The 57,671-nt window shown below is 60.1% G+C and carries 41 protein-coding genes and 4 pseudogenes (1 of these 45 only partly in view); 15 read left to right on the top strand and 30 right to left on the bottom strand.

Annotated elements, in window-relative coordinates:
- The 3 genes and pseudogenes from E5X88_RS23850 to E5X88_RS23840 form a co-directional block, all read right to left on the bottom strand.
- Positions 1-771: pseudogene (locus tag E5X88_RS23850) on the bottom strand (OmpA family protein) (its annotated part extends 489 nt beyond the left edge of the window); the annotation flags it as partial.
- A 7-nt stretch (positions 772-778) separates the two neighbouring features.
- Complete coding sequence (locus tag E5X88_RS23845; protein WP_292165682.1) at positions 779-1,444, bottom strand: hypothetical protein; 666 nt, start codon at positions 1,442-1,444, stop codon at positions 779-781.
- A 608-nt stretch (positions 1,445-2,052) separates the two neighbouring features.
- A pseudogene (locus E5X88_RS23840) lies at positions 2,053-2,204 on the bottom strand (IS110 family transposase); the annotation flags it as partial.
- 160 nt (positions 2,205-2,364) lie between these two features.
- On the opposite strand from E5X88_RS23840, the gene E5X88_RS23835 reads away from it, so the two are divergent.
- The 3 genes from E5X88_RS23835 (at position 2,365) to E5X88_RS23825 (ending at position 7,235) form a co-directional block, all read left to right on the top strand.
- A complete protein-coding gene (locus E5X88_RS23835; protein ID WP_292165681.1) occupies positions 2,365-5,226 on the top strand; it encodes a trifunctional glycosyltransferase/class I SAM-dependent methyltransferase/polysaccharide deacetylase in 2,862 nt (953 codons plus the stop codon).
- Positions 5,223-5,483, top strand: a complete 261-nt coding sequence (locus tag E5X88_RS23830) for a glycosyltransferase family A protein (RefSeq protein ID WP_292165680.1) — start codon at positions 5,223-5,225, stop codon at positions 5,481-5,483. The genes E5X88_RS23835 and E5X88_RS23830 overlap by 4 nt, the downstream gene beginning before the upstream one ends.
- 306 nt (positions 5,484-5,789) lie before the next feature.
- Complete coding sequence (locus E5X88_RS23825; RefSeq protein WP_292165679.1) at positions 5,790-7,235, top strand: adenylate/guanylate cyclase domain-containing protein; 1,446 nt, start codon at positions 5,790-5,792, stop codon at positions 7,233-7,235.
- 337 nt (positions 7,236-7,572) lie between these two features.
- Here the strand turns inward: E5X88_RS23825 and E5X88_RS23820 are convergent, their stop codons facing one another.
- The 5 genes from E5X88_RS23820 to E5X88_RS23800 form a co-directional block, all read right to left on the bottom strand.
- Entirely contained in the window at positions 7,573-8,253 is a 681-nt protein-coding gene (locus tag E5X88_RS23820) for a redoxin domain-containing protein (RefSeq protein ID WP_292165696.1), read from the bottom strand.
- 19 nt (positions 8,254-8,272) lie between these two features.
- Positions 8,273-11,572, bottom strand: a complete 3,300-nt coding sequence (locus E5X88_RS23815; RefSeq protein WP_292165677.1) for an adenylate/guanylate cyclase domain-containing protein — start codon at positions 11,570-11,572, stop codon at positions 8,273-8,275.
- 290 nt (positions 11,573-11,862) lie between these two features.
- Positions 11,863-13,248, bottom strand: coding sequence for a hypothetical protein (locus E5X88_RS23810; RefSeq protein WP_292165675.1), 1,386 nt, complete (start codon positions 13,246-13,248; stop codon positions 11,863-11,865).
- A 211-nt stretch (positions 13,249-13,459) separates the two neighbouring features.
- Positions 13,460-13,984: a GNAT family N-acetyltransferase gene (locus E5X88_RS23805; protein WP_292165674.1), complete on the bottom strand. Its 525-nt coding sequence runs from the start codon at positions 13,982-13,984 to the stop codon at positions 13,460-13,462.
- Positions 13,985-14,057: 73 nt separating this feature from the next.
- Complete coding sequence (locus tag E5X88_RS23800; protein WP_292165673.1) at positions 14,058-14,882, bottom strand: hypothetical protein; 825 nt, start codon at positions 14,880-14,882, stop codon at positions 14,058-14,060.
- Between the two features lie 201 nt (positions 14,883-15,083).
- On the opposite strand from E5X88_RS23800, the gene E5X88_RS23795 reads away from it, so the two are divergent.
- Positions 15,084-16,499 (top strand): adenylate/guanylate cyclase domain-containing protein, encoded by a 1,416-nt coding sequence (locus E5X88_RS23795; RefSeq protein ID WP_292165671.1) that lies wholly within the window; start codon positions 15,084-15,086, stop codon positions 16,497-16,499.
- A gap of 36 nt (positions 16,500-16,535) precedes the next feature.
- Here the strand turns inward: E5X88_RS23795 and E5X88_RS23790 are convergent, their stop codons facing one another.
- The 8 genes from E5X88_RS23790 to E5X88_RS23755 form a co-directional block, all read right to left on the bottom strand.
- The gene (locus E5X88_RS23790) at positions 16,536-17,015 is read right to left on the bottom strand and encodes a class I SAM-dependent methyltransferase (protein WP_292165670.1); all 480 of its coding nucleotides are present in this window, start codon (positions 17,013-17,015) and stop codon (positions 16,536-16,538) included.
- A 135-nt stretch (positions 17,016-17,150) separates the two neighbouring features.
- Positions 17,151-18,332 carry an ABC transporter permease gene (locus E5X88_RS23785; RefSeq protein WP_292165669.1) on the bottom strand — a complete coding sequence of 394 codons (1,182 nt, stop codon included), beginning with the start codon at positions 18,330-18,332 and terminating at the stop codon, positions 17,151-17,153.
- Positions 18,329-19,327: an ABC transporter permease gene (locus E5X88_RS23780; protein WP_292165668.1), complete on the bottom strand. Its 999-nt coding sequence runs from the start codon at positions 19,325-19,327 to the stop codon at positions 18,329-18,331. Before E5X88_RS23780 ends, E5X88_RS23785 begins: the two co-directional genes overlap by 4 nt.
- A 2-nt stretch (positions 19,328-19,329) precedes the next feature.
- Complete coding sequence (locus E5X88_RS23775) at positions 19,330-21,228, bottom strand: ABC transporter substrate-binding protein (RefSeq protein ID WP_292165667.1); 1,899 nt, start codon at positions 21,226-21,228, stop codon at positions 19,330-19,332.
- Positions 21,225-23,120 (bottom strand): ABC transporter ATP-binding protein, encoded by a 1,896-nt coding sequence (locus E5X88_RS23770; RefSeq protein WP_292165666.1) that lies wholly within the window; start codon positions 23,118-23,120, stop codon positions 21,225-21,227. The genes E5X88_RS23775 and E5X88_RS23770 overlap by 4 nt, the downstream gene beginning before the upstream one ends.
- A gap of 162 nt (positions 23,121-23,282) precedes the next feature.
- Positions 23,283-24,623, bottom strand: coding sequence for an adenylate/guanylate cyclase domain-containing protein (locus E5X88_RS23765; RefSeq protein ID WP_292165665.1), 1,341 nt, complete (start codon positions 24,621-24,623; stop codon positions 23,283-23,285).
- A 233-nt stretch (positions 24,624-24,856) separates the two neighbouring features.
- A complete protein-coding gene (locus E5X88_RS23760) occupies positions 24,857-26,200 on the bottom strand; it encodes a nucleotide sugar dehydrogenase (protein ID WP_292165664.1) in 1,344 nt (447 codons plus the stop codon).
- Positions 26,201-26,315: 115 nt separating this feature from the next.
- A complete protein-coding gene (locus E5X88_RS23755) occupies positions 26,316-27,476 on the bottom strand; it encodes a DUF3095 domain-containing protein (protein ID WP_292165695.1) in 1,161 nt (386 codons plus the stop codon).
- 93 nt (positions 27,477-27,569) lie between these two features.
- On the opposite strand from E5X88_RS23755, the gene E5X88_RS23750 reads away from it, so the two are divergent.
- Both E5X88_RS23750 and E5X88_RS23745 read left to right on the top strand, forming a co-directional pair.
- Positions 27,570-28,658 carry a glycosyltransferase family 4 protein gene (locus E5X88_RS23750; protein WP_292165662.1) on the top strand — a complete coding sequence of 363 codons (1,089 nt, stop codon included), beginning with the start codon at positions 27,570-27,572 and terminating at the stop codon, positions 28,656-28,658.
- On the top strand, positions 28,655-29,419 hold the full coding sequence (locus E5X88_RS23745; protein WP_292165660.1) for a polysaccharide deacetylase family protein: 765 nt from the start codon (positions 28,655-28,657) through the stop codon (positions 29,417-29,419). Before E5X88_RS23750 ends, E5X88_RS23745 begins: the two co-directional genes overlap by 4 nt.
- A gap of 1 nt (position 29,420) precedes the next feature.
- Here E5X88_RS23745 and E5X88_RS23740 read toward each other — a convergent pair whose 3' ends face one another.
- The 4 genes from E5X88_RS23740 to E5X88_RS23725 form a co-directional block, all read right to left on the bottom strand.
- The gene (locus E5X88_RS23740) at positions 29,421-30,275 is read right to left on the bottom strand and encodes an MBL fold metallo-hydrolase (protein ID WP_292165659.1); all 855 of its coding nucleotides are present in this window, start codon (positions 30,273-30,275) and stop codon (positions 29,421-29,423) included.
- A gap of 127 nt (positions 30,276-30,402) precedes the next feature.
- Positions 30,403-30,852, bottom strand: a complete 450-nt coding sequence (locus E5X88_RS23735; protein ID WP_292165657.1) for a cyclic nucleotide-binding domain-containing protein — start codon at positions 30,850-30,852, stop codon at positions 30,403-30,405.
- Positions 30,853-31,153: 301 nt separating this feature from the next.
- On the bottom strand, positions 31,154-33,868 hold the full coding sequence (locus tag E5X88_RS23730) for an ABC transporter ATP-binding protein (RefSeq protein WP_292165655.1): 2,715 nt from the start codon (positions 33,866-33,868) through the stop codon (positions 31,154-31,156).
- Positions 33,869-33,885: 17 nt separating this feature from the next.
- Entirely contained in the window at positions 33,886-34,203 is a 318-nt protein-coding gene (locus tag E5X88_RS23725; protein ID WP_292165654.1) for a hypothetical protein, read from the bottom strand.
- Between the two features lie 83 nt (positions 34,204-34,286).
- On the opposite strand from E5X88_RS23725, the gene E5X88_RS23720 reads away from it, so the two are divergent.
- Positions 34,287-34,958 carry a class I SAM-dependent methyltransferase gene (locus E5X88_RS23720; protein WP_292165694.1) on the top strand — a complete coding sequence of 224 codons (672 nt, stop codon included), beginning with the start codon at positions 34,287-34,289 and terminating at the stop codon, positions 34,956-34,958.
- Positions 34,959-35,072: 114 nt separating this feature from the next.
- Here E5X88_RS23720 and E5X88_RS23715 read toward each other — a convergent pair whose 3' ends face one another.
- The 4 genes from E5X88_RS23715 to E5X88_RS23700 all read right to left on the bottom strand — a co-directional run bounded on the left by E5X88_RS23715 (position 35,073) and on the right by E5X88_RS23700 (position 41,320).
- Entirely contained in the window at positions 35,073-36,248 is a 1,176-nt protein-coding gene (locus E5X88_RS23715) for a glycosyltransferase family protein (protein ID WP_292165653.1), read from the bottom strand.
- Positions 36,245-37,489 carry a glycosyltransferase family 4 protein gene (locus E5X88_RS23710; RefSeq protein WP_292165652.1) on the bottom strand — a complete coding sequence of 415 codons (1,245 nt, stop codon included), beginning with the start codon at positions 37,487-37,489 and terminating at the stop codon, positions 36,245-36,247. The genes E5X88_RS23715 and E5X88_RS23710 overlap by 4 nt, the downstream gene beginning before the upstream one ends.
- 1 nt (position 37,490) lies before the next feature.
- A complete protein-coding gene (locus tag E5X88_RS23705; RefSeq protein WP_292165651.1) occupies positions 37,491-38,705 on the bottom strand; it encodes a glycosyltransferase family protein in 1,215 nt (404 codons plus the stop codon).
- A gap of 749 nt (positions 38,706-39,454) precedes the next feature.
- Positions 39,455-41,320 (bottom strand): alpha/beta fold hydrolase, encoded by a 1,866-nt coding sequence (locus E5X88_RS23700; RefSeq protein ID WP_292165650.1) that lies wholly within the window; start codon positions 41,318-41,320, stop codon positions 39,455-39,457.
- A gap of 187 nt (positions 41,321-41,507) precedes the next feature.
- On the opposite strand from E5X88_RS23700, the gene E5X88_RS23695 reads away from it, so the two are divergent.
- Together E5X88_RS23695 and E5X88_RS23690 are read left to right on the top strand one after the other, a co-directional pair.
- Positions 41,508-41,675: a hypothetical protein gene (locus E5X88_RS23695; protein ID WP_292165648.1), complete on the top strand. Its 168-nt coding sequence runs from the start codon at positions 41,508-41,510 to the stop codon at positions 41,673-41,675.
- 313 nt (positions 41,676-41,988) lie between these two features.
- A complete protein-coding gene (locus E5X88_RS23690; protein WP_292165646.1) occupies positions 41,989-42,363 on the top strand; it encodes a hypothetical protein in 375 nt (124 codons plus the stop codon).
- On the opposite strand, the gene E5X88_RS23685 is transcribed toward E5X88_RS23690, so the two are convergent.
- The 3 genes and pseudogenes from E5X88_RS23685 to E5X88_RS23675 all read right to left on the bottom strand — a co-directional run bounded on the left by E5X88_RS23685 (position 42,360) and on the right by E5X88_RS23675 (position 45,950).
- Positions 42,360-43,385 (bottom strand): ABC transporter permease, encoded by a 1,026-nt coding sequence (locus E5X88_RS23685; RefSeq protein ID WP_292165644.1) that lies wholly within the window; start codon positions 43,383-43,385, stop codon positions 42,360-42,362. The two genes, E5X88_RS23690 and E5X88_RS23685, sit on opposite strands and share 4 nt — an antisense overlap.
- Positions 43,386-43,408: 23 nt before the next feature.
- Positions 43,409-45,025, bottom strand: coding sequence for a sugar ABC transporter ATP-binding protein (locus E5X88_RS23680; protein WP_292165642.1), 1,617 nt, complete (start codon positions 45,023-45,025; stop codon positions 43,409-43,411).
- Positions 45,022-45,950: pseudogene (locus E5X88_RS23675) on the bottom strand (sugar ABC transporter substrate-binding protein). The gene E5X88_RS23680 and the pseudogene E5X88_RS23675 overlap by 4 nt, the downstream one beginning before the upstream one ends.
- Before the next feature lie 462 nt (positions 45,951-46,412).
- Between E5X88_RS23675 and E5X88_RS23670 the strand changes: the two are divergent.
- The 6 genes and pseudogenes from E5X88_RS23670 to E5X88_RS23645 all read left to right on the top strand — a co-directional run bounded on the left by E5X88_RS23670 (position 46,413) and on the right by E5X88_RS23645 (position 54,156).
- A complete protein-coding gene (locus tag E5X88_RS23670) occupies positions 46,413-47,528 on the top strand; it encodes a LacI family DNA-binding transcriptional regulator (RefSeq protein ID WP_292165640.1) in 1,116 nt (371 codons plus the stop codon).
- Between the two features lie 83 nt (positions 47,529-47,611).
- Positions 47,612-49,714 carry a hydantoinase/oxoprolinase family protein gene (locus E5X88_RS23665; RefSeq protein WP_292165638.1) on the top strand — a complete coding sequence of 701 codons (2,103 nt, stop codon included), beginning with the start codon at positions 47,612-47,614 and terminating at the stop codon, positions 49,712-49,714.
- Positions 49,715-49,770: 56 nt separating this feature from the next.
- Positions 49,771-51,543: a hydantoinase B/oxoprolinase family protein gene (locus E5X88_RS23660; protein WP_292165637.1), complete on the top strand. Its 1,773-nt coding sequence runs from the start codon at positions 49,771-49,773 to the stop codon at positions 51,541-51,543.
- Between the two features lie 77 nt (positions 51,544-51,620).
- Positions 51,621-52,529, top strand: a complete 909-nt coding sequence (locus E5X88_RS23655) for an aminotransferase class IV (protein ID WP_292165635.1) — start codon at positions 51,621-51,623, stop codon at positions 52,527-52,529.
- Positions 52,530-52,543: 14 nt separating this feature from the next.
- Positions 52,544-53,308 (top strand): SDR family oxidoreductase, encoded by a 765-nt coding sequence (locus E5X88_RS23650; protein ID WP_292165692.1) that lies wholly within the window; start codon positions 52,544-52,546, stop codon positions 53,306-53,308.
- Between the two features lie 69 nt (positions 53,309-53,377).
- A pseudogene (locus E5X88_RS23645) lies at positions 53,378-54,156 on the top strand (SDR family oxidoreductase).
- 130 nt (positions 54,157-54,286) lie between these two features.
- Here the strand turns inward: E5X88_RS23645 and E5X88_RS23640 are convergent.
- The 3 genes from E5X88_RS23640 to E5X88_RS23630 form a co-directional block, all read right to left on the bottom strand.
- Positions 54,287-54,751, bottom strand: a complete 465-nt coding sequence (locus E5X88_RS23640) for a VOC family protein (RefSeq protein WP_292165634.1) — start codon at positions 54,749-54,751, stop codon at positions 54,287-54,289.
- Between the two features lie 34 nt (positions 54,752-54,785).
- Positions 54,786-56,381, bottom strand: a complete 1,596-nt coding sequence (locus tag E5X88_RS23635) for a GMC family oxidoreductase N-terminal domain-containing protein (RefSeq protein ID WP_292165633.1) — start codon at positions 56,379-56,381, stop codon at positions 54,786-54,788.
- Positions 56,382-56,499: 118 nt separating this feature from the next.
- Positions 56,500-57,639 carry an extracellular solute-binding protein gene (locus E5X88_RS23630; RefSeq protein WP_292165632.1) on the bottom strand — a complete coding sequence of 380 codons (1,140 nt, stop codon included), beginning with the start codon at positions 57,637-57,639 and terminating at the stop codon, positions 56,500-56,502.
- Positions 57,640-57,671 lie beyond the last annotated feature (32 nt).

Raw genomic sequence — 57,671 nt, 5'->3', positions numbered from 1 at the left:
TTCCGACCAGAGACGAAGCTCCCCAAAACGGATAGTGTCCAGGCCGCTCTGTTCTTTCTCGTTAAATGAGTCTTTCACAAAATCTTGAATTGCACTAAGCATCGAAGAAATTAGTTGAGGATCCTCGCTCGTTGCATTATCGGCAGCTACATGCGCTATTAAAAGCCCGGAATTGCGGTTAATGAGAAAGACATGTTCTACACGATAGACAAGAGAATGCTTAAGAACAACTTCTGAGAAGCTTGCCCCAGTTCTCCAAGCTTCAAACCTCCACTTTAGCCCATGCCAGGTAAATATATGTCTTAAAGTTTCATTCAGCGACTGAAAGGTCTGATCGATCTTTTCCCCGATCGACTTGCGAATTGCCGGCAGAAACACCGGGTATAATATATCCGTAAGCGTACGCGGGCTCTTCTGGATGGACCGTTGCACGGCCCTCTCGACAGCTGGCGCAAGGGCCTCTCCGAGTTGCGCATGAGGCGCACGCGCGGCTGCACTGGGGAGAACACCCCCAACTGCAGCCGCAAGCTGCTCAGGTTGGTCAAGCAGGTGCGTAACTCGTGAAAGCTCCGAAATTTCGCGGCCGACCAGCAACTGGCGCAGCGTTTCCATGCGAGGATCGGCGCTTGGAACTCCGTCGAAACGCGCACGATAGTCCGGATCGACGTTCCGGGCAATTTCGACCAAAAGACTAGCCAGAGCCTCGCGATCAATCTCTGTATCGTTCGAAGCTGCTTGAGGAAGGCTGATTGGGTCGACGGTCGACGTCAAGTTCCGATCAACTCACTTTCCAACTACGTTCCGAGTTGCTCTTGCTGCCGACGGGATCCTGATTTAGACATTTTGCAACCTCGACAAACAGGCCAGCCAAAAGATTTCGGTCGGTCTTGACGTTGCTGAGATCGGAAAACATTTTCTCCATCAGCATCTGAATGCTTTCATTCTTTTGCTTGATTTCCTCACGCAGCAGTTGATCGCTTCGATTTATCCGGTCCGCAACTTCGCGCTCAAGCTCGCTCAATTGATCCGACAACGCGCGCACCTGCTTTTCAAGCGCCTGATTTTGCTCGCGAAGATTCCGGTCAATCTCCTTGTCGGCCTCGGCTCGTGCATCTTTTTCGTTCCGCAATTGCGCCGCGAGCGATTCGACCTGCTTCTTTGCATTTGACTCGTACATTTCAAGATTGCGCTTGGCCTCGGATTCGACATCCTTGAAGCGCTGCAAGAACCGTTCTTCAAGCTTGGAAAAACGGCGGTCATAGTCCTGCATCTGGTTGCCGAACAGCAGATCACGTATCTTGTCGACACCTACAGCGTCGCCGGAGACCCCGCTCTCGCGAGCCTGGACCCCCATGAAGGCCAGCCCGTTTCCGTCTGCATTACCTATCAGATTTACGTCCGCCTTATTTGCTGAAGAAGCGGTATTCGAAGATTCCTTGGCCATCCTTATGCCCCTTCTTTTGAACAACTGCCACAGTGCGAAACTCAGAAACGGGCAAGCATGTCAGCAAAATACCCGGCTCGCAAGCCGGAATCTTCTTGACTTAAGCCAATTCGTGCGTCCCTTTTACATCTTTTGGACTAGCAGCAAATGCACAAGTTCCGATTGGCGTAGCTCTCGCGTCTCTTTGTGATAGCAGCCATAACCGGCTAATCTAATCGACAATTTGACGCAATCTACTATCGAAATGCGTAATACAATGTCAGGCTATAGCTACTGGAGCGCAATTAAGTAGCGCAGATTAATTAGAATGATCTAAATTAGCTGGGCATGGCGGTGCGCATACTGTCGCGCACCCGGCTGTAATACTGCGACGATCAGCTTCCGATACGAGCCCAACGGTGGAAGGAAGGTCTTCTTTCGCGCGGAGAACGGCTGTTCGAGAATGCACCTCGGAATCGAGGCGTTTCGGTCGATAGGAGAGGAGCAATAGTCCCAATAACTGAGGCATTCACGCCAAAGCTTCAGTGGGCTTGCATTTGTTGCGCGCCCGATTGCAAAAGGCGTCAGGTTGCCATAGCTATTGCATTCATACGGTGCCAGGGACCGCAGCTTGTGGTCATGGCGCCGACTCCGGGGATCGACATGAGTATGCGGCATGCTTGGCTTTGACGTGCATCTGCGACAGCTGGCGCCCAAGCTCGGCGGCACGGATGCGAATGCTGCGCCAGGCTTCCAACATCGGTAGCACGACAGGGGCAAGCTCGCTCTGCAGCCAAATGGCGGCGTCGCGGCGGCTCGGAAGAATTTGCAGAAGACTGTTTGGACGCAGCGTCGCTAAGGACCGTTTCCTTTGGCAGGAAATCGCCGGCTATGTCTCAGGACTCTTGTTCTACCTTCGAACCAGGCGCGGGTAAGACGGCGTGGCGCATAATCCCTTGGTTTCAATCGTGGTTCCTGCGCACAATGCGGAGGTAACGCTGGCGCGCGCACTCGATTGCCTTCTCGCCCAGGAAATAGTGGATTGGGAGGCGATCATCGTCGACGACGCCTCCACGGACCGCACCCCCGCGATCATCGCCGGTTATGTGGAGCACGATGCCCGATTTCGGACGTTGAGGTCTTACGCCTATAGCGCCGCCGGGGCGCGCAATAGCGGGATTTCGACAGCGCGCGGCCGCTGGCTCATGTTTCTGGATGCGGACGATTGGGTGGATGCCAGCTTCCTTGCGAAAATGCTGGCCGCACTGAAAAATACTCCCGATGCAGTGGCCGCCTATTGCGGTTCTCGGCTCGTGATGCCCGATGGCGAACTCACCCCGTCGAGCATCTCAACGGAGGTTGCGATCCAGCCCTTTGAAACATTTGCCCGCCGGTGTGCCATTCGCACTCACGCGCTGCTGGTGGACCGGGAGACAATTGTTGAGTTTGGCGGTTTCGACGTGTCGCTGCGCACCTGTGAGGACTGGGATCTGTGGCAGCGCCTCGCACGTCTAGGCAAAAATTGGGTGATGGTCGACGAGCCGCTCGCTTTCTTTCGGGTCAGCCCCAACTCGCTCTCCCGCAATTCGACGCAGATGGTGGCAGATGCGGAAATCGTGATCGCCCGCGGCTTTTCTCCTGATCCCAGGGTCAAACACCCGGCATCGGCTTACGCCAATGGAGCGATCGAGGCGAACGGCGGCACCGCTTCCGAAGCACTCGCGTGGTTCGCATTGTGGAACGCCGCGTCGGATTGCGGCAGCGGCTCGCGCTCGACCAACTCGCAGTCCCTGCGCGCGCTCCCGGCAGGACGGAAGTGGGCGCGTGAGATCGCCAAGGTGGTCTTCGATGGCCTTATGGTAGGAAGCCTGTCGGTGCCAGCGCAATTGGCTGCCAGGTGGGATAGGTTCGGCGGCTCCGTCACCGAGTTGATCATCGAACTCGGCAAGCTCTGGGGCGATCCCGTAGCGGGTCGCCGCGTCCAGTATCACCTTGAGCAAATGCTTCTCGAAGTCGACGACCTTGCCGCGCCGCGCAGACTGGCGCGGACACTCGGAATTCGCGTCGACGCTCGAAATCCGGCCTCGATCGAACTTCCGGAAGGAATCGACCAAATCTACGCCTATCTGATGATGGACGGCCAGATCGAGGCGCGCGTGCAGTTCGGCGTACTCGGGACAGTGACAAAGCGTCATTGGATTGAATTGACGCCGAATTTCGTGCCCCCTGAACGGCTTGTACGCCCGTCCGATCGGGACAGCCACTTCGGCAAACTCGCGCGATTGGCCGCGGAAGCGCAGGAGTTGGTCCAGTCGAGCGCCGAACCTACAGCGCCTCTTGCAGCGCCGCGCCGCGCACGGGCCGCGGATGGGCACGACAAGGATCGCACGTCGTTCTGGAATCGCTATTTCGCGACCGAGGATCCCTGGAACTACTGTTCGTCCTATGAGCAGGAGAAATATGAGCGGCAGCTCGAAATTCTGCCTGCCGGTCCCATTGGACGGGCGCTTGAGCTGGCCTGCGCGGAGGGTCACTTCACGCGGCAGCTGGCGCCGCGAGTGAGCCATTTGACCGCAACTGACATCTCAGCCATAGCCATCGAGCGGGCGCGCGCGCGATGCAGCGATCAGCCGAATGTTGAGTTCGGCGTACTGGATTTCATGGCGGATACGCTGCCGGGTGAGATGGATCTGATCTTCTGTTCGGAAGTGCTCTACTACCTGGATGATCTCGCCGAGTTGCAACGCTTCGCCAAAAAAGTCGTTGGGGCGTTGGCGCCTGGCGGCAGCTTCATCAGCGCACACGCGTTCGTGCTACGTGACAATCCTGAGAGGACGGGCTTCGACTGGAACACATTCGGTGCACAAGCGATCTCGGAGACGCTGGCAGGGACCGAAGGCCTCGTCCTCGAGCAATCGATCCATACGGAGCTCTATCGCATAGACCGCTTCCGCCGCCTGTCACCTGGCGACGTTGCGGCGGAACCGAAGATTGATCATGTGCCAATCCGCGCGCGCATCGAAATGGGGGTCGCGCGAAAAATCGTCTGGGGCGGGGCGCGGGCCTTGCGCCGCGACGTCGCGCGTAGCGAGCGGCGGCCGCGCATCCCTGTCCTCATGTATCACAGCGTCGCCGAAGACGGTCCGGCCACGCTCGCCCGTTATCGGTGCACGCCCGCCGCATTCGGCAGCCAGATGGCATGGCTGCGCGCCAATGGCTTTCACGCGATTATGTCCGAGCAACTGGAAGGGTCCATCGCCAACCGTCAGCCCTTCGTTGGCCGCCCAGTGCTCATCACGTTCGATGACGGTTTCCAGAACTTTGCCGACCATGCCTGGCCGATCTTGCGCGCGAACGACCTGACCGCGGAAGTGTTCCTGGTGACGGACCTGGTGGGTAAAAGTGCACAGTGGGACGCCAACAGCGGTCCGCCGGCGCCGCTTATGGACGCCGGAACGGTGCGACGCCTCGCCGGCGAAGGTGCGTTCTTCGGAAGCCATATGGCGACGCATCGCGCGATCGATGGTCTGTCGAGCTCTGAGTTGGCCGCCGAGCTCCTGCGCTCTCGTATGTTTATCGAACGGTGGACCGGTCGGCCAACCACGGCGTTCGCGGCACCCTTCTCTGTCACCGACCGACGGCTTGGCCGGCTGGCCAAGGAGTGCGGCTATCGGATCGGCTTCGGCGGCAGACACGGGCCAGCGGACCTCGATTACGATCCCATCGACCTTCCGCGCATCGAGATTCGCGGGGATCGCTCGCTCGATGACTTTGTTGCCAAAGTCGAGGCCGTGCTCGAGTGAACGGTGTCATTATTCCCGCTCACAATGCGCAAGGTACAATCGACGAGACGCTCGGCAGCGTACACGCTCAGTCCTATCGTGCGCTCGAGATTATTGTTGTTGACGATGGCTCACGCGACCAGACTGCCGCGATCGCCCGATGTCACTTGGAGATCGACACGCGCGCGTGGCTGATCGAGCAGGCAAACGCCGGCGTGGCCGCCAGGGCACGTCGCCTCTGCGATTACCCCACGCGTGGACGGCCCCGCTCCCGGTGACGGCATTCTGACGGTTGGAAGGGGTGCTGTCGCAGCGACCCCACGATACAGGAACCATCCCCAAAGGACATCGCTAGTCCAGAGGCGGCAGAAAGCATCGCCAGAACCGTAAATTCTGGCTCGTCGAATAGCGCTAGTCGGCATGTTTGCGAAAGTCCGCTAATGACCGTCCCTATGCCGACATTCAGAGCGTCTGCACCGGTGTGGCGCGTGCCGCCTAAGTCCTGAGACAGACGAAGGATTTCCATCCATTCGCATCGGGCAGGATTTTTAGTAGGCTGCCGCCAGGCAAATTGGGGATCCGGCGTGATGGTGGTCAACGATCGTCTTCTCGAAGACAAGATGACCGAGATCGAGCAAGCGCGAGCCTGGAGCCCGCGCGTCATCTCAAAATTCGAAACGCTTATCAGGAGCGGCGACGACCAAGCGCTCTATCGTGTCAATCCGCTGGCCTTCGCCCGCGACCGCGCAATCGCCGAGCCTGAATCAATCGACCTCTTCCTTCACGCGGCCCGCTGCGGCCTGTTCGATATGAGCTGGGACGTGCTTTGTCCCCAATCCGGGATGGTGCTCGATAGTTTCGGCGCCCTGCGCACGTTGCAGACGCATTACGTCTGCGGCCTGTGCGACGTATCGGGCGATACCAACCTCGACGACTTCATCGAGGTCTCCTTCTCTGTATCGCCCCATCTGCGGCGACTTCCGTTCCACGAGCCCCAGACGCTCTCTGTCGAGGATTTTCACTGGAAGCTACGCTTCGGCAATGACGGGCGGCTGCCCGGGCAGGACGTACGCTTTCTGGACGTTCTGCGAGGCTTCGTGCGGGGCATGACGTTCCTGCCGCCGGGCACTACAACAACATTGCGCGCTGACCTCGATCCCGGCTCCCTGTCAGGCGTCAACGTGCAGACACAAGCGGCATTCGCTGTACCTATATCAGGGGATCCGGTGTTGGCGCCGACACTTCTTAAGATCAACTATGACGGCAGGCGTTTCTTGCCTGCGTTGCCGGCCGTGCCGCCCGGTCCGGTTGTCATTGAGGTTGCGAATACCGGACCCGGTCGTGGCGCGTTGCTTCTCATCAACTGGCCGCCCGAGCTTGTCGCGTTGACGACCAAACCGACGCTCGATTTCGACCCATATGTTTCCGGCGGGGCGCTGCTTGCGCGGCAAACCTTCCGCCGGCTCTTCCGTTCCGAGCGTGTCGACGAGAAGGAGGGGCTCGGCATCCGGCAGATCACCTTCCTGTTCACGGATCTCAAGGGTTCCACCGCCATGTATGAGCGCCTTGGCGACCTCAACGCCTATGCCCTGGTCCGCGAGCATTTCGCTCTTCTCAATGCGGCGGTCCACCAGCATTCCGGCGCTGTCGTAAAGACGATCGGAGATGCGGTGATGGCAGTATTCTCGCGGCCATCGGATGCGATTTCGGCCGCCCTCAGCATTTTTGAAGAAATCGATCGCTTCAACGGCGACAATGTCAGGCCGGGGATTGTTCTAAAGATGGGTGCCCACTGCGGTCCATCGATTGCCGTTACACTCAACGACAACCTCGACTACTTCGGCCAGACCGTGAATATCGCCGCACGCGTGCAGTCACTGGCGGAAGCCGGACAGGTCTGCATCTCCGAGGCGCTCTATTCTGCGCCCGGCGTGAGTGACCTGCTTGCGGGCCGAAGCGTCGTCGCGTTTGATGCGCCTCTTCGAGGTGTAGAGGGCGATGCAACTGTCTATCGCATTATGCGGGGATAGACGCGACTGCGTGCCGCAAACTATTAACCATTGCCTCGGCCCCTCCGGTCAAAAAACTCAGGGCAGGTCTAGCTTTGCCGCCCGAAACACGGTCGCGCGTCTTTGCGCCGGCACGACGTCGGCGGGCTTCCGAGAGGCTTTCATTCGTGTAGGTGGAAGCCGCTCGACGAGAAATGTGGATGGTTCTCGGCGGTATTCTCTCGAAGAAGAAACTGGAACTGGAGTTCCGAGCAAGGGTCCCCAAGGCACGCGTACTGCAATTTCACCACTGCTGTCGACATGTTCCCATGCCAGTCTGTCCGTGCTGATCTCAAAGTGTTTTGCGCGCCTTGGGTGTCTATTGGGCGACTTGGGACACGGCTGACATCAGCTCCTGCGGGCTTGGCGCCCCAAACATGTATCGCCCACCCTCTGGAACCTCCGTGAAGCTCCAGCGGACGATCCCCTGCCGGTCCAGTAGGAACTGACCGATCAATTGTCCGTGTCCCGTTGCCATCATCTGCTCGTCGGCCTCGGTCAGTTCGTAATGGTCCCTCTTGTCGAGGAATTCGCTGGCCGCAAAAGGATCCATTGGACCGGGCAACTCGCCTGGTACGTCGACCCGCATATCCTTTGCCACTGCCATCGAGACCTTGTACGGCCAGTTCGTCTCGTTTTCGGTGAATTCGAGATTGGGCAGTCCAAAAGCACGATGTGAAGCGCGTTCAGGGTCGGAGGCCGCAAGCAGATTCGGCATCGGGTGGTAGCGGAAATAGAGACGCGCCCGCTCGATCGGCGTGTTGACCACCGTCAGGCTCCCCACGCCCTTTTCGCGCAGCTCCGGATCAAGCCGCGCCTGAGCGGCGATATGGCGCCGGCAAAACGCACAATGCAGACCTCGAAACAGGCCGACCAGCACCGGTTTTTGTCCGCGAAAGTCGTCAAGCGCGATCTTGCCTTCCTGGGTAATGGCGTCGAGTACCACGTTCGGCGCACGGTCGCCCGGTTGAAGCGGTACCAAGTCACTGCGCGCGGACATTTCCAACCTCCAACCCCGGCTAGTCGAGAAAAGGCAGCACCACAAGCGCTTCCGGGTCGAGCCCGTGCTGGGCGCATATACCCTGCGCCAAGGAAAAGTAGCGTTCGGCCTCGGCCAGATTGTCGAGGTCGAGATTAAGCGTTGCAAGACCATCATAGCACGGAAACAGCAGTTGGGGTTCGCCCGTTTCTCGGGCTACGTCCAGTGCTTCGTGGAACAAGCCAACCGCCAGTTCCGGACGGCCGTTGCACTGGTGGATCTGCCCAAGCACGATCAACGGCACCGGCAGGTGCTCGCGCTGGTCGAGCGCCCGGTCGATCTCGATGGCCTTCTCGGCAGCAGGCACGCCCTCCGTTGGACAGCGATCCGTGAAAGTACAACAAGCGACCGCCAGATTGGCGAGGAGGCGCGCCTGGAAACCCAAATCACCAATATGGCGCGCCACTTCAAGACCGCGCCGACAGACCTCCATCGCCTTTGCCGGATCGATGGTCGTGTAAAGCACGCCGAGATTGGTGTAGCCGCGGCAGGCCGCGCCCAGCAGACCGGCGGCTTCGGCCAATTCAATGCTACGCTCAACCTGGCGCACGGCTTCACGGTTTCGCCCAAGGCGAGCCAACGCAACAGCCTTGGTATTGAGGGCCTCGGCGGTCACAAGAGTGGCGTCACACCCTTCCTCGGAGACATGCTCCGTTGTCAGAGTGCGTACGCAATCCAGCGCAGCGTCTGCCCATTTTGCCGCGAGAGCGTGATCTCCACTACGGAACGCCTGTCGGCCACGTTCTTGCCAGAGATGCGCCTGCTCGACCGGGGCATCCGCTCCATCGAGGAGCGCTGCCGCTTCAGCATAGCGGGATTCTGCGTTGTCCCGCTTGCCAACGTCCCAGAGCAGCCGACCGATCTTACGCAAAACTCGCGCCGAAGCGACACGATTGGATGACTCGCGGTATGCCTGCAACACCGTCTCGTAGTGGTGGTGCGCGATCTCGCGGCGGCCTACCGGCCCGCTCAAATCGGCAATGCGCTCTGCAATTGCCAGTTTGAGCGGTGTTTGCCCGATCGCGCCCAACGCAGCCAGTGCTCGCTCGTAGAAACGAAGGGCGTCGTCGTTGGCGTATATTATGCGAGCGCGATCGCCCGCCGCCTGCAGGTAATGCGCGCCCTTCTCCCGCTCGGCGCTCTGTGCGAAATGATGACCGAGCACGGTCAAATCCTCGAGCCGTTCCGGCTTGTCGCCGTACAGTTGCTCCAAGGCTGCACCGACCCGCCCGTGGATGTCGGTCCGGCGTTGCAGGAGGAGATTCTGGTAGATCACGTCCTGCAGCAACGTTTGCGTAAAGCGGTAGCTTTGCGACGAGACCGAGCCTGATCCGGCAACTTCCTCGATGATTTCCGCATCGCAAAGCAGTTCGCAGCCGGCTTCTAGCCGGCCGGGGTCGGCTGTCACTGTTTTCAGAAGTGTGGCATCGAAGCGCGGGCCGATTACCGCGGCTTCCTGGGCCAGCCGGCGCACCTCTTGGGGCAGCCGGTCGACGCGAGCAAGCAACATTGCCTGGATAGTGGCGGGAATGCCGGTTGCGGCTTCGCCTGCCACAGTCCGCCATCGCTGGTCCTCGCGCATCAGAACACCTCGATCGATAAGGCCGCGAACGATCTCCTCTACAAAAAGGGGATTGCCGCCCGCGCGCTCGAGGATCTGATCGAGAAGCCTTCCTGCGGAGTTTACCCAGCTCTCGCCGAAAAGCGCCGCCAGCAGGCTGCGTCCGTCGTCACTGTTGAGCGGCGAAAGCCTGAGCGCTGTGTGACTGACCCGACTTGAGTCGAGCTGGTCGTTGTCCGGAGCCGGACGATGCGTGACCAGCAACATCAACCGCGTGCGTTCCAACCTGTCCATCACGAAACGTAGTGCCTCGAGCGACACGGCGTCGGCCCAGTGCAGGTCTTCGACGACAATCAACAGCGGCGACAACGCAAGCCGTCGTTCGATGATTGTGCGGACTGCATAGAGAATTTGCCGCCGCAGCTGCTCGGGCTCGACATGCTGCAAGGTGGCATCGGGGTCGCCAAGGCCAAGCACATGGTAGAGCAGAGGCATCAGCCGCTTCGCCTCCTCGCCCTGCAGGCCGAGATCGGCAAGCAAGCCTGCGAGCTTCCCCCGCATTTCGTCCCCATCGTCGTTTTGCATCATCCCGGCAGCGCTGCGCACCACTGCGCCCAAGGCGCCAAATGATTGTTCGCCCAGCGGTGAGCACGTGGCCTGCCGCACGGCGACGTTGCGAAAACGATCCTCGTCGCCGACGCGGGCGACGAACTCCTTCACCAGCCGCGATTTCCCGATACCGGCTTCTCCGACAAGGCGGACAAGTTGGGCCGAGCCGCCGCACGCCTGGTCAAGGCTCGCCAGCATTCTGTTGAGCTCCGCACCACGACCTATCATCGGCGCACTGAGGCCGAGCGCCTCGAGCCCACGCGCTGCACGCGGCGTCGCAAGCGGTGCATCCAGTCGATGGACGAGCACACTGCCAGCCTTGCCGCGAAGCACGACATCACCCAGCGACTCGTAGGAGAAGGCATGCCGGGTCAGCCTGTGAGTGAGCTCGCCGACCAGCACCTCACCCGGTGCGGCCAGCGATTGCAGGCGTTGCGCCGTATTCACTGTGTCGCCCGTCACCGAATAGGATTTGGCGGTGCCGATGCCCAATCCGCCAGTAACGACCGGTCCAGTGTTTATGCCGATGTGGAGTGACAGAGGCGAGCCGGAGTGGGGGCTGCTTTCGCCGAGCCGCGCCGTCCGGGCGATCATGTCGAGAGCGGCGCGAAGTGCACGTTCCGGATCGTCCTCATGCGCAACCGGCGCACCGAACAAAGCGAGCAGTGCATCGCCGATGAATTTGTCGACGAAACCACCAAAGTTTCGCACGGCCGCGGTCAATTCCTTGAACAGTTCGTTCTGCAGCGCTTGCATGACCTCGGGGTCGAGCTGCTCGCTGAGTGTCGTGAAGCCGCAAAGGTCGGCGAACAGGACCGTTACCGTCCGGCGATCGGCGTCAGAGACGGGATGCAGCCCATCTTCGCTTTCGATGTTCGGAAGCAGCGACGGAGTTCGAGAAGGCGGCACAATGGTTCGGCTTGGTGTCGGAGCAGGCCGTTCGACGGTTTTTGCGGGCGCACCGACGCTTGCCCCGCATTTCGGACAGAACTCGAAATCAGGTGCGCAGGGGTAGCCGCAACTGGCGCATGGCACGGGCTGGCGCCTGCCACACCTCGGACAGAAGGTGTAACCGCCCTCAACCTCGAAACCGCAGCCCGAGCAGTCCATCGAACAAGACCTCACTAGGGGCTGTGACGGCGTGATCTCGCTACGCACTTCACGGCCAGGCTATTCACAAGGATGCACCGATAGCCGTCGACCGGCAAGCGGCAGCGCAAATGGGCACCGAACGATCCGTGTAGGTCCGGTGGCAGAGCGCCGCCGATCGAGGCGGAAGCCGTCGTCGAAATCCCGAAAGGCATCAGCGTCAAGGAAGCGGCCGGATCAGACGCCAGAGGCTCACCGATAGATCGCCGTCGCTTGCGGTTGCGCACCCGAAAATCAACCTGAAGTAAGGCTCAGCTCGCCTTGATCTCTGCCTGGCCGATCTTGCGCCATCGGGCGTTTTCGCGAACCAGTTTCAGGTTGTCGGTCGTCTCGGCAAATGTCCGCAAACGGTATTGCCGGAGCAGGTCCGGGAAGAGCGCCCCTTCCGGCAGGCTGGCAAGCTGCTCGCGGACCGAGATCTTTTCATCGATGACCCGCATACCCCAGGCATTTTCCCGAACCTGCAGCTCCGCAGCCAGATCGCGCTCTTCCGGCACGTTTTCGTCGAGCACAGCCAGCAGGATCGAGTGAAAAAGCGCTACATAGCCAATCTGTCTCAGGCCGCCCACAACCCGCACCCGCGGCAATATGGCAAGGACGAGGAACACCAAGAACAAGTTCGGCAGCAGCACGCCGTCCAGCAGCGCCTGCCTGAGATGCGGCCGCTCGAACGGGATGGAAAGACCACGCGGCCTGTCAGGCTCGATCAGGTGCCCGTTCTCGAGGACGAGCTTGCGCACGCGCTCCTCGCGGATGCCCCAGAAATAGTCTGTGGCACTGGGCAGGAATCTGCCGAATGGGCTCGATGTGGCCTCTTGCAAGGCACATTCGAGACGCTGGCGCCTTGCGGGCTCAATGAGCAGCCTGGAAAGAAGGCTACCATCATATTCTAGATGCCGCGCCACGGCAGCCGCGGCGAGCCGATCATCGATGAAAACCGGCAGGGCCATGCCGGAACGATCCCAATCGGCGACCAGATCCTCGTTGAGGGCTGTCAGCGCATCGGCGGCGGTTCCAAACACCTTGTCCTGGCTGGCAAGCAGTGTGCCCAGCCAGCGGCTGGCATCCGTTTCGTTGCCCACCGCTTCGAGCGCGCGCTTGTTGAGGGTGACGGGACCGGCCACGCAGGCGCTTTTGCGGCACAGTTTGTGGCGCCCCATGCCAAACAGGTTAACCTTGTCGTCGCCGACATCGAGCCATCCCGGCCCCTCCCGGCCAATTGTCTCCATGGTCATCGTCGTTCCCATGAAGCCGAAGAAGGCCGACAGCCCGTTTTCGACCGCGCCGAGCCAGGCAAGCAGGAGGGCATCGAAAGTGATCCGGTCCATCAGAAGCAGGCAGTGCAGGCCGGACTGAATCACCGGTCTGTGCTCGAACTCTTCGAGGGCCTTGCCGATCTCCTCAGGCTGCATGATCACACCGAGGCGCTGCTGCAGGACTTCGCGCAGGATCGAGCGGGCAGCGATCGCCAGGCCCGATGCAGGCCTTGCCACCGGCCGCCACAGATGGCGGGCGTAATCGGAAACCGGTGCATTCCAGTTCTGCTCGATGTCACGCACGACTTCCGGGCAGAGCAGCGACAGCACAGCCAGGATTTCGACCGGAGGCGTAGGGGTTGGGTCAAAGACGGCGGTCATTGGTCCCGTCTAGCCGCTTGTGGCGAAAACGCCAAGGGAGACTAGATTTGCTGGATGCGGCCGGCCCACACAGATCGTCAACTCGATCAAATGGTGTGAGACGAAATTGACCGTATCCTACGGAGTTCTCCATGAGCAATCACCTGTTCGCCGGCTCGGCACGAATTGTCGATTGGCTAAACAGCTAGAGTCTAAGGCCAAACAGCGGATCTTAGAACCGCAGCCGGGCCATGCTCAGGAGATCGTGGTACTGCCCGTCGGTAAAACCGGCCTTCACATGCCGGCCTTCGACCTCGAAGCCGTGGCTTGTGTAGAGACGGATGGCCGGTTCGTTGTCGGCATAGACGGTCAATTCGACCCGCTTCAGGGCCCGCCAGTTGTCGGCCACGTCAAGCAGCGCCTCCAGTATGGCTGAGCCGATGCCCTTGCCGACAAAGGCATCGTCGAGGCCGATATTGATCTCGCCGATATGCGAACGACGCGGCGAACCCTGCACGACCAGGCTGCCATGGCCGACGACCTTGCCGTCCAACTCCGCAACGATCCAGGTGGTTTCCTGGCCGGACTTGGCGATGCGCCGCTCCACCTGCTCCACCATCTCGAAAGGCATCCTGAGCGTGCCCCAGCGGAAGCCCGGCATGTTGAAGATAGCGCAAAGCGCCTCCGCATCGCTTGACCGGACAGACCGGAGCTGCGGCTCGATTTTCTCGGAGGATGGCGAGGTCGTGCTGGTCATGGCGCTCCCGGCAAAGCAATCGGCCCGACACGATGCACCGGACGTCACCTGAAAATCCAGCCGTCTCTGCAACCTATGATGCCGATTGCGGGCTAAAATACCGGGAGGCGGCGTAGAGTTTGAAGACGCCGCTGATGCCGATCCAGCCGAAAAGGGCGAGCCAGCACAATGCTCCGGTCGCCGTCCAGTCGATCCGGTGCACCGCAGCGTCGGTGATGACGAGGCCAAGGATGGCAAGCAGGCCAACCAGAAACTGCGCCAAGCCGAGCACCAGCAGTTCCTCGCGCGGCGCGCTTCTCCAGACGAGATATGTGCCGCCCGCACCGGCGAGGAAGATGGCGCTGTAGACCTGGGCGTGGAAGGCATCGATCGGCCATGGCCAGAAGCCGCTGAATGTCAGGGGAAACAGCAATAGGCCCACGCCATAGAGCCCGAGGATCGCCGATTCCACCGGCATATAGCCGCGCCATGCGGGGTTTAAGGTCACGCCTTTTGCAGAAGGAAGGGCCCTGGTCCGCCACAGGAACAGCCCGGATACCGCGACCGAAGCGAGATAGACCAAAAACCAGAGCCAGGGCGCTTTGCGCTCGAAGTTGAAATAGCCGAGATTGATGAACGAAGCCACCGACACGATGACGCTGAAGATGAAGGCCATGACGAGCACGAGCCTGCCGGGCGACCAGCGATTCCAGACCAGCAGCGCCGCCATCACGACCATTTCGGCGGTGTAGAAGCCGCCGAGGAAGCGAGCATTGAACGGCGTGACGGCCCAAGGCCAGCGCGGCTTGACCAGCACCGGCGCGAAAAACAGACCGGCGCCCACGATCAGGACGATGATGACCACCACCGAGAAAAGGCGCAGGGCCGCGGGAAATGGCGGGTTGTTGGGTGTCGGCATGGGAAAAAGTCCCAAAGATGAATGCCCCATGGACCCATCATAATGCCGCTTGCGGCCAGTGAAAATCCGCCGAATGGAAATTGAACTGTCACCAGGCTTGTCCATTCGAATGGCCGTACGGTCCGTTTCGAAGTAAGATGGAGTGCTTGGACCGAAGACCGGTCCGGTCAACACGCCCGCGCATTTTCCGGAGCCTGCACGATGAACGAAGCTCAGGATCTGTTCTCGCTTCTGCGGCAATCGACCGATGTCGATCCACAGGCAATCGACGCGATCAAGCGAACCATCGCGGAGGGCAAGGACCGCGAACTTTGCCGCATCAATGCGCCAGCCTTCGCCAGCAAGCATGGCCTCGACGAGGAACGCGCCATAAGCGCCTTTCTCCACGCGGCGCGGGTGGGCATCTTCGACATTTCCTGGAATGTTCTGTGCCCCGGCTGTGGCGGCGTGCTCGACACCAACGCCACGCTGAAAACCCTGCAGAAGGACGAATACACCTGCGCGCTGTGCTCCCAGGGCTATTCACCGACCCTCGACGAGATGGTCGAGGTGACATTCACCGTCAGTCCCCGTGTGCGCAGGATTGCCGCCCACAATCCACACGAACTGTCGGTGGCGGAATATTTCCGCCAGATCTATTGGGCGTCCGGCGCCGATCTGCCGGAAGAGGATTTGGCGAAAAAGATGGAAGCGTTCTCGCTGGAGGATATCGAGCTTGCCCCCGGTGAAAAGGCGGTTCTGCACATACAGCTTCCGTCCGAATTCATCATCGTCTTCGAGCCGGTCACCCATTCAGCGCAGTTCATCGACGGGAAGGGCGAACCAACAAAAGAGCGCCGAAGCCTCTCTTTGGTCTTCGACCGTGATCATGTCCAGAACCAGACGCTGGAGATGCAACCCGGCCCGTTGCGCATTTCGCTGGAAAACCGGATCGACACCCGCGTGCTGCCGACGGTCTTCATCGCCGGCCAGGCGTTGCATGATTTCCTGGGTAAACGCCGGCCCTTCCTGACCGCCAAGCGCCTGCTCACCAACCAGACGTTCCGCGATCTTTATCGCACGGATACGCTCGACATCAACCAGCGCCTGAAGATCACCAGCCTGACCTTCCTGTTCACCGACCTGCGCGGATCGACCGAGCTTTACGAGCGGGTGGGCGATCTTTCGGCCTTCGATCTCGTGCGCGTGCATTTCCAGGTTCTGCATGAGATCGTCGCGGCGGAGGCAGGCGCGGTGGTGAAGACGATCGGTGATGCGGTGATGGCGACCTTCGCGACGCCTGATCGTGCGATTGCTGCGGCCCTCAGGATGCGTGATGCCATGCGTGAGCTCAACGACAAGAGCGGGCGCGAGGATCTGCTGCTCAAGATCGGAGTCCATGCCGGTCCCTGCATCGCGGTGTCCATGAACGAGCGACAGGACTATTTCGGCCAGACGGTCAACATTGCTTCGCGGGTCCAGAACCTTGCCAACGCACAAGCGATCTTCGCCACTCGTGCGGTGGTCGACGACAATCTCACCGCCGATCTGTTGCACAGGAACGCGCTGACGCCCGTGCCTCACGAGGTCTCGCTGCGCGGCATTGAGCGGGAGATAGCAGTCTATACGATCCCCTGAAGACTTGGCCCCTGAAGATTTGGGCCGTCTCCGCCCTTACACGCGCTTGCAGAGGAAATAACGATCGGCGGGCTCCGAGGTCGGCGGCGGGAGGCGTTGCAGCAGCGGGTGATCGAGCGGCGTGCCACTGACCGCGAAGCCGCCGACGCGAAGCAGGCGCGCAATCAGATCAGGAAGCCAGGTAGCGGTCACTGCATCGCGATCGTCATAGCCGGTGCCGATGTCGGCATGAACAAGAGCGGCGTCGATGCCAATGAACTTGCGGGCCGTCTCGCGTATTTCGCCGAGCACGAGGTTTTCAGCTTCGGGAATTGAGCTGGCGTGTGCGCCAACTTCACGGTCGAACACCACGATCCGGCGCCCGGGCAGGCGCTCGCGCAGATGGTGGAACGTCCGGCCATTGCCGAGGCCGAGCTCGAGCACAAGCCCCTCCATCTTCGCCACCTCGGGGCAGATTTGATTGAGAATGTCGCGCTGTGCGGTCATCCTGCTGATGAAATTATCGAGGCGACTCATATGTATGTCCTGAACCAGCAGCCCCGATCGAGGCTTGCCGCATATATAGGCGAACGACGAACCTTGCAATAACGCAACCGGCCGCCGACAAGCATCATACGAGTCGTCGGCAGGCCGCGCGGCGGAATAGCGATTTCACTTGTAGGGGTCTGCGGCGTCCCGCAGCCCGTCGCCGAGGAAGTTGAACGCCAAGATGACGAGAATGACGGGGAGCATCGGCAAAAGCAGCCATGGATAGAACGCGATCACGCTGACGCTGCGCGCCTCGGTGAGCAAGATGCCCCAGCTGGTTATCGGCGCCCTCAGCCCGAGCCCGAGGAAGCTCAGCGCCGTCTCGCCCAGGATCATGCCGGGTATGGAGATCGTCGCCGTCGCGATCAGATGCGACATGAAGCCGGGAATGAGATGCCGCCCGATGATGCGGCTGCTTTTGGCGCCCATCAATTGCGCGGCCAGAACGTAATCCTCCTCGCGCAAGGCTAGAAGCTTTGAACGCACGGCCCGCGCCAGTCCGGTCCAGTCGAGCAGCCCGAGGATGACGGTGATGCCGAAATAGATCAGGATCGGACTCCAGGTTATCGGCATGATCGCCGCCAGAGCCAGCCATAGCGGAATGCTGGGGATCGATTGCAGAACTTCGATTATCCGTTGAACGATCAGGTCGAAGATACCGCCGTGATAGCCGGCCAGTCCGCCGATGACAATGCCCAGCAGGAAGCTGAAACTGATGCCGACGAGGCCTATTGTCAGTGAAATGCGTGCGCCATAGATGATGCGCGAGAGCACATCGCGCCCCAGCCTGTCAGTGCCGGCTAGAAAGAGCTGGCCGTTTACGGCAGGGCAGACAAAATGCCTGTCACCTTCGATCAGGCCCCAGAACCGGTAACTGTCGCCCTTGCAGAAGAAACGGATCCGCTGAACATCATCCTTTTTCTCGATGTAGTTCCGCTTGAGCGTGTCCATATCCAGCGTCATCTGGCGGCCATAGACGAACGGCCCGACGAACTGGCCGTTGTGGAACAGGTGCACCCGCTGCGGCGGCGAATAGATGTAGTCCATGTTGCGCGTGTGCAGATTGTAGGGCGCAAGGAACTCGCAAATCAGTATCCCGAAATAAAGCGCTGCCAGGAATATGCCGGATATGACGGCAAGCCGGTGCATCCGGAGTTTCCACCACATCAGCCGCAACTGCGACGCCTGAAAGACCTTCGACTGCTCCGGCGTCATCGTCTCGACCGACTGCAGGTCAATGGGCGCGGTGGAAACGTAGTGTTGCAGTGGAGCACCCGGAGCGGGCAGCGGCGAATGCGTGTTCATTTGGTGCTGCCGCCCTGCAAACGAATTCGTGGATCAAGCATCGCCAGCGCCAGGTCGGAAATCAGGACACCGATGACCGTCAGGAAGGCGAGGAACATGAGGAACGACCCTGCCAGATACATGTCCTGGCTTTGCAGCGCCTTGATCAGCATCGGCCCGGTCGTTTCCAAAGACAGCACGATCGCCGTGATTTCGGCGCCGGAGATGATGGCCGGCAGGATAGAGCCGATGTCGGAAATGAAGAAATTGAGCGCCATGCGCAGCGGATATTTGACCAGCGCCTTGAAGGGATGAAGGCCTTTGGCGCGCGCGGTCACGACATATTGCTTGTGCAGCTCATCGAGCAGATTGGCGCGCAGCCGCCGGATCATGCTTGCCGTGCCCCCGGTGCCGATGATCAAGACCGGGATCCAGAGATGGGCGAGGATCGACTTCGCCTTGGCCCAGCTCATCGGCTCGCCGAGATATTGCTGATCCATGAGATGGCCGATGGACGTGCCGAACCAAATGTTGGCGAAATACATCAGGATCAGCGCCAGCATGAAGTTCGGAATGGCAAGGCCGAGAAGGCCGAAGAAAGTCAGGCCGTAATCGCCCCAGCTGTATTGATGCGTTGCGGAGTATATGCCGATCGGAAAGGCGATGAGCCAGGTGAATATGATCGTGACGAAGGAAACCAGCACGGTCAGCCACATTCGGTCCCCGACGACGTCGCGAACCGGCAACTCATATTCGAAGGAATAGCCGAAATCGCCGTGCAGCATCCCGCCGACCCAGTAGAAGTAGCGAATGATCGGCGGCTTGTCGAAACCATATTCCTTGCGCATCATCTCGATGCGATCGGAATCCACCCCTTCGCCCTGAGCCCGAAGCTCGGCAACAAAGCTATCGAAATAGTCGCCTGGGGGAAGTTCGATGATTGTGAACACCAGCGCCGATATGACCAGCAGCGTTGGAACCATCACGGTGATGCGCCAGACAATATATCGAAGCACGCTCAGGACTCTCCAAGCCAGAATGTATCCGGCATGTAGACACCGAAATAGGCAGTCGGGTCGAAGCCGTAGAGCGCCTTGTCAGGCAGATTGCGCAGCCGCGAGGACGCCAGAATCGGCTGATGCGTTCCGTTCACCGTGCCGATCGAAAACACCTGATCGGTGTAGATCGACAGCATCGAATTCCAGATTTCGGCGCGCTCCGTGGCTTCGGTCGATGCGTTCCAGCGCTTGAGTAAAGCCATCAACTCGACCACAGGCGGAAGATCGGGTGCCTCACCCATCTTGCCATGAGACAAGTAGTGAGCACCCCAGAGCGGCCATTGCAGCTGGTCGTCGATGGTGGGGGCCAACTGGCTCGGGTTCATGTCGGCGGTCGGCACGCCATTGTCGATGCCCGACCACATCGACATCATGATCTGGCCGCCAAGCGCGCGGCTGCGGAAGATGTCGCGCTGCGAAGTCCGGATGAACAGGGCGATGCCGATCTTGCGCCAGTGATCGGTGATGAGTTCGAGCGCGTCGGTTTCCAGCGTGCTTTCGCCGGCCGTTTCCACTATGACCTGCGCCGGACGTCCATCGGGAAGTATCCGCAGGCCGTCATCGTCACGCGTCTGAAGCCCGACCTCGTCGAGCAGGGCATTGGCCTGGTCTGGATCATGAGCGACCCAGGCTTTCGCGAATTCCGGCCGGTAGAGCGGGCTCTCCGGCAGGACAGTATCGGCACTTTCCTGCGCCAATCCGTAGAACACGGCCATATTGATCTCGCGCCTGTCCACAGCGAGCGAAAGTGCGCGGCGCACGCGCACGTCACGCAAAAGGCCACGCCACACCTGGTCGGCACAATTCAGATTGGGCAGCAGCGCCAGCCGCGAGCCCTGTATACGTTTCCAGAGATGCATCTTCACCGGGTAGCGCTTCTCCGCATCCTTCAGGAAGGAGTAGTCGGTGAAGTCAATTCCCATGCCTTGCAGGTCGCTCTCGCCCGCACCGGCCTTGGCGGAAATGATCGCCGACGAGCTGACATTCATGACAATCCGGTCAACATAGGGCAGTTGCCGGCCATTCTCGTCTATTCGATGAAAGAACGGATTGCGCTCGAAGACGAACTGCTCAGCCGGCGGCTTGGTCCGGTTCTGCCAGGGATCGAGCGTCGGCAAATCCGGGTTCTCCGGGCGATACTGCCGCGACATGCGGATATGCAGGAGCGTCCATTTCTTTACCCGGTTCTCCTTCATTAGGCCGGCGAGCCGAAATGGATCCTGGTATTTCTTGTGGAACTGCTTGAGATAGGCGGCCGGCAGAACAAGCGATAGCGGCGATGCAGCCGCGAGCTTGGGCAGGAAGTCGGGATTGGGCGCATCCCAACTATAACGGACCGTCAACGGATCGACGATCTCGAAGCGTGGCGGCTTGCCGTCCGCCAGAAGGGCCAAGGCGGGCCCGCCTTGCGAAAGCTCATCGTTCAGCCAGACATCTTCCCAGCAATAGCGAAAATCCTCCGGCGTCAGCAGGCTGCCGTCAGACCATTTATGCCCTTCCCGTATCTTGAAAGTGAAGACGCGATCATCCGCTACGTCGAAACTTTCGAGAATGTCAGGTTGCATGTTAAGCTTTTCGTCATAGCCGACCAGGCGAGCATACCCATAGATCGTCATCATCCGGATATCTTTCTGGCTGCCGATGATCGTACGCAGCGTGCCGCCATACTGGCCGGGCTGCCGGCCCATCGCAGCGAGATTCAACGCGCGCGGGCTCTTGGGCAGGCGTTCGGCGAGTGCCGGCAGCGCCCTGGCCTTCAGCTGCGGCTGAAGAAATTCCGGCTCCAGATCGCCGGCGCGCAACGTGCCCGGCAGAAATGTCGAAGCCATGAGGCCAAGGACGGTGCGCCGGCTGATCAATGGCGTAGCTCGCTGACATCGGCCGAACGTCGGGCCAGCACGAGGTGGCCGCCGCCAAGGTCGAGCGGCGACAGCATATCCTCGTCGCCCTCGTCGCGGAATTGCGGTCCCCATGCACTGGTGTCGGAAGCACCGCCGAGCTTCAGCGTCTTGAAATCCATCGGCCTGTCGAGATCGGGGAAAGGTACTGCGGCGACCAGTGAGCGCGTGTAGGGGTGGACCGGCTTCCTAAGCAGAATTTCGCGCGGCGCGAGCTCGACGATACGCCCGCCGCACATCACCGCGATGCGGTCTGCCATGTAGTCCACCACCGCCAGGTTGTGGGATATGAACAGGTAGGTCAGGCCCAGTTCCTTCTGCAGGTCCTTCAGAAGGTTCAGGATCTGCGCCTGGACAGAGACATCGAGTGCCGAAACCGGCTCGTCGCAGATCAGAAGTTCAGGCCCCAGCGCCAACGCGCGCGCGATGCCGATACGCTGACGCTGCCCGCCGGAAAAACTGTGCGGATAACGCTTGATGAAACGCGGATCGAGCCCGATTGCCTGCATCAGGCTCTTGACCGTGGCGAGTCGGGACGCGGCATTGCCACGTTGATGGATTTCCAGCGGCTCGCTCAAGATGTTCTCCACCGTCATGCGAGGTGAAAGCGACGAAACCGGATCCTGGAAGACCATCTGGATTTTCGCGCGCAGCATGCGCAGGGCGTCTCCCTCGGCTTCCAAGACGTCGATCGGACCATCGCGACCGTTGAAGATCACAGAGCCGCCGCTAGGGGTGACAGCCCGCATGAGGATCTTGCTGACGGTGGTTTTGCCGGAGCCGCTTTCGCCGACAAGACCCAGGCACTCACCCCGCCTGATATCGAAGCTCACGCCGTCCACGGCGCGAACAGAGGTTTGATGATCTCCGCCGAACCATCCAGACTTGCGGATGGTGAAGGTCTTTGTCAGATCCCTGACCGACAGCAGGATGTCGTCCGGCCCCTTCGATGCCGGCGCCGTCTGCTTGCCGAGCAGGTTCCCGACATTCACCGGCACCTCGCGGAGCGCCTTTAGCCTTTCGCCAGGCTTTAGGTCGAAATGCGGAACGGCTGCCATCAGGCCCTTCAGGTAAGGGTGGCCTGGCCGGCGGAATATCGCCTCCACAGGTCCCGCTTCCATGATCTCGCCATGGTACATGACCACCACCTCGTCGGCGACATTGGCGACCACGCCAAGGTCGTGCGTGATCAGCAGCATCGCCATGTTCAGCTTGGTCTGAAGCCCGCGCAGCAATTGCAGGATTTGCGCCTGGATGGTGACGTCCAACGCCGTTGTCGGCTCGTCGGCGATCAACAGGGCGGGCCGGCAGATAAGCGCCATGGCGATCATGGCGCGTTGACGCAATCCTCCCGAAAGTTCAAAGGGATACATATCATAGGCGCGCTTGGGGTTGGGAAAGCCGACGAGGCCGAGCATTTCCTCGGTTCGCGCCTTGCGCTCCACCCGAGCCATGGGCGTATGAATCTGCAGGGATTCGCTGACCTGATTGCCGATCGTGTGCAGCGGCGACAGCGATGTCATCGGCTCCTGAAAGATCTCGCCGATGCGGCTGCCTCTCAACGCCCGAATTTCGGGTCCGTCACGCGGCATCTGCAGGATATCCTGCGTCGTGCCGGGCTTTTCAGGATCGGAAAACAGGATACGGCCGCGGACATGGGCTGTGTTCGGCAAAATGCCCATCACTGCCTGGCTGAGAACCGATTTTCCGGAACCGGACTCGCCCACAAGCGCGGTAACCTTGCCGGGCAGGACGCGAAGACTTGCGCGCCTGACGGCGTGCAACGGTCCCCCGATAATGGCAAAAGAGATGCCAACATCCTCGATCCGCAGCAGATCAACGCCCGAATTCATTCTCACACCAGCCCACTCTGGCGGACTGCCGGCCGGCAGACCCAGAAAGCGAGACTAGCGCATTGCCAGCCTAGAGCAACTTGGATTCGAAACGGTCGCCAGTTCCCTGGCGGAACCGGCGACCGGACTGCATACCCAGGCGTTCGGATCAGATCGTGGCGGTTACTGGAGCTTCCTCGGGTCGCCCGCCGACAGCCGCGCGGCATCGCGATGAAGCAGCATGACCTGCTCGGCGTCCGATATTCGGTCGTAAATCGGCTCCAGCGCACCGTCTTCGTCGGGTGCGAGAGCACCCGACAGATCGGGTGAAAGCACCGTTAGCTTCTGTTTGATACCCGCCAGTTCCTCCTCGCCGAGCGTCAGCCAGCTGTTGGCGCCGCAATAGCTGGCGAAGTCTTTGCTGGCGAGAACGCTGTGCGGATATTTCTTGGTCAGGGTCTGGAGGCGCTGGACCTCGTTTACAGCCGAGCCGAAGACAGAGAATGTGAGCCGGTCGGTAAGCCCGACATTGCCGAACATCACATTGCCGACATGCAGGCCGATACCAAATTTTATACCGCCCAACCCCTGCTTCTTTCTGCGCAGATTGAGATCCACCATGCGCGCGCTGGCCTTGTGCGCTGCCGCAAGGGCAGCCTGGCAGGCGATCTCGGACTGCGCACGGTGCCTTTCGCAAGGGTAGACGGCAATGAAGCCATCCCCCAGGAAACTCATGATCTGCCCGCCTTTGCGATTGAAAGGTGCAGCAATGGCATCGAAAAACTGGTTCAACGTATCGATATAGATTTCGCGGCCGGAGGTTTCGGCAAGCCTTGTCGACCCGCGCATATCGCCCATGACCAGCGCGGCCCGGATTGTGTCGCCCTCGCCGCGCTTGATCTGGCCGTCCAGCACCCTCCTGCCGGCGTCGCCGCCGAGATAAGTGGTCATCATGTTGTCGGCGAGCTTGGTGAGCACCGCCATCTTGGTTGCGATGGCGAGATGGTTCTGGATGCGCAGCAGCGCCGAAATCATGCTGTCGCTGAAGCCTGAAGCACTGTCGGTGGACCAGGAACCCATCATGCCCTGAGTGGTATTGCCGTTGAAGGGATGGACGAAAGCCATGTAATCGGTGACGCCCATAGGCCTGAGGTCATCGAAAACAGGAAATTCCGACGGCACCGACGGGTCGAGCCGGCGCCGCAGATGGTCGAGCTTGTGGTTGAGCAGATGGTAGTATGGGCTGGTCAGGAATCTGTCAGAATGAACGCCGTCCTCATTGCGGAAGCCTTCCACTTCCAGGCCCTGGCCGCGGAGCCAGGTAAAGCCAAGCGCGTCATAAAGCGGATGAAGCATCGAAAAGCCCAAATGCACCCGCTTCAACGGCAGGCCGGCAGCAGCCAGACGTTCACAAAAGCCCTTTACCAATGTTTCTAGGTCGTTGCCCGCCAGCGCCGATTGGGTCAGCCAATCGGCAACCTTATCCATGAGAATGGTGGAAATTTCTGCTTGCGCTGTGCTCATGCTATCTCGAAACCCGTCGAAGACGAGCCATCTCCTTTGTCCGCCACACCCTCGAAGTCAATGAAGCCGGCTTCGACGGCAAAAGCCGGCGAAGAATTTCCCGAATGACTGTCCTTGCAGGCAAGGAGCAGGCGTAACTGCATCTATTTCCTGGGGTACTATGTGGCGAGGTTGCCGGCGGAGTGCAATCACGATCCTGATATCGGGCAAAAAATTCGCCGGCTAAGACGCGGTCAGGCCTTCACCACCGTCTCTCGGGCTAGCCCGAGGCGGCCAAAAACATTGCGTGTGTCGACGATCAGAAGAGCGTGATCAGCGATCGCCTGATAGTCGATCGCGTCGTGGTCGGTTGCAACGACGACAGCATCGAAATCCTTCAAGGCCGCCTCGGTCAATTCGACCGAGCGACGCCCCTTGATCGCCATATGCTCCCGTGTGGTCGGGATCTCGGTAACATGCGGATCGTGGAATTCCGCCTTGCCGCCCCATTCCTCGATGAGTTCAATGAGCCGCAATGAGGGGCTTTCGCGGATGTCGGGCACATTCTTCTTATAGGCGAGCCCGATGATGAGAATGCGCGAGCGGCTGAGCGCCTTGCCGCAGCGCCGGTCCAGCGCCTTCGCCAGTTCATCGACCACATGACGCGGCATGGCCGTGTTGATCTCTGCCGCCAGCTCGATGAAGCGGGTCGGCAGTTCGTATTCGCGCGCCTTCCACGTCAGGTAGAAGGGATCGATCGGAACGCAATGCCCGCCAAGTCCGGGGCCAGGATAGAAAGGCATGTAGCCGAAGGGCTTGCTCTTTGCCGCCTCGATCACCTCCCAGATGTCGATGCCCATCGCACCGAGCACGACCTTCAACTCGTTGACGAGGGCTATGTTGACCGAGCGGAAGATGTTTTCCGTTAGCTTGACCGCCTCGGCGGTCGCCGTGCTGGAAACCGGAACGACGGTCTTGACCACGCCCTGGTAGAAAGCCTGCACGAGCGTCGCCGCTTCAATGCCGTCGCCTGCCACGACCTTGGGGATCGTCGCGACTTCAAAGCTGCGGTTGCCGGGATCCTCGCGTTCGGGCGAGAAGCCGAGGAAGAAGTCTATCGTCGACTGCAAGCCGGTTTCTTCCAGTATGGGCTTGATCACGTCATCGGTAGTGCCGGGATAGGTGGTCGATTCCAGCACGATCAGCTGGCCGAGACGCAGATGCTTCGCGATGGTGCCTGCCGTGTTCCTGACAAAGGAGAGGTCCGGCTCTCGGTGTTTCGTCAGCGGTGTCGGAACGCAGATGATGATGACATCGCAGACGGGCAGTTCGGCAAAATCCGCAGTGGCGCGGAACCGTCCGCTCGCCACCTGGCTGGCAAGGGCTGTCGACGTCACCGCCTTAATATAGGATTGGCCGTTGTTCAGGCTCTCGACCTTCTGGGCTTCGACGTCGAAGCCGGAAACCGGGAAGCCGGCGCGTGCGATCGCAACCGCCAGCGGCAGCCCGACATAGCCCAGTCCGATCACGCCGACTTGCGCGGCACGCGTCGAAATCCGGTTCAGAAGACCGTCATATGTCGATCGTGAGGCGTCCAAAAGTCTGCTTTCCTGTCAATTCGGACAGGCTGTCCGCGCCCATGGCGAGGCTCACCATGGTCCCAAGAACCATGGCCGAGGCATATTGCGGAAAATCGGTTTCCGCAAGCCGTCATCAGACCGGCGCCTTCGCCTTCAGGCTTGCGGCAGCAATCGCATAGCCGCCGGCGGCGCCATCGATGAAATGAACGTGATCGCGCTGCAGCGGCGATGCGACGAGGCATGTCATCAAGGCCGATTTCTGGCGGTGCAGGCCATAGTTGCAGATGCCCGCCTCTTCCGCTTGTTTCAGCCGGTTCTCGATCCGTTGCAACACATCCGCGTCAACGTCGATGGTCATCTTCAAGCCGTCATCGAACTTCCGAAAATCCGAATTGCTGGCCACGTCGCGTTTGTAGATCTTCGGGTCGAAACTGCCGATCGTCCAGCCATATCTATCGGTAACAGCCGTAAGCGTCATCAGGAACACTATCCACAGCTTCGACAGCCACCGCCATCCTGCCGGTGCCATGGCCCGCGCCTCGATATCGAGGCCGGCGGGCAGAAAACTGTAGCCCGGCCCGTTCACCGGCACCGGGTGGCCATCGCGTTCCTGCCTGCCGGCAAGGGCGATGATGTCGGAAGCCAGAAACTGAAAACCGCGCAGGTCGCGCGACGCCCCCGGTACGGCTATGATCGAGACGATTTCGCCATGCCGGGCTTCGATCGGGTTCCAGCGGCAGGAGAGGCCGGTCAGATCCGGCCGCGCGCCGGCCGGCGCAGGATCGATGCGGTAGCGCCCCGCTTTCATCTCGGCTTCCGCCCAACTGCCGCCACCTCCGGCGAACATGGCATAGAAGACCGCTTCGGAGGCCTGGAACCTCGCCACGCGAACGTCGAGGCCTTGCGCTCTTATATCCTTTATCGGCACGATTGCGGCACGCAAGGTCAGATCCAGTTCGTCCGCCACCCATCTCTGGACAGCCGCCAGCGCGTTCCGGGTGATCTCCAGCGCCGAGCCGGGAAACGCCACGAGCGCGCCGTCGCCGCCGAAGACAAAGGGAAGATCTTGCCTACCCAGCGCATTGAGCAGCGCCGAAATGACGCTGGCGCCCGCCATATTGACGGTTTTATAGCGCCCCGCCTCGATCGCCTTGGTCGAGCCGACGATGTCTGCGGTGGCCAGCGCCCAGCCATCGGGGAGAGGCCGATAGTTATCGATATCGGCAACGCTTTCGAACCTTGCGAAGACCGGCAAAGAAGCGACAAACGGGTCGGGCGCGGCAGCTGTTTCCATGAGCATCAGATAGCACATTCCAGTGCTTGAAGGTGAAGTCGATCATGCTTCGAAATTTGACTTGCGCAGGCTTTCCGATGATAGGGTCCGGCGATGCGAATTGCTTTCTACGCGCCGCTGAAGTCACCCAATCATCCCGTTGCCTCCGGCGACCGCCAGATGGCACGGATGCTGGTCAAGGCGCTGGAGCATGTAGGGCATAGCGTCGAACTGGCATCCGAATTGCGCTTCTATCTACGCGAACCGGAGTCGAAGAGTTTCGATGCGCTCAAGATCGAGGCCCGAGAGGAGGGCGCGCGGCTGACCAAGCTTTGGGATCGTGACGGCAAGCCCGATCTCTGGTTCTCCTATCATCCCTATTACAAGGCGCCCGACCTGATCGGGCCCGAGCTGGCGGCGGCCTTTGCTGTCCCCTATGTGACAGCGGAAGCCTCCTATTCGAGGCGGCGCAACGCCGGCTTGTGGGCCGATACGCAAGCGTTGGTGGCGCGAGCCGTCGAACAGGCAGCGCTGAACATCTGCTTCACGCAAAGGGATCGCCAGGGACTGACAGATGCGATTCCCGACGCCGCTCTCGGTATGCTTTCGCCCTTCATCGACGCATCGGTGTTCCAGGAAATGCCGGCACGGGGTTGTCCGACGCGCCTCGTTACCGTCGCCATGATGCGCTCGGGCGACAAAGTCGAAAGCTATCGCATGCTGGCGCAAGCGCTCGGTCGGATCGGCCACCTGCCCTGGACCATGTCGGTCGTCGGGGACGGGCCTGCCCGTGATGAGGTCAAAGCGCAATTCGCCGGCTTGCCTGCCGACCGTATCGAATGGCTTGGCGCGATTGAGCCAGCCGCCGTGCCGGATGTCCTCTACAGTGGGGGAATTTACGTCTGGCCGGGTTACGGCGAGGCCTATGGCGTTGCCTATCTTGAAGCACAGGCCGCCGGCCTTCCGGTGGTGGCTCAGAACATCGCCGGCGTGCCGGAGGTCGTGCGGGATGGCCAGACCGGGTTTCTCACTCCGCCGGGCGATGTGGTGGCGTTCGCTTCTGCCATTGAAAGGCTTCTGGCCCGTAACGACGAAAGAACCATCATGGCCGCAGAAGCCAGACGTTTCATCCTCGAAGAACGTTCCCTCGGTGTTGCAGCGGCGCGTCTGGCCGAACTTCTTCCGAAGATCCCGGTTTCATGACATCCGATCAGCTCTGGCAGCCTTTGGTGGAAGAACTGGCGTGCTGGCAACGGGCGGACCGTAAGGCAGAGTTCTGGCTGCGCGACGACGACGCCGTGGATCCGACGCCTGCGCTTGATCGGCTGCTCGACCTCACCGGTGAATTCGCGGTTCCGGTCACTCTGGCCGTCATTCCGGCCCTGACTGATGAGAAGCTTGCCGTCCGGCTTGACGAGGCGCCGCATGCCACGGTCGCCATCCATGGCTGGGCGCACCGAAATCATGCGCCCGAGGACCAGAAAAAGCAGGAGCTCGGCGCGCATCGGCCACGCGAGGCGGTGCTGGATGATCTGGCTCGCGGGCTGTCGCACGTAACCGGCCTGCACGGCGCACGTGCCGTTCCGATGCTGGTGCCACCCTGGAACAGGATCGACGCCGGCTTGGTATCCGACCTTGGATCGATAGGATTTGCGGCATTGTCGGTCTATGGGCCGCCGAAGCCGGCGCCACTGGCGGTCATCAACAGCAATGTCGACATCATGGATTGGCATGGCACGCGCGGCTGCCGCGATCATGGCCTATTGGTTCAGTCTATCATCGCGCAATTGCAGCATGCATTCGACGGCGGCGAACCGGTCGGCCTGCTCACCCACCATCTCGTACATGATGAATCGGCCTGGCTTTTCCTCGAACGGCTGTTCACAGTCACCGCACAGACTGAAGCCTGCGCATGGCTTCCGATCAGGACATTGATCGGGCGCAGCGCCGGTAGAGGAAAATAGCTCAGCGCTTGTTGTGTAATGAGACTGGAAATTTGAGCGTCTGGCCATCCCGCGCGGCAAAAGCGCCGGCAAACCTGTCTTTGGCCAGTTTCTCGATCTCGTCCAGTTCCTCGTCGGTGCGTGTCGGATCGTGGTGAAACAGCGCAAGCCCTCGCGCACCGGCCGCCTCACAGAGCTTGACGCCCTGTTGCCACGTCGAGTGCCCGTTACCGCGGCGGCGTTCCATTTCCTCCTCGGTGTAGGTGCAATCGTAAATGACGAGGTCGGCATCTTCGATCAGGCCGAGCACCACCTGATCGAGTTTGTCCGGCTCGTGCTCCGTGTCTGTGATCACGGCCACGACGCGGCCGCCCCATTCGACCCGGTAGCCGATGCAGCCGCCCGGATGGATAAGACTGCCGGTTCGGACCACCACACCTTCGCGCGGCCGAAGCACGTCTCCGGATACGAAATCGCGGCAGTCGAGGCTTGCCTTGCAGATCTCCAATTTCACCGGAAACCACGGCGGCCGCATGAACTCATCGACCATCTGCCGGGTCGTCATGCGTCCTGCAAGATGCCCGGACCAAAGCGTAACCTTGACGCTCCGGTCATAGATCGGCGCAAAAAACGGCAGCCCGATGATGTGATCGTAATGGCAATGGGTGAAAAGCAGGTCGAAATCGGTCAGGCCCGACGCCCGAAGCGCCCCGCCGGCAGGCCGTAGGCCAGAGCCCGCGTCGAACAGAAGCGTATGCTTGCCGCATCGCATCTCAATGCAGATTGTGTTGCCGCCATAGCGAGAGAATTCTGGCCCCGATACCGAAATGCTGCCGCGCACGCCCCAAAACCTGACCAGGAAAACGTCGTCGACCATGCTACCCTTCGCTGTTCCCGTCGCCCATCCTAGCCAAACAACTGCTGCTAGGCGAGACAGGTTTTCTCGGGGTGACCTTCTGAGGCCAGTGCCATCACGACAGCGAGGATTGAGCGCACCTCATTGGTTATTTGGCGCTTCGTGCGTCGATCAGATCCGCAGTCGTATGGCTCAGGCGATCGGCAAGAACCCGCAATATCTCGATGGTCATTTCCGGGTACTCCTTCATAAGCCTCAGGAAATGATCCTTGCGGATTCTCAAGGCTTCCAGCGGACTTGCCGCTCTGACGGTGGCAGTGCGAGAGCTGTTGCACAATATGGCGATCTCGCCAACAATCGAATTTGGCACCATTTCGGCAACTTTTATCGGTCCACGGTCGGAATCGACCAGAATATCCGCCCTGCCTGAAAGGATGACATAGGCGGCGTCTCCCTCGTCGCCCTGCCGGAAAAGGATCTGGCCGGCGCTGAAGCTCACACGATCGGATGTGAACGCAAGCAGCTTGAGCTTTGTCGACTCGATGCCGGAAAACAAGGGAATGCGTTGCAGCATTCCAACTTCATCCTTGAGCAGCATTGTCGCAAACCTTCCCAAATTCGCGTTTGCCAGACTAGAGCAACGGACGCCCAGATGGAATCAATTCTGTTTCCGGGATGGCGAGGCGAACCACGAGGTGGTGAGCCCGATGTCGTGCGATCGGGCGATGCCGCCTGACAAAATGGGCGTCCGCCAGCCGGAAACCAGAAGAGCCGGATGAATTTGCGGCAAATCCTTCGGGTTTCCGCGCGGATGTAGTCCCGCTACGCCCTTCGCCGAATCCCTTGACCTTGCAGCAAATTCCCACCGGCAGGATGATCCCATCTGGATGTCCGTTGCTCTATGACAGCAGTTCCTTGAAGATACCGTTCCCTGCCAAAAGTGTCTCGTGTGTTCCGTCTTCCACCAATTGACCCGAGTCGAAGACGATAACGCGATCGAACATCATCGCCATTGCCGGATTCGTCACAACCCACACAATTGCCGGCGAACGGCCGTCGCACCTGGCTTCCTCGAGCACGTTTCGCAGCACCTTATCCTGCATGCGCTGGTCGAGCGCCGACAGCGGCCGATTGAGAATGAGAAAATCGGGACGCTTGAGCAGGGCCCGGGCAACATCGAGCTTCTGTCGCTGTCCACTGGTCAGCCGCCTGCCGCCGGAGCCGACGTTGAAGTCCAGGCCGACATCCAGGAGTTCGGCATAAAGCCCCAGCTCGTCAAGAATGTCATAGACGATGGAGCGTATGCGGTCCGGCGCGTCGGGATGGTTGTTGCCCACACGCCCGAACAGGACATTATCCATGACGGTGGCCGCGGCAATGTATTTGGCAGGATCATACCGTTCGACCGCATTTTGCAGTTCGGGCGGCAGGTTTTCATAGAACCGGTTGCGTGCAGCGACGATCTTGCTCATCAGCTCGTCGCTCAGCAGGCCGAAGCGGTGCCGGGGCTCGATATAGGCAAAGCTCAAGGTGACGATCATGGCGCGATCGTTCTCCGAAACCGCCTCGTGAGGACGGTTCTTGAGCCGTTGCAGCAAGGTTTCGTAGGCGGGTATCTCCTCGGCGCTCATGAAGGCGAGCTGCTGGAAGAACTGGTGATCGGGCGGCAGGTCGGCAAACAGCTCGATCGCCTGTTTGGCGATCTCCAAGCCCATTTCGTAGAGCGTGCGGTCGAGGCCGGCTTGCCTCAGCACAGAAGCAAAATAGGGATTGGCCGCCAGGGCCCTGTCGGCCAATTCGGGGCCGGCGGCAGCGCCGAAGAGCAGGTTTTGGCCGATCGTTGCTTCCTTGTTGTAGGCGCCCGGTTCGAAAGGAACCACCAGTCCGCTCAGCCCTTCGTGTTCCAGCCGGGTTCGCAGCGCCGCACGCAGTTCGACGATCCGCCTGGCAAGCTCCGTGTGACGCGTGAGGTCGGCCGAAGAGCGCAAGCCAAGATCCAGAATGTCGCGCGACAGAACAACCGCGTCGAGCACCCGGCGCACGGCTTCAAAGAGGTCGTGCGGGCCGGTAGCCCCGGCGGAAGCATAGTTGATCCAGTCGCTGTGGATATCAAGATCCGGATTGCCCGACCGGCGTGCCTCGTCGATGTTCCAGCGGTGCTGGTCTGCCGCGGCACCGTCATAAGGCACCGATGTCAGCGGCGCATGCTTCAACCCGTAGAGCAGGTTATCGCGAAGGCTTGCCTGGAACAGGAAAACATCCGACGAGGCATAGGACATGCGCCGGCCGGTCACCGCTTCGGGGAGTTCAAGCAGGTCGGCGCCGCCCGAAGCGACTCTTCCGCTATCCGGCCAGTTCAGCCGCGCGAAGGCTTCTGCAAGCGCCTCCGCTCCACCTGTTGCGGTACTGACCAGCGCCACCGTCTCACCCGGCTTGATCTGGAGGGAGATACGGTTGAGGAGCATTGCACCGCCATCGTCTGCTATGGACAGACTGATCGCCGACAGGGGGTTGGTCATCGGATCGGGATCGTCGATCGTCAATGCCTCGATTTTCGGCGCGATGAGACCCTCGACGGTGAACTGTTCAACGACCTGTTGATATTTGACCTGGACATCCTGCCGATCCTGATCCCAGTCGATCAGTTCCTTCATCGGTCCGGGCAGGTCCTTGTAGGCGCCGATCACGGCCACGAGCTGGCCGACGTCCAGCCGCCCCTGGATAACCAGATACCCGCCGATCATGTAGAACAGAAAGGGCGTGAGCTGCGCGAGAAAATTGTTGAGGAACTTCACCATGAATTTCCATTGGTAAAGATCGAAGCGGATCTTGAAGATGAGCCCGAGCCGGGCAGCTATGTCGGCGCGCTCGTAGTTTGATGTATCGTGGACGTGAACCGCGCCGATGCCGTCGACGATTTCGCCAACCCGGCCCGAAAGCGCGCGCGCCGTCAACTGCCGTTGGCGCCCGAGCACGATCAGCCGCCGCCGCATTCGCGGTATGAGCACGATCTGGATCCCCACGATCACGGCCGCTATCATTCCGAGCCAGAAGTTCTGGACCACGATGAACAGCATGGCCGTCAGCGCCTGGCCGCCGAGCAGCACCGGCTGCACGAAGGCATCGCCGATGAAGCCGCCCAGCGGCTCCACCTCGTCCTTCACCATGGTCGCCACTTCGGCGGATTTCACCCGCTTGAAGTAAAACGGCGGAAACCGCAGCACACGATCGACCAGCTCGAAGCGGATACGCCGCAGCATGCGTTCGCCGAGGCGGCCCTTGTAGGTGTTGATGTAGAGTTTGAACAGGCCGTTGATGACGACTAGCAAGAGGAACACAAGGCTCAGGGCAAACAGCGTCTCCTTGCGGTCGAGCTGAAAACCGGAGAAGAACTGGACCTCTCCAATGAACGGCAGGTTATAGTGTAGCCTCATGAATGGCTGGGTCGCGCCCGGTTGCTCGAAGCCGCCACCTTGGATCGGGCCGTTGACGATCAACTTCGGCAGGTCGAAGGACATGAAATACGGGATCATCGAAAGCACGACGATCACCAATATCCAGAGCTGCTGCTTCTTGGTGTGCGTCCAGATATAGCGGGCTAGGCTGGGTTCCATATGCGACTGTGGACCCTTCAGTTGGAAGGATGCGGGATGTAAAAGCACCTGCTGGCGAAGTGCACGGAGATTGTACTGCGCTCAACGGTGGAAGGAACCTGCAAGGCGGCGCGATCCAGTTCTGGCGCATGGTCGATAACAACGACATGGGCATTGTCGATCAGCGAAGAAAGCAGCTGGCCAAACGGTTCTCGGCTTCCGTAAGGTTTTGGCGAATAGCCGAGCAACACGAGGCCGCAGCTGCGCGGCTGGTACTGGCGGACGGACGCCGATGGTCCGGACAGATGCAACAGGCTCTCTCCGGCACCGGACAATGGCGAAGCGGCTTGCAGCATAATCACGTCCGCGGATCAAACAGCCTTGCGGGAGGCAAGATTGCGTTGTGTCGCCCGAAATCCCAACATACAAGACGAATATGATGGATGTCACGCAACCGCGCAATGCCGGCATGGACTGGCGCGAGCAAGCCTTGGACCTTACGCGGGGAATTGCTTCCTATGTCAACTGCCCTCTCGTGGCAGGGCTGGCGCGCGTCATCGCCAAGCATCCGAAGGCCGATATCGCCAACGCCTTCAACCACAAGCAGGTCGCCTGCAAGATGTGGGCGCTCGACAGGCTGTTCGAAAGCTGCGGCGGCCGGTTCGGGCGCATATGGGTTCTGGGTGGATGGTACGGCGTATTGCCGGCAATGCTTTTCAACGACGCCCGCTTCGACATCGCGGCGGTCGATAGCATCGACATCGATCCCGAGGTCGCACCGGTCGCCCGGACCCTCAACCGGGACGCCGGCGACCGGTTCCGGGCGCTGACGGCAGATATGTACGCACTCGACTATGCGGCCGGGCAGCCCGACCTGATGGTCAATACGAGCTGCGAACACATAGCCGATCTGCGCGCCTGGCTTGCTCTGCTTCCGCGGGGCACGAATGTACTGCTGCAATCGAACGATTATTTCAGCGAGCCGACGCACATCAACTGCGTGGCTTCACTTGCAGCCTTCGAAGCAATGGCGGCGCTAGGGGAGGTGCGGTTCTCCGGCGAACTGCCGACAAAAAATTATACGCGCTTCATGCTGATTGGAACTGTCTAATGCATTTCGCCCAAAAGTGCGTAGCGGTTTGGGACAATGAAAAACAAGGACTTGAAGCGCGTCGCACCAATCTCATCAAGACGCGACGCGCGTTAGAATCTATCGTCTGTTTGATCATGAACTTTTCCGAAACCAGGCCCCGCTTTTTGGGAACCATGTTCGATACCGCTCGCGCAGGATTTGCGCCGAGCGACGCGCGCCTTCCAGATCGAGACGATGCGCGGATGGCGTCGGTCCCACTAGCGCCTGTTCGATCGCTTGCGCCAAACCTTCAGGCGTTAGGTCCTTTTCCATCAGCACCGTTGCAAGACCGAGTTCTTCGAGCATCAGGGCGCGAACCGTCTGTTCGGTTTCCCCGCCGGCTGCAAATGGAACGAGCAGGGAGCGACAACCCGCGCGCAGGACATCGCAGACCGTGTTGTAACCCGCCTGCGAGACGGACAGGCGGGCGCCGGTCAGCAGGCTGGCGAAATCCTCGCGGAACCGGAAGATGGACAGGCCCGGCGTGGCATCGCGTGCGATCGCGTCAAACTCGTCTTTCGGCAGGTTTGGGCCGGTGATCAAGCACCATTTCCAATCGTTGTTGGCATTCCGCACCGCTGCGATGGTGGAGCTGACAAGGCTCTTTCCGGCAGCCCCGCCGCCAACCGACACTAGAACGTCGAAGCGCTCGGAGGCCGCGGGCGATGGCGGCGCGGCAACGAGCCCTGTGTAGGTGACCTCGGCCCTGATCGCCCCAGCCAGTGGAAATGTCTTGTCGATGGTTGCGAAAGCCGGATCGCCGTGGACCATAACAAGGTCGAAATACCTGTTGATGAGATCGACCGTTTCCTCGTTTCGGCCCGGCTTGACGCGCTCCTGAAGGATATCACGGACGGACGTCGCCAGCAGCGGTCTGGGCGACGTCGCGTCGATGGCCTCGATCAGCGGCAAGAGTTCGAAACGCATCTGCCGGCGTCCAAATGGAAACGCCTCGACAATGACGATATCAGGCCTGCAATCCCGGAATGCCTGCAGCAGCATCTCTGAACGCCATTTCTTGAAATCATCGTCGATGGGTTTGCCCTGCAGGTCGACAAGTCCGGAAAATCCTTCATCACCGGAGGTGACAGGTGGCAGGGTTACAGATTTTACATCCAGTCCCGGAAACCCCGCGATCGGCGCTCCGCCGGTCACGACGGTTACGTCAAACCCGTCATCGACCAGAGCCGCCGCAATGCGGCTGGCGCGCGCGAGATGGCCGATACCGAGCAGGTGCTGGACATAGAAGAAAGCGCGCAGCCGCTTCATTCGGCGGCCCGCCACTCCCGCTCGAACAGTTCCTTGAGCTGTCCAATGCTTGCCATATGATCGAAATCGCCGCGTACGCGCCGCTCTGCGGCGTCGCCGAGGCGGGCGCGCAGCACGGGATCACGGATCAGGCGCTCCAGAGCCTGTGCCAGGGCAATTGGGTTTTCCGTCGGAACCAGCAGCCCGGTTTCATCTGGCGATAAAAGCTCCGGCACGCCGGAAATCTCGGTCGACACGCAGGCAAGCCGCTGGCTAGCCGCCTCCACCAGAACATTCGGCAGTCCGTCCCGGTCGCCATTTGCGGTGATCCTGCAGGCCAGGGCGAAGATGTCGGCGCAGCGGTAGTGCTCAAGCACCTCCTCCTGCGCAAGCGCGCCTTTCCAGGAGACGCGGCCATCCAGTCCGAGCTTTTGCGCCAGCGCCTTGAGCCGTTCCAGTTCCTCGCCGCCGCCGATATGCTCGAAACGCCACGCCAAATCACCGGGCAAGAGGGCAAGGGCCTCCAGCAACGTATCGTAACCTTTCTTTTCAACGGCGCGCCCGACACTCAGAACGACAACCGGTTCGTCCGGCGCCGAGCCGTCATGCTGTTTTCGCGCCTCGCCGAAACTGCCGAAGCGATCAAGGTCGAGCCCATGATAGCTCAGATGCACAGACGAGTTGCCGTTAGCGAGTTTTTTCAGACGGTCGAAACCGGTTTGCGTGCAAGTGACCGTCCAGCGCGCCGAGGCAAGCTTGCCAGCCAGATCCCAGTCCGCCGAAGTCCAGATGTCCTTGGCATGGGCCGAGCAGCTCCAGGGCAGTCCACGAAGCTGGCTGGCATAGCGCGTCACCGACGCCGGCGTGTGCGCGAAATGTGCATGCAGCCAGCCCGCGTCTTCCGGCCATTCGGCCGCCAGCACGAGCGCTTGCCCGAAGCGGCGCGCGCGATTGCGCGTAAAGTCGCGGGGGAGATCGGCCGCCAGCGATCCGAGAGCGCGCCAGAAGCCCGGCCGCAGCAGATAGGCAAACAGCGAGCGAACCACGCGCAGCGGCTCTTCATGCAGATATTCCGGCAGATAATGGACGGGCGCTTTGATCTCGTCATGCACGGGGTGGCGTTTTGCGTCGGTCGGCCGCCTGAGCGCGACGAGTATCAGGTCGAACCCCGCACGCTCCAGACCGAGCAGTTCCTGCGCGATGAAGGTTTCCGACAGCCGCGGATAGCCCTTCAGAACCACGACGATCTTGCGATGTTGCAACTCAGTTCATGCCTTCAATGACCGAAAGGTGATGGCCGGCCCGCCGGTCGAGCAGTTCCGCGACGATTTCGGAAATATGAGGCAGCCCTTCCAGCGTCAGATGCGGGTTGCTCTGCGATGGGCGGGGCCGGTCCGGCAGCACCTTCAGTGCATCGGCAAACCGCTGAGAATCCTCGGCTTCTTCCGGCAAAAGTATCTCGATGAGGCCGAGTTCAGCTGCGCGCCGTGCGCGGATCAGTTGTTCCTCGCGGGGCTTGACGCGCGGCACGATCAGCGCCGGCTTGTCGAAAGACAGTATCTCGCAATAGGTGTTGTAACCGCCCATCGCCACTACCGCCTTGGCGCCGGCAATCAGCTCTTCCATGCGGTTGTCGAACTCGATGATCTTGATATAAGGGATCCTGGATCCCTTCTTGAGCAGCTTGTTGCGCTGGCGCGCCGGCATGTAAGGCCCAAGCACGATCAGCGCCCTATACTGCAATTGCGGATCCTGCTGATAGGCATCGATGACGTCGTGGATCAGGTCGGCGCCGTCACCGCCGCCACCGGTGGTAACGAGGATATAGTCGCCCTCGGGCCGGTGGCCGGGCAACTCGTTCTTCTGCAGGCTCCGTTGCAGGAAACCGACGAACTTCATCTTTGCCCTAATAGCCGGCGGCACATCCAAGCCGGTCAACGGATCGTAGAAATCCGGCGGACCATAAGCCCAGACCTTGTCGTAAAACAGGCCTATCTTGCGCATCACATCCCTGCGTGCCCACTCCGCTTCGAGCAGGTGCGGCGCGTCCATCACCTCGCGCAGGCCAAGCACGAGCGTGGTGCCCCGCGTCTTGAGGTAGGATAGCGTGTCCTCGATTTCACCGCGCAGGCCGAGCGGTTCCTTGTCGACAATGAAGATATCCGGCCGGAAGGTCTCGGCTGTGTGGCGGATGATCGACTGGCGCATCCTTAGCGTCTCATGCAGATCGATATCCTTTTCCAGCGAGGTGTATTCGCCGTTGCGCAACTTGATGACGCTGGGGATCTTCACGAAGTCGACACGGGCGCGGTAGTCGAAGGCGCCAGCGATAGTCGCACCCGAAATGATAAGCACCTGAAGTCCGCGGAAATCCTCGACCAGCGAATGCGCGATCGTCCGGCAGCGCTGCAAGTGGCCGAGCCCGAACGTGTCGTGGCTGTACATGAGAATTCGAGCATTTTGTACGTGCTGGGTCATTGTTGAACGTCTTTTAGAATTCGCCTTGAGGACCGTGGGCGCCCCGCTTCGAAACCATCCTCGCGGGTCCACCGACCTGTTTTGAAACATGAGGCCGCAATTTTCAATTTGTACTACCCAGGAGGGTCCAAGGATGACGCTCTTTTGATCGTGTCTTCAAGCTGATCGTCGTCCGCTATACGACGTTCGACAGTGTCGTCCAAGCTCATTAATCACTTCAAAGTTCAGGCTATTCGAGCCGCCGCGTGACAGCGCCTCGCGGCTGAAAGTGGCGCAGGCTATCACCAATTCGAAGGTATTCTGTGGAATGCCTGTCGGATAGGCCTTTTGATTGCCTTAGCCCGAAACTAGATGGAATGGCAAATATCGCCTCGGCGGGAGCGGGCCTAGACTACCTATTATTGTCTTGGGATGGATCGAAGGGGAAAGCGGTGTCCAAAAGATCGGCAGAAGCCACCCCTCTTGATTCCAATAAGCTCCAGTCTCTCCGAACTCCATTGGTTTCGGAGCGGTGAGGGCGAATTCCGCTATCCTGCCAATATACCTAATTGCTTGATCGGCATACGAAAGGGGCAAAATCCTTGGTTCTGGTGAGCGGGCCAGACGCAGTCGAGCCGGAAGCATGATCCCGTAACGGCCCCTGCGGCGCCATGGAATGTCAAGCGGGATGGGGCACGTCGCTCTCCTTTCACGGTCGAGGTGCCGTGGGATCCGAGCCTTGCAAGTTGTCTGCCCAGGCCGGTGCGAGGTCATGTCTGGAAGACAAAGGTGCCAGGTGCCGCGACGATCGGCGCAAGGCCCCTGTCCGGGGCGCCCGACGCAGGCGGCGGCACGAGGCCGCTGCTTTTGCCTTCCAGCCAGATCTTCCATTCCGGCCACCAGGATCCCTCTCGGGCCGTCGCCTTGGCCAGCCAGTCGTCTGGCCCGACGTAGAACGCCCCGGTTGGTCGGTGTGACGCGTGGTATCGGCTGCGCGGATTGCCGGGTTGGTTGACGATGCCGCTGTTATGGCCGCCGCTGGTCAGCACGAAAGTCAGGTCGCAGTCGGTGAACAGCTGCGTCTTGTAGACCGACTTCCACGGCGCGATGTGGTCCGTCTCGGTGGCAATGACAAACATCGGGGCGGAAATGTCCTTGAGAGCGATCACACGGCCCTCGACCGCGAAGCGCCCCGCCGTCAGACGGTTCTCCAGAAACAGACTCCTCAAATACTGCGAATGCATCCGCGCGGGCATCCGCGTGGTATCCGCCACCCACACGCCCATGTCGGTGGGCAGATCGTCCTGGCCCAAGAAATATCGCCGAACGGCCCGGGACCAGATCAGATCCTCGGACCGGATCGTCGAGAAGGTCCGCGCCATCTGCGGGCGATCGAGATAGCCTTGATCCCACATCATGTCCTCAAGGAAGGCTACCTGGCTCTCATCGACGAAGAGCAACAGCTCGCCCGCTTCGGCGAAATCAACCTGCGCGGCCATCAGCGTGATGCTGGCGAGGCGGTCGTCGCGCTGGCGCGCCATCGTTGCCGTCGTTATTGCCAGGATCGTGCCGCCGAGACAGTAACCGACCGCATGGACTTTGCGGTCCGGCACGATGGCATTGACCGCATCGAGTGCCGTCATGACACCTGTCCTGCGGTAGTCCTCCAGCGACAGATCGGCCTGCTCGGCGGTCGGGTTGCACCACGAGATCATGAAGACCGTGAAGCCTTGACTGACAAGGTAATTGACCATCGAATTGTGCGGTGAGAGGTCAAGGATGTAGTATTTCATGATCCAGGCCGGCACGATCAGAACCGGCTCTGCCTGGACCTCCGCAGCTTGCGGTGCATACTGGATCAGTTCGAACAGATCGTTGCGGAAGACCACCGTGCCCGGCGTGCAGGCCAGGGCCTGGCCCACGCGAAACCCCTCGGGCGCCGGATCGTGGGTCTGGGTCAGAGTCTTCAGCAGGTCCTCCGCGAAATGAGCCGCGCCCTCGGTCAGGTTCCGCCCCCCGGTAGCGACGGTCGCGGCGATGATCTCGGGGTTGAGCGATGGGAAGTTCGACGGCGATACCGTGTCGAGCGCCTGTCGCGCCATGAATCGGGTCCGGTCTGCATCCTCGGGCCGCAGACCCCGCAGGTGATCGGTCGCGTGGTCCCACCAGTCCTGAACGGCGAGAAATCCTTGCTGCCACATTTGGAACGGAGGCTTCAGCCAGCCCGGATACTCGAAGCGATGATCATAGGGCTTGGGCGCAAATGGGGGAACGACGTCGGTGCCGAGATTGGCAAGATGGCCTGCCAACTTCAGGGCATTCTGCCGGGCGCGTTCGGCAAGCTCAAATTGACGCCCGGGCGACTCGCACATGTGGAACGCCCAGTCCGTCCAGGCTTCAATGAAGGCATGGACCGAGACACCCGCGCTCAGGCGCGCTATCGCCGCACGCACACCGCGATCAAGGTTCAGATGGGGATGCTCCAGCGGTCGATCGCCGTGCGGTAATGTCGGTCGCCTGGTTTTGGCCTTCGAAGACTTCTCGGGTATCGGCTGTTTTTCCGACGACGAGGTTGCCAAACCTGCATCCCTAGCAGTCCGTTCTTGTTCAAGTCTCAAGATACCCTCCATCCGCATAAGATACCGGCTCATTCATGCCATGCGCGGAGAATTTGTGACTTGATCGAAAACAACTTAGCGGCGATATGACAGCCTTCCTTCCGGCCAGGCTGATGTACGTTGCCGCGGCTCCCGGCGGTTCTTTAGCACTCCGGCCTGGAGCCTTGTCGTTCCTGCTCTGGCAATATTGTTGTCAGGCGCAGCCGTGGCTCAAGAGCAGGTGCTGCCCGGCGTTGTGAGCAAGGGTCACATCGCGGAAACGGATAACCCGCTACTCGAAGCCCCCTTCTTTCTGCGCGCTCGGCTCGAGGGCAGCTTGCCGGCCCTGCTCGATCAACGCGCGATTGTTGAACGCGCGCGGGTGATCGCGTGACGGCTTTGTGAACCAGGACTTCAAGGACCGGGTGGTTCTTGTCACCGGGGGGCGACCGGCATTGGACGTGCCGCTGCGCTTGCCTTCGGGCGCCGTGGCGCGACGGTCGTGATCGCTGGATGGTGGCGGAGCGAAGGAGAGAAGGCGGTCGCGGCGCTGACGGAGAGCTTCGGTACGCCCCCTCGTCGGCGCGACATCGCAAACACGCGCACACCGCCGGATCGGTTCGGGCGCGGTTCTGATCTGAACCGGGCCACGGCTGCTTCGCGTTTCCTCTGCGGTCCCGGCCACATCAAGGATTGAGGATCGAGAAATGACGACACGCAAGCGAAATCTGACAACTGCAGCCATTCTGGCCGGTATGATGTTCGCACCGGCCGCCCACGCCGGCAACCAGCACTTGACTGTCGAGATTGGCGGCCTGGATGCACAGGGGGGTTGCCAGCCGCGCAGAGGGCTAGGGCGTACTTTAGCGCGCAAATCGGACGGTCATAAAAGCTTGAATCAGCGACGTGCCAAACCGACGTCCCGTCAGGAACTGCTCCATGTGGGTGGTCGCGGATGGGGAAGCCGCACGCATCCGAGTTCGTTTTTGCGCATGTGGAAACTACCTGACTCAATGAGTTTTTATCTGAACGATTTTTATCGTTTTTGGAGTTTGGTGACTTCGAAAGTGGACTCAGTCTAGGAGCGCTTCTGCCGGTTCCGGTAGACATCAATGGTCACGGCCGTGACGATGATCAAGCCCTTCACGATTTCCTGATAGTAGGCGTCGACCCGCAGAAACGTGAAGCCTGATGACATCACGCCCAAGATCACTACGCCGATAACAGTGCCCCCTATCCGGCCCACCCCCCCAGCAAGGGACGTTCCGCCGATCACGGCCGCGGCAATCGCATCGAGCTCATACATGTATCCCATGCCGGATTGAGCCGTCTGCGCGCGTGCCGCGGTGACAATCCCGGCGAGCCCAGCGAGCATACCAGCAATCGCGTACACCTTAACGAGATGCCTTTCGACATCTATGCCGGAGACCCGCGCTGCCTGAACGTTCGCGCCAATGGCATAGGTGTACTTGCCGTATCGTGTGTAGCGAAGCGCCACATGGAAAATTATAGCAACGGCCACAAAGACAAGCACCGGCCACGCCGCCGAGCCGATTGCGGTGAATTGCTCGGTCAACCCCGAAATGGGCTGCCCTTTTGTATACCATTTCGAAATGCCCCTTGCCGAAACCATCATCCCAAGCGTCGCGATGAACGGTGGGATTCGGGCATAGGCAACAAAAACGCCATTGGTTATGCCTGCAACCAAGCCGATCAGAACACCAACGGCGATCGGAACGATAGCCGGCAAATTAGTAAGCGATGGATAGAGCGCCTTCGACCATTCCGCAGATTGGGCAAATCCAGCCGCCATCATCGCGCTTGCCGCCACGACGGAACCCGAAGAAAGGTCGATGCCGCCGGTGATGATGACTTGTGTCACGCCGATTGCGATAATCCCGACCACGGACACCTGGAGGATGGTGATCGTGAGGCGCTGCGGATTCCAGACGAAACTCTGGCCGGTCAAAAGCCAGCCGCACATCTCGCAGAGAAGAACGATCCCCACCAGGACCAGGAAGATATTGAGTTCCTGCGGTTTTCGCCAACCGCCAAAGTCACCACGGTACTCAGGAATGATGGCGGCTATCGTGTCTTTTCCCATTGTACAGTTCCTCTATTCCTCGCTTACTTCGAAGCGAGTTCCATTATCTTGACCTGTGTTGCCTCATCGCGATCCAGAACACCGGTGATCTTGCCTTCATGCATCACCATGATCCGATCGCTCATTCCAATGACCTCCGGCATTTCCGAGGAAATCAGAATGACGCCCGCTCCCGTGCTGGCGAGCGCAGACACCAGGGCGTGAATCTCGGCTTTGGCGGCGACGTCGATGCCGCGTGTCGGTTCGTCGAGGATGAGGATGCGCGGTTTGGTCAAAAGCCAGCGGCCGATCAGCACCTTCTGCTGGTTGCCGCCCGAGAGGTTTTCGACCGTGGTGTGAATTCCGGAACTCTTGACACGCAACGTCCTGCTCATCTCGCTGCATGCCGCGGCAATCGCCTTGTTTTGCACGAATCCGGCTTTGACGAATTGGTTTCGAAGAGCGGCAATCTGTATGTTCTCGAGGATATCGAGGGCGAGAAAACAACCGCTCTGTTTTCTGTCTTCTGTCAGGAAAGCCATTCCGTTGGCGATCGCATCGCGTGGCGATCTCAAATCGACGCGTTGCTCCCTTATACGTATCTCGCCGCTGGTGGCGGGCGTCACGCCGAAGATGGTTTCGGCAACGTTGGACCGCCCCGAGCCGATCAGGCCGGCCAGGCCCAATATCTCGCCCGCCCGCAGATCGAAAGAGACGCCCGAGAAGACGCCGCGCAAAGCGAGATCCCGAACCGAAAATAAGATATCATTGGTTGGTACGTTCTCTTTCGGAAACAGTGTTGAGATGTCACGGCCGACCATCATGCGAATGATCTCGTCGCGGCTGGTGGCCGCTGCCGCATGGGTGCCGATATACTTACCGTCACGAAAAACGGAGATCTCGTCTGATATCTCGAAGATCTCGTGCATCTTGTGCGAGATGTAGACGATGCCGATGCCCTGGGTCCTCAGCTCGTCGATTATCTCGAAAAGCTGGGCCGACTCGCGCTCTGTCAGCGCCGATGTGGGCTCGTCCATGATCAGGACACGCGAGCGGTAGGAAACCGCCTTCGCGATTTCCACCATCTGCCTGCTGGCAATCGACAGATGGCGAACTTCCATCTCTGGATCGAGGTTGATTTTCAGCTCCGTCAGAAGATCTCGCGACAGGCGATTCATGCGCGGATGATCGACGATCCCAAATCGGTTGCGCGGCTCTCTCCCGATCCAGATGTTTTCCGCGACTGTCATCGAGGGCATCAGGTTCAACTCCTGATGGATCATGCCTACACCCTGCATCAGTGCGTCGAGCGGCGTCTTGAACTGAGCGGAGACGCCGTCAAGGTGGATTTCTCCCGCATCGGGTTGATATATCCCCGCCAGGATCTTCATCAGCGTGGATTTCCCCGCGCCGTTTTCGCCCATGAGTGCATGGACAGTGCCCCGCCTCAGTTGAAAGCTCACGTCGTCGAGTGCCACCACGCCCGGAAACGACTTGCTGATCCCGGTCACGCTCAGCAGGCAGGGCTGACGCTTGTCCTCAACACCAGGTGAGGTTGGCGTAACGGCGACTGTGGTCTGCATGGAAGTAGTCCCCAATCCAGATCGAACGAAACAGTCCGCGCGCCGATCAAATGACCGGCGCGCGATGTTGGCGATCAATTCTTGTTCAGGTACTTGTCCATGTTGTCCTTGGTGACGAGTTCGAGCGTGGTGAAGACCTTTCTGTCGGTATTCTCGCCCCGCGCCAGCTTTAGAACGGTGTCGAGCGCACCTTTTCCCTGGCTGATGGCGTCCTGGAAAACGGTCACCCTGAGGTCGCCTGATTTCATGGCTGTCAAGGCTCCTGCGTCGCATCAATGCCAGCAACCACGTAATCGCCGGTTGATCCGCCGCTTGCCTTGATGGCCTGAAGCGCACCGAGCGCCATCTCGTCGTTGTTGGCGATGACAGCGTTGAAGTTCAGGCCTGCCGACAGCCAGTTTGTAGTCAGGTCGAGCGCTTGCGTGCGCGACCAGGTCGCCGTCTGCTCTTCGACGATTTCGATGCCCTTGCATTCGTCGGACTTGAAGACCTCGTGCACCGCCTCGGTGCGGCCACGCGCAACCAGGGTTCCGAGCTCGCCCATCAGAATCACGGCCTTGCCCTTGCCGCCCAGCAAGCGACACACCTCGCGCGCCTCCAGGCTGCCTGCCTGGATCTGGTCGGACCCGACGAAAGCCTGCTTTTCTGGCAGCTCATCGACGTTGGAAGGCTGATTGTTGGCGAAGACCAGAGGTATTCCAGCCTTGTCGGCAGTCTTCGACATTGCAACACCGGCATCGGCCTCAACCGGAATCACGATCATCCCATCGACCTTGGCGGCAATGAAATTTTCGATCTGGCTTTGCTGCCGGGCGATGTCGCCCTGCGCATCCTCGATCAACAAGGTCACGTTCCCAAGGTCCTTGGCGTGTGCCTCCAGGCCGCTGCGAAGAATCGCAAGAAAATTGTCGTCGAACCGCTGCATGCTGAAGCCGATCGTTTCAGCCTGAGCAGGGACACCGAGTAGCGTTAGATAAGCGGCAGCCAGCAAAATCTTTTTCATGTTCCGTCTCCGTCGGTTTTTGATGATGTAAAGCTTTGTCGTTGCCGACTTCGTCCCGGTACACGTCGGACTTGCGGCAGCATCGCGAAAAACGATCGTGCAAGTTTCAGGCGCGGCGTTGCCTAAGCGAGGCATGTTCAGCGCCGGTAAGCCTGCTGCGAAGCTCTTTGGCTTTCTGCATTAGGTAAAACGATACACCCAACTTTTTCGATCTGTCAACTCCCCATCACGACGGGGGTTTCTGCGCATTCGGGTTGTTGCGACAAGAATCGCGCAATGACAAGGGGTAGATGCTATGGCGCCTCCGAATGGTTCTCGATTGACAGGTCGGATTTTAAGTGTATCGTTTTACCAAATTGCCTGATTTGTTGCTGCGAGGCTGAACCCGCGGCTGTCGAGGTTTCGTTCTGCTGCGGGAGTCGTAGAATGAGGTTCTCTGGGACCTTGGGAGATTTGAACGTCATGCCACCGAAGAGCGGATCGCCCACGGATGCCGCCGAGCGCGTCACCATTCAGGATGTTGCGAAAGCCGCAAGCGTATCCGTGAGCAGCGTCTCGAATTACATGAACAATCGCTTCCACCGCCTTGGAACGGAGACCCGGACACGCATCGCAACCGCAATTGCCGAACTGGATTTCCGGCCGAACCAGGCAGCCCGCCAGCTAAAGACCGGCAAGGCCCGGGTGATTGCCCTTGTCGTGCCCAGCATCGTCAATCCCTTCAACGGGCAGATGGTGTTCTCGATAGAACAGGCTGCGGTAAAGGCGGGTTACAGGGTTCATCTGTGCAACACCATGCGCGACCCGAAGCTTGAGAAGGAGTTTCTGGACAATTTGGCCGCTATTGGCGTTGCCGACCTCATCACGATCGCGCCCCTGAACACCAGGCGGGGTTATTACTCGGCGTGGAGTGACCTTTCGATCGTTGCCGTCGACGCCAACAGGCTTGATTTGAAACTTGCTCGGCTCGATACGGTCAATCTCGATCACGAGGCGGCAATCGGGATGGCCGTGGAGCATCTGTTTGCCCTTGGTCATCGGCGGATTGCCTATGTCACCGATCCCCTCATCACCCACAGCCGGGTGATGCGGCTGTCCGGTTTCAAGAAAGCGATGAAAGATCGTGAACTCGATGACAGTCAGGCTGTTGTGCTGGAGCGTCACCAGAGCGCGCTTGATATTGCAGACGCCCAGATGGTCGAGGTCGGTCGCGATGCCGCTTCCGATGTGGCGGCGCTGTCGCCCAGGCCCACGGCTATCATCGCGTTCAACGACATGATCGCGCTCGGGTTGCTGGCGACATTCCGTTCCGCCGGCATTGCCGTTCCAAAGGACATGTCGATTATTGGCGTGGACGATGCTTGGATCAGCCAGCTGTCATTCCCTGCACTGACGACCATACGTCAGCCTATCGAGGCGATGGCCGCCGCTGCCGTCGAGAGCGTCCTCAAACCGAGCGCGGCGCCGACCAGCGCCGGCTCCGACACGATCTTTCTGCCCGAACTCGTCATTCGAGACACATGCGCGAAGCCACAGGAAGAGGTTGCCACGCATATCCGAAAACGACGCTTGGAATAACAGCCCCGAACAGCGCCTTTCTTCCAACAACCCCATCATATCCGGCCGGATGCATCCGCGCCGGCCCGAAAGAGGCTTGCCTTATGGACACCCACGCCACCCAGACCAGACCCAGCGCAAATCATATCAGGATGGCCTGCGATACCGGTGGTACGTTCACCGACCTTGTGGTTGAAGATGGCGCCGAGATTCGGCTGTTCAAAGCGTCAACGACGCCTGACGACCCGGTTCGCGGCGTGCTCGACGCCCTCGATCTCGCAGCCAGGCACTATCGGCTGGAACTCGGGGACTTCCTGAACCGCGGTGCCATGTTCGTGCACGGCACCACCCGGGCCATCAACGCTATCATCACCGGCAGGACCGCGAAAACAGCCTTCATCACGACCAAGGGTCATCGTGACATCCTGGTCATGCGTGAGGGCGGGCGAATTGAGCCGTTCAATTTCACGGTCGCTTATCCTGAACCCTATGTGCCTCGGCGATATACGTTCGAAGTGAATGAACGCATCGATGCTCGCGGCAACATCGTTGAAAGCCTGAACGAAACCGACTTCATCGCGACAATCAAGAAACTGCAGGCACTGAAAATTGAAGCCGTTGGCGTTTGCCTGCTGTGGTCGGTTGTCAACCCGGTTCATGAGCGGCGCGTCGGAGAACTGCTCAAGCTGCATCTGCCGGATGTTCCCTACACGCTTTCGCATCAGCTCAACCCAACCCTGCGCGAATATCGTCGAGCTTCCGCGACCGTTATCGACGCCTCGCTGAAACCGCTGATGTCTAGGTATCTCGATGGTTTGACCAACAGGTTGCAGGACGCCGGTTTCAACGGCCGCACGCTGATGGTTACCTCGGGTGGCGGCATCATGGATGCGGCGGCGGTTGCACGCGCTCCTATCCATTCGATCAATTCCGGACCGGCCATGGCGCCCGTCGCCGGCCGCTTCTATGCAGAGCGCGATTTTGGCAACGCCATCGCGATTGTCGCGGACACGGGTGGTACCACCTTTGACGTCAGCCTCGTGCGTGACGGACGCATCCCTTGGAGCCGCGAAACGTGGATCGGCCAGCGCACGCGCGGCCATATGACCGGCTTTCCATCGGTCGATATCAAGAGCATCGGCGCCGGAGGGGGCTCGATAGCATGGGTCGACAGCGGCGGAATTCTACAGGTCGGTCCGCAGAGCGCCGGCTCGACCCCCGGGCCGGTTGCATACGGTCGCGGTGGAACCGAGCCTACCGTCACCGACTGCGCCTTGATCCTGGGCTACATCGATCCGGACTTCTTCCTGGGTGGTGCCATGGTCCTCGACCGGGAGGGGGCGACCCGACAATTGCGCATGAAGGTGGCCGACCCGCTCGGCATCAAAGTGGAGGAAGCCGCCGCCGCCGTCCTGAGACTGTCAACTGAAAAGATGGTCGGAGCGATCGAGGAAATCACCGTCAATCAGGGCATTGATCCCACCTCGGCCGTGATGATTGGCGGCGGCGGCGCCGCGGGGCTCAATGCCGTCGCGGTCGCCAGGCGTCTCCAATGTGCCGGCGTGCTGATCCCTGAAGCTGGTGCCGTGATGAGCGCTGCCGGGGCCCTGATGTCGGAGCTTTCGTCTGACTATGCGCAACTGCAGTTTACAACCAGCGACAGATTTGCGGGCGACAAGATCAACGAGGTTCTGGCAGCCCTGAGGAAACGATGCCTTGAGTTCGCGGAAGGACCCGGCGCCGGAGCTCTCGACTGCCAGATCGAGTACTCTGTGGAGGCGAGGTATCCGCATCAGATTTGGGAAATCGACGTTTCCCTCCCTCTCGATCAGGTGAAGAACGAAGACGATCTGAAGCGGGTCACGGATGCCTTCCATGACACCCACCAGCGTATTTTCGAAATCAGCGACCGCAATTCCAATGTCGAATTCGTGACCTGGCGCGCCAAGGTCAGATGCAGGCTGAACGATCGACCTGCCGGCACGCTCCCTCCCGAAGGCGATTTTGCCGGTGGTCGTGCAAAGCGGCCGGTCTACTTCTCCGAGCTCGGCTGGAGCGATGTCGCCGTTCACCGCTACGAGGCCATGCAGCCGGGCGAACCGGTTGCCGGGCCCGCCATCATCGAATCCTCGTTCTCCACCGTCGTGGTTGATCCCGGCACAGTCGCAGAACGCACGGCCAGCGGTGGCCTGTGCGTGACATTCTAAGGAGGCGCTTACCTATGTCTGAGCAAGTTTTGAAAAAGGCGCCGGACGGCGTTCAGATGGCGATGATTTCCAGCCGTATGGAGACCATCGCACGCAAGATGCAAAACACTCTTTTCCGAACCGCCCGCTCCGGGATCCTCAACACCGCACATGATTTCTCATGTGTCATTCTGACCGCCGACTGCAAGCTGCTGGCGGCCGCGGAAAGCCTGCCGAACCATACGCTCATCGGCCCTGATTTGATGTGCCAGGCGGTCCTCAAGCACCATCCGGTACTGGAGCGCGGTGACTGCTTTCTCCATAACAGCCCATATGAGGGAAACTCCCACGCGGCCGACCACTGCATGATCGTTCCCGTCATCGACGATGAGGGCATTCTGCGCTTCTTCGTGCTGGCCAAGGCACATCAGGCGGATTGCGGCAATTCTCGTCCTTCCAGTTATCTCGCTGACGTGAAGGATTTGTACGAAGAGGGCGCCCTCATCTTTTCCGCAACGAAGATTCAGGAAGAGTACAAGACCAACCACGACATCGTCCGTATGTGCCAGGCCCGTATCCGGGTTCCGGACCAATGGTGGGGTGATTTTCTTGCAAGCCTCGGATCGGTCCGTATCGGCGAACGCGAGCTTCTCAACCTTGGCCGCGAGATCGGCTGGGACATGCTTGAAGGCTACGCCACACGCTGGTTTGACTATTCCGAGCAGAAAATGATCGAGGCGATCGGAAGACTGTCTTCCGGCCGTGTCGTCCTTGTATCCGCGCACGACCCGTTCCCTGGCATCCCCGACGGCATTCCCGTCAAGGTGGACGTTGAAGTCGATACGGCCCAGGCCAGGATCATTGTCGATCTGCGCGATAACTCCGATTGCCAGCCCTGCGGTCTCAATCTTACCGAGGCAACCGCCAAGAGCGCGGCGATGATCGGGATATTCAACGGAATCCTCGATCACCATGTCACCGCCAATGCGGGCAGCTTTCGACGAATTGATATTCGGGTCCGCGAAAACTGCTGTGTCGGCATACCGAGGCATCCGGCCTCGTGCTCTGTGGCGACGACCAATCTCGCCGACCACGTCACCAATCCGGTGCAGCGCGCGATAGCGGAGCTCTCGGCCGGCCATGGGCAAGCCGCGACCGGTCCAATCCAGCCTCCAGGAATGGGTGTCATCTCCGGGCGCGACCCCTACAACAATGACGAGCCATTCATCAATCAGGTCCACATCGGCATCAGCGGTGGTGCCGGCACGCCGGTCACCGACGGCTTTCTCACCATGATTCATGCCGGCAATGCGGGGATGTGCCATATCGACAGCGTCGAAGTCGATGAACTCCACCATCCAATCATCGTCCACGATCGCCATATCCTCGATGACACCGAGGGCGCAGGCACGTTTCGCGGTGCGCCATCGGTCTACAGCGAGTACGGACCGTGGGGTGGAAATTCCCTGACCGTCCTCTATACCGCTGACGGTACCATCACCCCGGCCGCAGGCGCCCGCGGCGGCGGCGCCGGCGGTATGTCCAGAGCTGCCATGCGCAGGGCCGACGGCTCAGTCGTCGATCTTCCCCCCTGCTATGGCGTCACTCTGCAGCCGGACGAGCGCATGATCTCTCACTCCTCAGGTGGCGGTGGATATGGCTCCCCTCGGGAACGCGACCCGGCGCGGGTGCTGCACGATCTTGCGGAAGGGTGGATCAGCGTGCAGCGCGCGCGAGATGTCTACGGAGTTGCGGTCAAGGGGTCTCCTGAAGACGACAATCTTGAATTGGACATCGTCCAAACACGCATCCTGCGATCCGGCCGGAGCGAACTGGCGGTGGCCGTTTAGCCAACGGCCGATGCCCGATTGTTTCTTGGGCGCGTAGCTCCGCCCGCAGCCAAAGTCTCTGATCAAGGAGAATTACAATGACAGCAGTCGATTGGTCCGCCGGTGCGGCTTACATTGACGGTGAATTCATGCCTCTCAAGGATGCCAAACTCGGCATCACCGAATGGGGTTATCGCCGGTCCGACGTTACCTACGATGTTGTGGGTGTCTATTACGGCGCATTCTTTCGCCTTGACGACCATATCAACCGCTTTCGCACCTCGATGACGAAGCTGCGGATGAATCCGAAGGAAAGTAACGAAGAGATCAAAACTGTCCTCACCGAACTCGTGCGGCGCACCGGATTGCGTGAGGCCTATGTGGCGATGGACTGTGTCCGCTCCCGCCCGCCGCGCGGCGTACCGCTTCATCCAGTCCACGGTCGCAGTTACCTGATTTGCCATGTCATGCCTTGGGTGTGGGTGTTCACACCCGAGCAGCAGGAACGCGGCGTGCACGCGATCATCGCGTCTCCGCAGCGAATTGCGCCCGAGTCGCTCGACCCGACGATCAAGAATTTTCATTGGGGCGACCTGACGCGCGGGAACTTCGAAGCGCACGATCAAGGCGCTGAAACATGCGTTTTGCTGGATCGCGATGGAAACGTAACCGAAGGCCCGGGTTTCAATGTCTTTGCCGTCATCGAGGGTAAGGTCGTCACGCCGGAACATGGTGCGCTCGAGGGCATCACTCGAAAAACAGTAATCGAACTCTGCGACGAGTTTGGAATTCGTTGTGAGGTCCGGGATATTTCCCGCAACGAATTTGAAGCCGCCGATGAGATCTTTTTCTCGACGACGGCTGGCGGCATCATGCCGGTAAGCCGACTTGCAAAGAGAATCCTCGGGAACGACCGCCCGGGTCCGATCTCCGCGCAGCTGAGAGCGGCCTTCTGGGAGAAACGAAAAAACGGCTGGCATGCCACGCCGGTGTCGTACGCTTCGTGATCGAGAGCGTGCCGGTGCAATCGCTTTTCGACCTCAAAGGCAAAATCGCTTTGGTTACGGGCTCGGGCCAAGGCATCGGCCTGGCCCTTGCCCGCGGCCTGGCGGAACACGGCGCCTGTGTCGTCCTGAACGGTCGCCGCGAACAGCAACTGACGGACGCCGCCAAAAATCTGACCAACAGCGGTCTGTCGGCCAAGGTAGCGGCCTTCGACGTGACAGATGCCCCAGCGGCTCGGCAAGGGGTCCATGAAATTGAAAGGTCGGTCGGCCCGATCGACATCCTTATCAACAACGCCGGCATGCAGCATCGAACAGCATTGGAGGATTTTCCAGAAGACAAATGGGATGAGCTTCTGCGTACCAATCTCTCCAGCATTTTCCATATGAGCAAAGCCGTGGCGAAAGGCATGATCAGCCGCAACAGCGGGAAGATCATCAATATCGGCTCAGTCCAGAGCGAACTGGCCCGTCCAGGGATCGCGCCTTACACCGCGACAAAAGGGGCGGTCAGAAATCTGACCCGAGGCATGTGTGCGGACTGGGCAAAATATGGTTTGCAGATCAACGCCATCGCCCCTGGCTATTTCAAGACGCCGCTCAACGATGCACTCGCTCGGGATTCCGAGTTTTCCGCGTGGCTGGAGAGGCGCACACCTGCCGGTCGATGGGGCAATGTTGAAGAACTCATCGGGGCCGCAGTGTTTCTTGCCAGCGAAGCTTCCTCGTTCGTCAACGGTCACACGCTCTTCGTCGATGGCGGCATCACCGTGACGGTTTGAGCGCGTGACGTCACCTCGGGACAGCCTGTCTGACTTGCTTCCCCTCATCCAAAATGAAAGCAGATTAAGATGCAGGCAATTCATTCTCGGTCACATTCGGCCTCTTACCCATCGCTTAGGGGGAAAGTCGCCTTCATCACGGGAGGCGGCTCTGGCATCGGCGCAGCGCTTGTCCAAAGATTTTCCTGGCAAGGCGCAAAGGTGGCCTTCGTAGATATCGAGAAAGCCTTGTCTGAAGGGCTTGTGACGTCGTTGACCGAGCACGTATATCCACCGGTGTTCATCGAATGTGACATCCGCGATATCGCCGCGCTCCAGACGGCAATTGAGCGTGTCGGGCGAGAGCTCGGTGACGTTTCGGTCCTGGTCAACAATGCCGCCAACGACACACGGCACAAGATCGAGGACGTTACCGTCGAATACTGGGACGACAGAATGGCCATCAATCAGCGACCTATGTTCTTCGCTGCACAGGCCGTCATCCCGCAGATGAAGCGTCTCGGGGGTGGATCAATTATCAATTTTGGATCGGTGAGCACGCGTATCGGGTCGAACTTCCCCGCATACATGACAGCCAAGGCTGGCGCGCACGGTCTGACAAAGGGCCTGGCTCGCGACCTCGGTCCTTTCAATATCCGGTCAACACGCTTGTTCCGGGATGGGTGATGACGGAAAGACAAAGGCGCGAACACCTTACGCCGGAAGGAGAAGCTCGTATCGACGCGCTGCAGGCCATTCGAACGCGCATCCAACCCGACGATATCGCAGCGATGGCGTTGTTTCTGGCCGCTGATGATAGCGCATTGTGCACGTCGCAAGAATTTATCGTGGACGGCGGCTGGATCTAGGATCTGTCCACTGTTCGCGGCGCCCCGCGAACGGTGGACATCTCAAATGCTGCGGGCGTCCGCTACCGAGCCGGCTTCCAGAGAAGCTTTGGCGCATCCGTCTCGTAGGCCTTGCCGTCGGGATAGCTGATCAGCTCCATCTGCAACCCCACGGTGCCTCGAAATAAACCCAGGATTCGCCCGCTCCCGGTCCTTGCTTTTCGAGTTCGGGACGGTCGAAGACCTTGACGCCTTTGCCTATCAGATAGTCGGCGGCGGCCTCGATATCCTCGACATAGAAGCAAAGGTGGTAGCCGCCGATGTCGCTGTTCTTCGGGTAGACCCGCTTCTGGTCGGGCGCCTCGAAGTCGAACAGCTCGATGTTGCTGCCGTTCCCGCAACGCATGAAGACGACTTCCTTCATGTTGGCGCGCGGATGTATGTTCATCTTGTCCTGCATGAAGGTGCCGTTGTCGTCCTTCATCGAGCCGCCGGAATAGATGAAGTCGCAGCCGATGACATCTCCGAAGAAGGCGATCGCCTCCGTCATATCGGGCACCACAAGGCCGATATGGTCCATGGCGGCCAACCCCGGCATTCCTTTTCTGTCGCTCATTTTGTTGCCTCCTGCATAAGAAAATAATCTCGGTTCAATGCGCGTTGCGGCGGCGACGGATGAAGTCTGCGACGCGCTCGCCGACCATGATCGATGGCGCGTTGGTGTTGCCTGAAGGCACGCTTGGCATGACCGAGGCGTCCGCGACGCGCAGGCCATCGAGGCCGTGCAGCCGCAACTCGCTGTCGACCACCGCCATACGATCCCTGCCGATCCGACAGGTACCGGTCGGGTGCAATGCCCCCTGCGCCATCTCCTTCACATAGCCGCGATAGTCATCCTTGGAGCGCATTAGCCGTCCAGGATATTGCTCACGCTTGACGATCGGCTTGAGGGCCGGCTGTCCCATGATCTCCTGGCCGAGCCGCACCCCATCGGCCATCGTGTCGAGATCGTACGGGTCAGACAGGTAGTTCGGCACGATTCGTGGAGGTGCGAACGGATCGGGCGAGCGGAGCTCGACGAATCCACGCGACCGCGGCCGTGTCTGGCACACATTGAGTGTGCAGCCATGGCCGCTTTCGACCTTTGCCACACCTTCCTCGACGCCCGAACCGGCAAGGAAGGCATATTGCAGGTCGGGGTGCGGATCGTCGGCATTGCCCCACCAGAAGGCGCCGCCCTCGATGATGTTGGAGCAGACGGGTCCCTGCCGGAACAGCGCATACTGAAGACCCGCCCAGGCCTTCCAATGCAGCTTCTTGTATTTGTCGTAGCCGTGGGGACCGTTCAGCTCATAGATCAGGTAGCAATCCACATGGTCCTGTAGACCGCGTCCGACACCGGGAAGGTCGTGCACGACGGGAACGCCGACCGTCTTCAGATGCTCGGCCGGGCCGATGCCGGAGAGCAGCAGCAGGCGGGGCGAGTTGATCGCGCCTGCCGATAATATCACTTCACGCTCGGCGTGTGCGACGAGCGTGCGTCCGCCTTGGACGTATTCGACCCCAACGACGCGATTATTCTCGACCAGGATGCGTGTAGCGCGGGCGCCAGTCTGCACCTTGAGGTTCGACCGACTGCGCGCCGGCTTCAGATAGCAGACCGCGGCACTGGCGCGGCGGCCGTTGCGCGCCGTGATCTGGTAAAGACCCGAGCCGGCTTGTTCGCCACCGTTGAAATCGGCGACATAGGGGATTCCCGCCTGCTGGCAGGCCTTGAGCCAGGTCCTCGTCAACGGGCTGACATGTTGCGGAGACGATACCTTCAGCGGCCCGCCCGATGCATGCGCCTCGCCCGCCAGCGTGTCGTTGTCCTCGGCGCGCAGAAAAAAGGGCAGCACATCCTTGTAGGACCAGCCGTCGGCGCCTTGTTCGGCCCACCCGTCATAGTCCGACGGAATGCCGCGAATATAGAGCATCGCATTGACGGAACTGCCGCCGCCCAGCACGCGCGCCTGCACCATGGTCGGTGGCGTGGCTTTTGGGTTCTCGGCGGTCGGCTCCTGTTCAAACCGCTGCAACAGGTTGCCGGTCGCGGTCTTGTAGACCATCACCGGCAGATGGATTTCGATGGCCCGATCTTCAGGCCCTTCCTCCAGCAGGAGCACGGAACTGCCGGTATCCTCCGACAGCCGCGAAGCAGCTACACAGCCGGCGGAGCCGCCGCCAATGACGATGTAGTCTGGCATTGATGCTGCCTTGTTGCACAAGCTGTGCGGTAAGAGAGCGGCAGCCGCACACGCACGGCTGCCGCCTGCAGAGCAACGCTGGGAGGATGCGCCCCTCTGGTTGGACGTGTCGGAGGCGTCAGCCCGCCTTGAATTCGTTCCAGGCGGCGACCCAGTCGGCGTACGTCGCATATTGGTTCGACTCGAGCGGCGGAATGCCGAGAAGCGGCGCGGCCTTGAAGATGCCTTCGACATCGGAATAGTCGAACAGTGCCTTGGTCTCGGGCGACAGCAGGTCGACAGCCTTCGAAGAGACGACACCGGCTGCATTGCGGGTGACGACCTTGGCCTGCACCTCCGGCGAGATCGCCTGGTTGAAGAACTCGTAGGCGGCTTCCTCATTGTCGGCGCCAGGCGGCAGGAACCAGGCGTCGCACCAGGTCGCGGCGCCTTCCTTGGGGATGGTATAGATCGTCTCGACATTCTGCTTGGCGGTCTCGGTCGGGATGCCGGTCCAGCCGGCGAAGCAGGCAGCGACCTCGCCGGACACCATCAGCGACACGACGTCGCCATAGGTCAGGCTGATGGTTCGGGCCTGATCGCGATAGAGCTTCAGATGCTCGAAGGTCTTGGCCATCTCGTCCTTGGTGAGGTTCGGAAAGGTCGTGAAGCCCGCCAGCACCGCCGCAACCGGCCAGGTAACGAGCGTGTCGTCGACCAGCACGATCTTGCCCTTCAGTTCCGGTTTCAGGAGATCCTCATAGGAGGTCGGTTTTTCCATCATCTTTGGATTGTAGACGATAGTGTTCAGGCCCCAGGCGTAGGGTACGCCATGGAGTTCGCCGTTCCGGAACCAGGTCGGTTTGTCGTAGAAGACGTCGAAAAGGTTGTCGGCGCTGTAGTTCGGCAGCTTGGACTTGTCGAGCGGCTTGGTGATCTTCAGCACATCGAGATAAAGGTCGGCGTAGCCCTGGTTGTATTCGGCAGCGTCGAAAGGCGGCGGGTTCGGCACGCTGAACTTCGTGGTAACGTCGTCCTGGTTGCCCATGGCCGAGACCTCGACGTTGAGGCCGTTCTTGGAAATCCAGTCGGCAAGCTCGTCGGTCAGCTCCCAGCCTTCCCAGGCCATGATCTGGAGATCGCCTGAGGCGGCATGCGCTATATTGGGAATGAAGGGCGCGAGCATCGCGCCGCCGGCAAGCGCCGTTGCGCCGGCAAGAAATGACCGGCGGCTCGTTGCGAATTGCATGACTTCGTCGGTGGACCAGATTTTTCTCATTGTCGAATTCCCCTTTTGATATCCGTTAAGAG

The organism is Mesorhizobium sp. (genome assembly GCF_004962245.1).
Lineage (GTDB): Bacteria > Pseudomonadota > Alphaproteobacteria > Rhizobiales > Rhizobiaceae > Mesorhizobium.
Note: the sequence above shows the minus strand (reverse complement) of the source record. Positions and strands in the feature narration are given on the sequence as shown.

Bases quoted from the DNA above. Each gene is read 5' to 3' on its own strand.
- E5X88_RS23670 (WP_292165640.1), top strand. From the start codon at position 46,413: ATGCCACCGAAGAGCGGATCGCCCACGGATGCCGCCGAGCGCGTCACC.
- E5X88_RS23770 (WP_292165666.1), bottom strand. From the start codon at position 23,120: ATGAATTCGGGCGTTGATCTGCTGCGGATCGAGGATGTTGGCATCTCT.
- E5X88_RS23785 (WP_292165669.1), bottom strand. From the start codon at position 18,332: ATGAACACGCATTCGCCGCTGCCCGCTCCGGGTGCTCCACTGCAACAC.
- E5X88_RS23660 (WP_292165637.1), top strand. From the start codon at position 49,771: ATGGCGATGATTTCCAGCCGTATGGAGACCATCGCACGCAAGATGCAA.
- E5X88_RS23735 (WP_292165657.1), bottom strand. From the start codon at position 30,852: ATGCTGCTCAAGGATGAAGTTGGAATGCTGCAACGCATTCCCTTGTTT.
- E5X88_RS23745 (WP_292165660.1), top strand. From the start codon at position 28,655: ATGACATCCGATCAGCTCTGGCAGCCTTTGGTGGAAGAACTGGCGTGC.
- E5X88_RS23635 (WP_292165633.1), bottom strand. From the start codon at position 56,381: ATGCCAGACTACATCGTCATTGGCGGCGGCTCCGCCGGCTGTGTAGCT.
- E5X88_RS23740 (WP_292165659.1), bottom strand. From the start codon at position 30,275: ATGGTCGACGACGTTTTCCTGGTCAGGTTTTGGGGCGTGCGCGGCAGC.
- E5X88_RS23705 (WP_292165651.1), bottom strand. From the start codon at position 38,705: ATGACCCAGCACGTACAAAATGCTCGAATTCTCATGTACAGCCACGAC.
- E5X88_RS23800 (WP_292165673.1), bottom strand. From the start codon at position 14,882: ATGCCGACACCCAACAACCCGCCATTTCCCGCGGCCCTGCGCCTTTTC.
- E5X88_RS23845 (WP_292165682.1), bottom strand. From the start codon at position 1,444: ATGGCCAAGGAATCTTCGAATACCGCTTCTTCAGCAAATAAGGCGGAC.
- E5X88_RS23725 (WP_292165654.1), bottom strand. From the start codon at position 34,203: ATGCTGCAAGCCGCTTCGCCATTGTCCGGTGCCGGAGAGAGCCTGTTG.
- E5X88_RS23750 (WP_292165662.1), top strand. From the start codon at position 27,570: ATGCGAATTGCTTTCTACGCGCCGCTGAAGTCACCCAATCATCCCGTT.
- E5X88_RS23690 (WP_292165646.1), top strand. From the start codon at position 41,989: ATGACGACACGCAAGCGAAATCTGACAACTGCAGCCATTCTGGCCGGT.
- E5X88_RS23815 (WP_292165677.1), bottom strand. From the start codon at position 11,572: ATGGACTGCTCGGGCTGCGGTTTCGAGGTTGAGGGCGGTTACACCTTC.
- E5X88_RS23755 (WP_292165695.1), bottom strand. From the start codon at position 27,476: ATGGAAACAGCTGCCGCGCCCGACCCGTTTGTCGCTTCTTTGCCGGTC.
- E5X88_RS23640 (WP_292165634.1), bottom strand. From the start codon at position 54,751: ATGAGCGACAGAAAAGGAATGCCGGGGTTGGCCGCCATGGACCATATC.
- E5X88_RS23720 (WP_292165694.1), top strand. From the start codon at position 34,287: ATGGATGTCACGCAACCGCGCAATGCCGGCATGGACTGGCGCGAGCAA.
- E5X88_RS23630 (WP_292165632.1), bottom strand. From the start codon at position 57,639: ATGAGAAAAATCTGGTCCACCGACGAAGTCATGCAATTCGCAACGAGC.
- E5X88_RS23805 (WP_292165674.1), bottom strand. From the start codon at position 13,984: ATGACCAGCACGACCTCGCCATCCTCCGAGAAAATCGAGCCGCAGCTC.
- E5X88_RS23820 (WP_292165696.1), bottom strand. From the start codon at position 8,253: ATGTCCGCGCGCAGTGACTTGGTACCGCTTCAACCGGGCGACCGTGCG.
- E5X88_RS23730 (WP_292165655.1), bottom strand. From the start codon at position 33,868: ATGGAACCCAGCCTAGCCCGCTATATCTGGACGCACACCAAGAAGCAG.
- E5X88_RS23685 (WP_292165644.1), bottom strand. From the start codon at position 43,385: ATGGGAAAAGACACGATAGCCGCCATCATTCCTGAGTACCGTGGTGAC.
- E5X88_RS23790 (WP_292165670.1), bottom strand. From the start codon at position 17,015: ATGAGTCGCCTCGATAATTTCATCAGCAGGATGACCGCACAGCGCGAC.
- E5X88_RS23655 (WP_292165635.1), top strand. From the start codon at position 51,621: ATGACAGCAGTCGATTGGTCCGCCGGTGCGGCTTACATTGACGGTGAA.
- E5X88_RS23795 (WP_292165671.1), top strand. From the start codon at position 15,084: ATGAACGAAGCTCAGGATCTGTTCTCGCTTCTGCGGCAATCGACCGAT.
- E5X88_RS23765 (WP_292165665.1), bottom strand. From the start codon at position 24,623: ATGAGCACAGCGCAAGCAGAAATTTCCACCATTCTCATGGATAAGGTT.
- E5X88_RS23700 (WP_292165650.1), bottom strand. From the start codon at position 41,320: ATGCGGATGGAGGGTATCTTGAGACTTGAACAAGAACGGACTGCTAGG.
- E5X88_RS23810 (WP_292165675.1), bottom strand. From the start codon at position 13,248: ATGACCGCCGTCTTTGACCCAACCCCTACGCCTCCGGTCGAAATCCTG.
- E5X88_RS23715 (WP_292165653.1), bottom strand. From the start codon at position 36,248: ATGAAGCGGCTGCGCGCTTTCTTCTATGTCCAGCACCTGCTCGGTATC.
- E5X88_RS23665 (WP_292165638.1), top strand. From the start codon at position 47,612: ATGGACACCCACGCCACCCAGACCAGACCCAGCGCAAATCATATCAGG.